The following is a 57,671-nucleotide window of genomic DNA, read 5'->3' on the forward strand; positions in this document are numbered from 1 at the left end:
TGCGCGGTGGAATGCGAAACTTATCCAATGTTTGGTATTGGAAGCTGATGCGTTTGGTGTGTGGTAAATTGGCCAGGTTTTTATTGGCTTGGCTGATTGAGTCTTTGTGGTGATCAACGCCAATGATTTGTCCTTTGAAACTGGCTTGACCAGCTTCGGCTCGTTGTTCTGCCGCCATCAACATTTTGGTCCAAAGTTGGGCATTGAACCCATGCCAAGTAAATAAAGCATGACTTTTAATGCGGGCATTGGGTGCGATGTCACAAGCCATTTGCCAGCCCTCTGTCAACAATGTACCTGAGCCACACATCGGATCAATTAAATTGTGGTTTTGGTTTGCCAAATCAGGCCAACCAGCCCTGATTAATATGGCAGCAGCTAAATTCTCTTTCAAAGGCGCCAAAGTATTGACACCACGGTAACCTCGTTGGTGCAAACTCTGGCCGGTGATGTCTTGGTAAATGTCTAACTGTTTATATTTTAGTCGGGCATAGACGCTTAAATGTCCGTCGGAACTGACCACTTTGGGTCTAAAACCATAGGCTTCATTCAATTGATCACAAATCGCATCCTTAGTCACCTGTGACGAAAAATGGCTGTTGTTTAATTCTTTATTGGTGCCGTTGAACTTGATGGACAGTGTTTTGGGAATCTCATTGCACAAAGGCGACCATTGAATCGCAGCTATGGCTGCATACAAATCTTTTTTATTGGCACATTGGGCACTGGCCAACTTGAGGTATACCCGGTTGGCCAAACGTGACCACATCACCACATTCAGCCATGTTGCTGTTGAGGCAGTGGCATGAACACCAGCCAAACCCTCTGACACTTCTTCAGTACCCAACTGAATCAATTCATCTTTTAACAGTAATTCTATGTGTTTGGGACAACTGACAAAACCACTGATTAATTGATTATCAGTCATCACTCATCTCAGCATGAATATGTACCTTGATAGTCTCTGCCATGGTTGTGGCTTTTTTGCGCGCACCATTGAGAGAATTGGCTGTGGCCAAGCAGACGCCTAAGCGTCTTTGACCATTGATTTCAGGCTTGCCAAATAGACGAATTTGCGTGCCCTTCTGGGTTAAAGCTTCAGCCACACCGCTGAAAGTTGGATTAATGCCTGTGCCATTGCCAAGTATCACATGCGATGCAGAGGTACCATTTTGTTGGATAGCTGGAATCGGTAAACCCAGAATCGCTCTGACATGCAAAGCAAACTGACTCAAGTCCTGAGAAATCATGGTTACCATACCCGTATCGTGGGGCCTGGGTGAGACTTCAGAAAAAATCACCTCATCACCGCGAACAAACAATTCCACACCAAAAAGGCCAAAGCCTCCCAACGCAGTGGTGATTTTTTTGGCTATTTCTTTGGCCTTGGCCAGTGAAACATCGGTCATCGCTTGTGGTTGCCATGATTCATGATAATCACCGCCTTCTTGACGGTGGCCGATGGGCTCACAATATGAGGTACCATCCTTGTGTCTGATGGTTAACAAGGTGATTTCATAATCAAACTTTACAAACCCCTCGACAATCACCCGACCAGCACCCGTGCGACCACCACTTTGTGAGTAATCCCAAGCTGTCTGGATATCTTCAGCCACCTTAATGGTGGATTGTCCTTTTCCAGACGAGCTCATGACTGGTTTAACCACACAAGGCAGACCAACTTGCTCAACGGCTTTACAAAAAGCTTCATAGTCATCAACAAATTCATAAGGACTGGTATTGATTTCAAGTTCTTCCGCCGCCAAGCGCCTGATGCCCTCGCGATCCATAGTCAGTTTGGCGGCACCTGCAGTTGGCACCACATGCAAACCATTTGCCTCAAGCTCAACCAATACGTCCGTAGCAATGGCTTCAATTTCTGGCACCACCATATCAGGCGAATGTTTTGTGATTACAGCTTTCAATGATTTGCCATCAGTCATATCAATGACCTCACATTCATCGGCTACCTGCATGGCTGGTGCGTTGGCATAGCGATCGACTGCAATCACATTGATACCTAACCTTTGCGCCTCAATGACGACCTCTTTACCGAGTTCCCCAGAACCCAGCAACATGATTTTGATGGCTTGTTTGCGTGTTGAATTGAAATGTTGTTCCATTGACGTTTTTAAGGTGGTTTATTATGCCGGCATTATAACACCTTTGTCTTTGATTACAGCGTGGAAACCTTTTGTTGTTAACGGGGTCAAATCAATGTTGGTAATTTTCAATCTGGTAAATAAAACCACTTCAAGTTATCATATCGACAAAATCAAACAATCAGAGGTTTTCTATGAATAAATCAATCATTTCTTTGCTGTTAATCTTGCTAACGAGTACCGTTACAGCAGAAAACACTTTAGTAAAAATGCAAACATCGGAAGGCGATGTGTATCTGGAGTTATACAATGATAAAGCCCCCTTATCTGTGGCTAATTTTTTAAGTTACGTCAAGGAAGGATACTATGATGGCACCATCTTTCACCGTGTGATCAGCACTTTTATGATTCAAGGCGGTGGTTTCACTGAAGAGTTGGAGCGAAAACCAACCAAAGACCCGATTAAAAATGAAGCCAATAATGGACTGAAAAACCTGCGTGGCACCATTGCCATGGCGAGACTACCCGATCCTCATTCAGCCACTTCACAGTTTTTCATCAATGTCCAAGACAATGCCGCTTTGAATTTCACTGGTGAACAAAACACCAACACCTGGGGTTATGCGGTTTTCGGAAAAGTGCTGCGAGGCATGGATGTGGTTGATGAAATCAGATTCACCCCTACAGCAGGCAAAATGCCATTCAGAAAAGATGTGCCTATTAAAAACATAGTCATCCAATCAATCACAGTGATTGATGCCTTACCTGAGGTGAGCGTTCCTGCTTCATGAGCACCTACTTTATCTCTGATCTTCACCTTTGTGAACAGCAGCCACTGATCACCAAAAGGTTCATTCAGTTTTGTCAAAACCAAGCCCGTGATGCACGGGCTTTGTACATATTGGGTGATTTTTTTGAGTATTGGTTGGGTGATGATGCTTTGGACAAAACCGCAATGGCGGCACAAAAAGCACTGAAAGCACTCAGTGAGCATGGAACAGAAGTCTATTTCATGGCCGGCAACAGGGATTTCTTATTGGGACAAGCTTTTGCTGAAAGCTGTGGTATGACGATTCTTAACGAACCTCATACCATTGAACTGAATGGCGTACAGGTATTGCTGGTGCATGGTGATGCTGAATGTACCGATGATATGGCGTACCAAAAAGTGCGTGGTATGTTTCGCGATCCACAGTGGCAACAAAATTTTCTTAAAATGCCCATAGCCCAACGCATTGAATTCGCGCAAAAAGCCCGTGAACAAAGTCAGCAACACACCCAAATGGCGATGTCAGAAACCAACGAAATCATGGACGTCAACACCCAAGCCATCGAAGACTTGTTCATCAAGCACCCAGTCAAAACCCTGATTCATGGCCACACCCACAGGCCAGCCATTCACAAGCATGGAGAAAACACCCGCATAGTTTTAGGTGATTGGCACCATCAAATCAGTTATCTGAAAGTTCAAGAAGACGATTTTCAGCTGGTTGGTCATTAAACATAAGCCCTTCTTATACGTATTACCCAAACTGAAAATAACCCTACCAAAGCTTTGTATTTCAATGCGTGAAGTCCATTGGGTTTGGCGCCATTTCATGATAAAATTAGGCTTTGCTAATTTGAAAGAGATTGAGAATGACCGTATTTAATCAGTTGCTTCAATTAAGAAGCGCCAAAGGGGATGTGATCACACATGGTTTAAAAGACGAAGACGTCAACAAGTTCATTGAGATTGATCCAGATTTGGTGACTGCCATTGAACTGGCAAGTCAAGAGCTTGAAAAAGTTAAAACTGACTACCCAGAATTGATAGATATGGATGAAGCTGACCAATTGGCATTCATTCATGCTGATTACATCAATTTTTATGCTGCAGATGCCGTTAATCCTTATGTCGCTTTGGCTGGTAAAGGCCCATGGATTGTGACACTGAAAGGCGCTGTACTGCATGACAGCGGCGGTTACGGCATGTTAGGCGCTGGACACGGTGCAGATCATGTACTTGAAGCCATGGCCAGACCACATGTTATGGCTAACATCATGACTCCCAGCTTTTATCAGAAGCGCTTATCGGATTTGTTGAAGAAAGAAATTGGCCAAGGCCGTGATGCTTGTCCATTTGAGAAATTCATTTGTATGAATTCAGGTTCAGAAGCGGTGACTGTGGCCTCAAGAATTTCCGACGTCAACGCCAAAAAACAAACCGGCATGAATGGTGAGCACTATGGAAAAACCATTAAAATTATGGCTTTAGAAGGTGCTTTCCATGGCAGAACCGATCGCCCTGCACAGTACTCTGACTCTTCATTAAAGTCCTATAAAAAGAATTTGGCATCATTTCAGGGCCGCAACAACCTCATTACTGTGCCAGTCAATGATGTTGAAGCATTAAAACAAGCCTTTGATGATGCTGCCAACAACAACGAATTCATTGAATCCTTGTTCATTGAACCAGTCATGGGCGAAGGTAACCCAGGCATGGCCATCACCCCTGAGTTTTATGCCACTGCCAGAGAATTAACTGAGAAGAGCGGCACTTTGTTTTTGGTTGATTCAATTCAAGCTGGATTACGAGCACAAGGCTGTTTATCAATTTGTGACTACCCGGGTTTTGAAAACTTACCAGCACCAGACATGGAAACTTACTCGAAGGCATTGAACGCCGGTCATTATCCATTGTCAGTTTTGGCCATGAATAAGAAAGCAGCTGAACTTTATGTGGTTGGCATCTACGGTAATACCATGACTGCTAATCCCAAAGCCCTGGATGTGGCTTACACAGTCCTGACTGAATTGGATGAGGCCTCGCGTCAGAATATTCGTGATAAAGGTAAATTATTCGTATCCAAACTGAAAGAATTACAAAACAAAATGCACGGTGAAATCACCAACGTTCAAGGCACCGGCTTATTGTTCTCTTGTGAGTTGGCGCCAGAATACAAAGCCTACGGCAAAAACAGCATCGAAGAGTACCTTCGATACAATGGTTTAGGTGTGATTCATGGCGGTGAGAACTCACTGCGCTTTACCCCGCACTTTAACATCACTGATGCTGAGGTGGACTTATTGATTGAAGGTGTTGAAAATGCGCTGATCAACGGTCCTAAAGCCAATTCTTTGGATAAAGCCAGCTGAATTAATAAACCACAACCATTCATGAAAGCCGCGGTTTAAGCGGCTTTTTTTAAGGAGTTTTTATGCAAACACACGCAATCAAGAAATTGCTTAATGGCCAAGTTGATACCGGTGAATCGGTAGAGATTAAAGGCTGGATCAGAACCACCCGTGATTCTAAGGGCGGTTTTTCATTCTTAGTAGTCCATGATGGTTCTTGCTTTGACGGCATTCAAGTTGTGGCCAATAATGAGTTACCCAATTACGCTGACATACTGAAATTGTTCACAGGATGTTCGGTCATCATACAAGGTGAATTGGTAGAATCAGGTGGCAAAGGACAATCTGTTGAGATTCATGCCCAATCAGTTGAGGTTGTGGGTTGGGTTGAGAATCCAGACACCTACCCTGTTCAACCGAAACGACACACCATGGAATTTTTGCGTGAGGTGGCTCACTTGCGCCCACGCACCAATACCTTCAGCGCCATGCTCAGGGTACGCAATACCATGGCCCAAGCAGTTCATCAATACTTCAGTCAAAACGGCTATTTTTGGTTACACACCCCAATCATTACAGCCAGTGACTGTGAAGGTGCGGGAGACCTGTTCAGGGTGTCCACACTGGATATGATGAACTTACCCAAAGATGACAAAGGCAACATTGATTACAGCCAAGATTTTTTCGGTAAAGAGGCTTATTTAACCGTTTCAGGTCAATTGAATGCTGAGACATACGCCTGTGCTTTGAGCAAGGTGTATACATTTGGCCCAACTTTCAGGGCTGAAAACTCACACACCCAACGTCACTTGGCAGAGTTTTGGATGATTGAACCAGAGGTCGCATTTGCTGATTTGAATGATGCGGCTCAATTGGGTGAGGATTTTCTTAAATTTGTGGTCAAACAAGTCTTGGCCAACAACATGGATGACATGAAGTTCTTCAATAGCTTCGTTGATAAAACAGCCATACAAAGGTTGGAGACCTTGTGTGATGACAGTTTTGAACGGGTTAATTATGCCGATGCCCTGGATATCCTGAAGCACTCAGGTGAACAGTTCGAGTACCCTGTTGAGTGGGGTCTGGACCTACAAACCGAACACGAGCGCTTCTTAACTGAAAAACACTTCAAAAAACCAACCGTGGTAATGAATTACCCAGAAGAAATCAAGCCATTTTACATGCGCATGAATGACGACGGTAAAACTGTTGCTGCGATGGATGTGTTGGTACCTGGTATCGGTGAAATCATGGGTGGTGCCCAACGTGAGGAACGTTTAGATTACTTGTTGAATCGCATGGAACAACACGGTCTGGATGAAAACGAATACAAATGGTACACCGACCTCAGACGCTATGGAACCGTGCCACATGCTGGATTTGGTGCTGGTTTTGAGCGTTTGGTCAGCTATGTCACCGGATTATCCAATGTTCGTGACGTCATCCCATTCCCCAGAACCCCTGGAACCGCGAAGTTCTGATTCAAAGTGTTAAGCCAGAAAGAAGGCGACTGTAGTCGCCTTTTTTATTGGCATAAATTTCTACAACTAGTTGTTTTACTCTATCCATTCATGGCTATAATGCGGTTTTATTCAGCAATGATCTTTCCATGCAAACTGTAGAAGAATTTTTTGCCAATCTATGGCAACAATACACCGCAATCAACCCACAAGCAGAGGCCATACATGCCTTGTTAGAAGCGCGTGGGGAACATGTAGTCAATGACCACGTCGCCTTAAGAACATTCAACACAGCCAAATTAGGCATCGATAATTTGGCCAAAATCTTCGAAGACATGGGTTATGAAAATCGCGGCAGTTATGATTTTACTGCAAAAAAACTCAACGCTTATCATTACGAACATAAAGAGAATCCCAATCACCCCAAGATTTTCATCAGTGAGTTAATCACTGAAGCTTTTTCAGATGAGCTGCAAACCATTGTGCAGCGCATTGACAGTGAAGTGGGTGATGAAGAAATGTTTGAAGAAGACTTTTTGTATACCGGTAGGCCTTGGAATTTGAGCTTTACTGAATACATCACATTGTTACAAGAAAGTGAATACGCCGCATGGACCGCAGCATTCGGCTACCGTGCCAACCACTTTACTGTATCGATCAATCACTTGAATACCTTTTTTGATATCCAAAGCTTGAATCAATTCATTCTTGATAATGGTTTTGCCTTGAACGAATCCGGTGGTTTGATCAAAGGCACGCCTGAACAGCTGCTAGAACAGTCATCGACCATGGCGCCCATGGTTAACTTAGAATTCAGCGATGTGAATCATTTGATTCCCAGCTGCTTTTATGAATTTGCTAAAAGGTATCCGACCGAAACTGGTCAACTGTATCAAGGTTTTATTGCTGCATCGGCTGATAAAATTTTCGAGAGCACCAACACCAAATAGACATGGCTATCAATAAATGGGCAGGTTATTTGCAAACCTGCCCTTGTTTCTATTTCATTGTTACTCTTAACTGCCTTCTTGTTCCATCTTGGCCCACGAATCCCTCATGGTAACCACCTGATTGTAAATGGGTTTATCGGTTTCATGAGTTTTATCACGTTTGAAATAGGCGTTGCGCTCAAACTGATAAACCACCTCATCATCAGCACCGGCGATGCCCGGTTCCAACATGGCATTCGGCAGAATCTCTAATGAATCTGGATTCACTGCATCCATGAAGTTCTCCAGGGAAGCAGGTTTGGGATGATTGAACAAACGGTCATACAACCGCACCTCGATGGGTTCTGCATGTTGCGCAGATATCCAATGAATGGTGCCTTTGACCTTTCTGCCATCGGCAGTGCCACCACGGCTTTCAGGATCATAAGTACAGCGCAACTCAACCACTTCGCCAGCCTCATTCTTGATGGCTTCACGACAAGTGATGTAATAAGCGTGACGCAACCTCACTTCCCTGCCCTCGGTTAAGCGGAAAAACTTGCGATTGGCATTTTCCTTGTAGTCACTCTGTTCCACATAGATAACGCGACTGAACGGAATTTCACGGCTGCCAAATGATTCATCTTGTGGGTGGTTAGCCCCTTCTAACATTTCAACTTGATCTTCAGGGTAATTTTCAATCACCACTTTCAAAGGCCTTAACACGCCCATGACCCTTGGCGCCACAATATTCAAATGGTGCCTGATGGCATCCTCAAGCACGGTCATAGAAATCACTGACTCTTTTTTACTGACGCCTACTTGTTTGATGAATTCTCTGATACCAGCCGGTGGATAGCCACGACGACGCAAGCCTGAGATGGTTGACATGCGTGGGTCGTTCCAGCCATCAACTACTTGTTCTTCAACCAATTTACTGAGCCTTCTTTTTGAAGTGATGGTGAAGGACAGGTTCAATCGAGAAAATTCGATTTGTTGTGGATGACAACTGATATCGACGTTGTCGATGACCCAGTCATACAAAGGCCTGTGGTCCTCAAACTCTAACGTACATAATGAATGCGTGATGCCTTCAATCGCATCAGACAAACAATGAGTGAAATCATACATGGGGTAGATACACCATTTATCACCGGTGTTGATGTGGTGCATGCGTTTGATTCGGTATAACACCGGATCGCGCATGTTGATGTTGCCTGATTGCATGTCTATCTTGGCGCGCAAGACTTTTTGGCCATCTGCATACTCGCCAGCTTTCATGGCCCGAAATAATTCCAGGTTCTCATCAACCGAACGTTCTCTGAAAGGGCTGTCTATACCAGGTCGATTGAAATCACCCCGATTTTCTCGCATTTCTTCAGGACTCTGGTCGTCAACATAAGCCAAACCTTTGTTGATTAATTGTTCGGCGTAGAGGTACAACTGGTCGAAATAATCAGAGGCGTGAAACGCTTTGCCTTGCCAATCAAAACCCAACCACTTGATGTCTTTGATGATTGATTCAGCATATTCCTTACTTTCTTTCTCAGGATTGGTGTCATCAAAACGCAAGTGACAAGTGCCTTGGTAATCATCAGCCACCCCAAAATTCAAGCAGATGGACTTGGCATGACCGATGTGCAAGTATCCATTCGGTTCTGGTGGAAAACGAGTGACCACGTGTGTGTGCTTTTTATTGGCTAAGTCTTCATCGATGATGTGCGTAATGAAGTTTTCTACCACATTTTTATCTGTCATTGTTTGGCTGTATAGGAGGTTATTTAATTAGTGTGTATTTTGACAGGTAAACACACAAAAATCGACCCTCTTGAGCCAACATTAGATAAACGAATGAGACCAATCGGTTGATTTTAATTAATCACTTCAGTTGTTGGTGAATTCTGGATAAGCCTCAAGACCACATTCAGCCACATCAACTCCTTCGTATTCTTCTTGTTCACTGACTCGAATGCCCATGGTCTTCTTCAACAAATACCAGACCACCGAGCTGCTCAAGAAAACCCAAAAGAAAATGGTCAGCGCACCTATAATCTGGCCGCTGAGCTTCACTTCGGGGTTGGTCAAAGGCACCAATAACAAGCCCAGCAAGCCCACCAAGCCGTGTACAGATATGGCACCCACAGGATCATCCAATCGCAGCTTATCCAACATGATTACGGAGAACACCACCAGTACGCCACCCATCGCACCAAATAAAGTGGCCACCGCCGGTGTCGGTGTGGTCGCCTCAGCAGTAATGGTCACCAGCCCAGCCAAAGCACCATTGAGGATAATGGTTAAATCAGCTTTGCCAAATAATAATTTGGCGGTGATAAATGCCGCAATCAGTCCACCGGCTGCTGCTGCATTGGTGTTAACAAAAACCACAGCCACCAGGTTAGCCTTTTCTACTGAAGAAGTGGCCAACACCGAACCACCATTGAAACCGAACCAGCCCATCCACAAGATGAAGGTACCCAAGGTCGCTAAGGGTAAGTTGGCACCGGGAATCGCCCTGGGCTTGCCTTTCAAATCGTACTTTCCTTGTCGCGGGCCTAAAAATAACACCCCACTCAAAGCCGCGGCAGCCCCGGCCATATGCACAATGCCCGAACCAGCAAAATCCGAAAAGCCCAGGTCACCCAAAGAATAAAGCCCAAAAACCGATCCTTCGCCCCAGGTCCAATAGCCTTCCATCGGATAAATAAAACCGGTCATTACTATCGCGAAGACAAAGAAAGCCATCAACTTCATGCGTTCTGCCACGGCACCAGATACGATAGACATGGCAGTGGCAACAAAAACCACTTGAAAGAAAAAATCAGCAGAAGGGGCATAGGATTTATCATCTGCCACGCCATCGCCAGTGATGCCTGTTAATAAAGCATCACCCAAATCAGGATACATCAAGGCATAACCCACCAACAAGTACATGGTGCATGAAACGGCGAATAGCACCACATTCTTGGTCAGAATTTCGGTGGTGTTTTTAGACCTGACCAGACCTGCCTCTAGCATAGAGAAGCCAGCAGCCATCCACATCACAAAAGCACCAGAGACCAAAAAATAAAAGGTATCCAGTGCATAACTCAGTTCGAATAATTGTTTTTCCATGTGTCGCTCTTTTTTTGAATCATTGTTGAGCATTCATGGTGATTTGTATATCAGTGAAATTGCGTATAAAAAAGCAGTGATGTAAAACTTAAAATCCATGGCTCATCCTTGAGCTGTACTCCTTGCTTTCCTGAGATAAAAAAGAAGACAATCAACATGTCTTACTTATTAACTCGGGAAAGTCGCCAAAACCTTGTCAAAATTATTGAAATAATTTCATTTATTTTTTTATTTGCCCAATCAATGCTCTAAAGTGATGAATTCAGGTAAAAAAAACGCCATTGAGGTGGTTTATATTTTAAAAAGTTTAAATCATTATTTATCATGGCCTGGTGGACAATGTGGTGCATAGAACAGCATACCGTCTGCAACATTGATTGCATTGTCATAATCAATGAAGACTAATATAAGTTCTGTTGCATAAATCGCACGGGGTTTGAACATCGAAAGGCTGTGACTGATCTTTGTCTTCGATGGTAATTAATTAAAAATCAATGCTTTGGGAAAAGCTTATTTCTCAAAGCCCTGGCTTTTTGATTCAATGGATTTTCAATATATTTAAAAAACAGAATACTGTATACAGAGGTCACAAAAATATAAAAGAGGATTGAAACCATAATCAGTTCTGGGTATTTGTTGGTCAACGAGAAAAAGCCACTGTGCAACAGCACAAAAATTATTATTAAATGGGACAGGTAGATGCTGTAGGCGGCATCAGCCATGAGCAAAGAAAATTTTGGAAAAAGCTGCTTTCCTCGCAATTCAACTTCAATCAGAATCATTGTGATGAAAACCGCTGAAAATCCATAAAAAAAGACTCGCTGTGGCAGGTTGTAACCTTGAGCTAGTAACCCTGAAGGTAAAAGCTCACTTTGTTGATAGTAAAATCCCAAACCAAAAAATATCAATGTAAGCACAAACAATAAACCCAAAGATTTCACCCTTCTTGAATCAAAATAGATGCCTATCAAACACCCCATAATGAACTCAAGGCAAAAAGGTGAAAATATTAATTTATTGACCAGGCTCATGTTTTCGAACTTGCCTACAGCATAATTGTTTTCAATGATTATGCCGTACAGCTGAACCAAGACAATAGCAACAAAATAGACGATTAAGATCTTAGACAAATGGCGTTTATTAAAAAGCAACAAAAAAGCAAAAAACAAATAGAAATACACTTCAAAGAACAATGTCCAGGTAACTGGAATCATGAGTTCACGAAAGTTGGGTTGGGTTAAGAAAGTTGAGCCAATAAAATCAATTCTTTCAAGTATCACTGGTTGCAACCACAGCACAAGAATGATCGCAATCACCATATGGGGCCAATAACCCAAATAAATACGAGCAGCCCGCTCATAAATAAACTCTAAGAATTTTTTCTGACCATTGTTCCTGTAGCTGGATTTATAAATCACAAATCCACTGATGACAAAAAACATATCCACACCGATGAAACCGAACTGATGCAACAAAAACATAAACTGTTTGATCAGGCCATCCGCATTGATGTAATGCGGAAATACATGAAAGAGCACAACCATCAGAGTTGCTATGGTTCTTAAAAACTGGATGTTTATGATCATAACTGCTAATTTTTTAGGAAATATTCAAAGTGTCATCATTGACACAAAATAGGACAGGCATCCCTCTCAACAAATTTTTACATGCTCATCAGTGAATTGCCACAGATAAATACACATCAATTTGCCAAAATCATGCTTTTAAATGGAGTTTTTATCACTATTGCTCGAAACCAACAAATTTGCACTAAGTAAACGCCTTAGCATAGCAAAAAGCAAAGTGCGATTTTCACGGAGTGAAAGAAGCGCTGCAGTGTTTGCGGCCATACGTATCACGTGATATCTAGATGCTTCGCAGAGCCTTCTTGTTTGGTGAACTTAAGGTATCAAGAAAGTCGTTTGGTCGATGATTGCTCCTGCATAATCGACATTCACCACATCCATGTGGCTTAGCACCGCCGTAGGTGGTTAATTAATCGCATCAAAAAAGTCACTTCTGTGTGCGCTATAGATGTGTGTTCCTATGCCATCATATCGAACCAGGGTCTGCCCTTTGGGTATTTTAATATTGTTTTCGAGTTAATTTAACAGAAAAACAGAATGCCACTCAGGTTCTTATGACCTGGTGCTCTTTGTATTCACTACCGGTACTTTGTGATCGATATTTAAAAGGTGAAATTGAGACTAAAGCTGGGCTTCGCAAAGCCAAAGAGTATGTTGCAGAATACCGCGCTCGATTGATGTCAGTTTCATGGTATGTGAAAGCCTTTACTGAATACATCGCCAGAATAGCCAATGAGGAAGACAAGTGCACTGGACACTTTTGTAAGAGTCGCTTTAAGAGCCAAGCATTGCTTGACGAACGAGCGCTTTTGACGTATGTGGCTTAAGTAGATTTGAGCCCAATTAGAGCTGGTATGGTCAAGGCACTGTAGAACTCAGAATTCACATCTATTCAAGAACGAATCAAGACTACCAGCACTTGGCTTTTTGGCTTTGGCAAAGATAATAATGAACTACCGTTTTATTTATCAAGTTTCATAAGATTAGTTGATGAGACTCGATGTTGTATTCGTGGCGACAAGCGAGGTTTTATTTCAATTGGTTATTCGGCTGTAGGAACCGCTGAACAACTGAAAGAATATTCAGTAAATACAAAGCGAAAATGGACGCTCGGAATTATGTTTAGACCTGCCCTAGAGTAGCTTAAACCCATAAAAAAATCAGCAGATTCTGTCTGCAACCGTTTAACACGGATAAAATAATTAGAACCAACTTAAAATGGCATACAACCCAACCTAACTCACTTTTCTTGTGAGATTACCGCTGAAATCAACAAAATATTAAGCAAAACATCTCAAGAAACTTAAACTTCATTATTTATTCCATGCATAATCGATGCATGTCCTAAATTAGAATGTTTGCAGGGCACTGGCTGAGTTTGACTTGATCTGAAAATGTGCAATGCGATGGATATGAGGGTACAACATCTCAATTAAATCGCCTTCAACAGATGCATCTCCGTTGGACCAGTTTTTCAGTAAATCATCAATGTCTTGTGCTTTATTTGAATTCATTGGTTGGTTTTTAGTTACATTTATTAATAATCAGCACACATCATACTATGTGATGCTGAACACAGACTGATTTTCTAGTTGTAAAGTAGTCAATTGCCCGCCCCAAACCTTTCCTGTGTCTAAGCAAGTGACATTTCTGTCTTGATAAAAACCCAAAGCCGACCAATGCCCAAAAATGATGTGTTGATCAAGGGTTTTATCTGCAAAATAACTGAACCAAGGCTTGAGGTTTTTCATCGCACTGATTCGGCCGTTTTGGCTGAAGTTCAATGCGCCGTCTTTTTTCACAAAACGCATGCGGGTGCTGGCATTGATGACAAACCGATGTTTTAAATGTCCCGCCAAATCCTCAGACCATTGTTTTGGTGTGTTACCGTACATGGTTTTAAAAAAAACAGCAGGGTCAGATAACATTTTTGTGCGAGTTTTAGTGGCCAACTTCTTGAACTGCTTGATGCCCCATCCGGGGTACAAACCCGCATGGATAACCATAACATCTTGCTGCTCAATATACAGAGGACGATGTAACAACCAATCCATCAATAACGCTGCATCTGATGCATTGAAAATTTCTTTAAATTCAGTGTTTTTAGTGCGAAACTTTTTTAAATAATACTTACTTAAGAGGCTCAAATCATGGTTACCCAGTACACTGTCACAACATTTTTGGTGGGCATATACCCAACGCAACACATCCAGCGATTGACCACCGCGGTTGACCAAATCACCACAAAAAATCAATCGGTCTTTTGTTGGCATAAAGTCAATCGCTTTGAGTAGTTTCATCAAAGCACTGAAACAACCTTGGACATCACCTATGACGTAGGTCGCCATTGTTGGTTAAACTCCGTATTGTGCTCGATAGGCACTGATTTTAGCTAAATTTTCTGCATCATCACTCAAATATTCAAACAGTGCATCTAGGTCTGCAATGCTGATGGTACTTAACTCAAATTCTTCTGACAACTCCTGCATGGCTGATCGATCACCTGCGCCTTTTTCTTGCCGGTCAAGTGCCACCGCAATGCCCACAGTTGTGGCACCTTCTTGACTTATGAGTTCAATAGACTCTCTGACCGAGGTGCCGGCTGATACCACATCATCAACAATCAATACTTTACCTTTTACCGGAGCGCCAATCAGCTGACCGCCTTCACCGTGTTTTTTGGCTTCTTTGCGGTTGAATGCCACCGGTAAATTCTCTGCATATAAATGATGCCAAGCCACCGCAATGGCGGTAGCCAGGGGAATGCCTTTGTAGGCCGGGCCATAAAGCATGTCAAATTCGAGGCCACTGTTTTTTATGGTTTTGGCGTAGTACTCACCTAATAAGGCCAAGGAATGACCATCGTCGAACAGTCCCGCATTGAAAAAATAAGGGCTGATGCGTCCAGATTTAAGTTGGAATTCACCAAATTTAAGGACATTTTTATTGACCGCCAAGGCGATGAATTGTTGAGCTGTATCCATTTCACGTCATGTTAAGAATAAGACGTTTATCTTCGGAGAATGACGTGCATTTATCAAGTATTGAAGTGGTATAATTCTTGATTTTTGTGATCACCCTATGAAAATCATTACTTTGAATGCCAATGGCATCAGAGCAGCTCAACGCAAAGGCATGTTTGAGTGGTTTGAGAAACAACAAGCCGATGTTTTGTGTATCCAAGAGACCAAAGCCCAGTTGCATCAATTGGATCCCAAGTTATTTATTCCACAAGGCTATCATTTCTACCAATCCGATGCGGTCAAAAAAGGCTATTCAGGTGTCTCTATTTACAGTAAGCATGAACCAACAAAAGTGCAATACGGTCTGGGTTGGGATGAATTTGATCACGAGGGGCGCTGGATTATGGTAGACCTGGGTCATTTGATTGTGGCGTCGCTGTATTTGCCATCAGGTTCTGCCAAAGAAGAGCGCCAAGATTTCAAATACGTTTGTATGGAACGCTTAGAACCCATATTGGATGAGTTAAAAGCCACTGACAAACCTTTTGTGATTTGTGGTGATTGGAACATCGCCCACAAGAAAATTGACATCAAAAACTGGCGTGGCAACCAAAAGAACTCAGGGTTCTTGCCAGAAGAACGTGAATGGATGACCAAACTGTTTGGTGAGTATGGTTTGGTGGATGCGTTTCGCGAGGTCGATGACCGCGAAGGACAATACACTTGGTGGTCAAATCGTGGACAAGCCTGGGCCAATAACACCGGCTGGCGTATTGATTACCACATCACTTCTGCCTGTTTGAAGAACAAAGTGAAATCAGCGGAAATTTACAAAGAAGAACGATTTTCAGACCATGCACCTTTAACCATTGAGTATGATGTGTAATACGCCATCAAAAAAGGCTCCTGATTAAGCCTTTTTTGATTGGATAGGTCAACAAATATAATTCACTTAACACCATCAATTTCATACCAAGGTGTTGGGTTTATTGGGCATCTGAATCGAAAACCATCACTGGTAATTTCAACACGTGAAATTCGCGTTTGATTGGGTTCTAAAGGAAAACGATCCAGTTCTTCTCTGGTTTTATTGTTTTGTAAATGAAACCCGACCAATTTATTGGTTTTATTGGTAATAACAAACTCATAAGTACCTGCTTTCAGTCCTGCCAATGTCTCTTTGGTTTCAAAGTAGCCACCATATTGATCCAAATGAATGGTCGTTACTCCGTCTACTTGTTTGGCCAATTCAGCTTGACTGGAAAAAGTCACCAAAAGTGATAAGATTAAAAAGGACTGAATCATTATTTTTTTACTGTTAAACATGTTTTTCTCCTGAATATAAATAGTTAGTGAGTGTATTTTATTGGCGGTATTGGTACGATACATGACATATAGTCTAAATAAATAGCTAATTAGTCCAATGGATATAATTCAAAGCATTTTTAAAACAATTAACTTCAATGCCAATATTTATCTGCATTCAGCCTTCTGTTCTCCATGGGGAGTTGAGTCCAGCCATCCTGGTCTCAGCAGTTTTCATGTCATAGCTTATGGTAATTGTGAGTTACATATAGAGGGCAAACCCGTCATACACCTCAGCGCAGGCGATTTGATATTTTTTGCTCGAAACACACCCCACCGACTGATCAACCCCAATGAAGAAGCTGAAATTTCAACCACATTAATATGTGGAAAACTATCATTTGATAATAACAACAACCCGATTTTGCTGGGATTACCACCCTATTTACATATAAAAGCCAACCAAATGGATGAACAACCTTGGTTAAAAACGTTGTTCCAACAAATTGTCAGTGAAGCAGAAAGCCAAAGTGAAGGCAGACAGTTGGTATTGGATAAGTTGGCTGAAATTCTCTTTATTTACATAGTCCGATATTATTTGGCAACAGATTTATACGACAACACCAATAAAAGTGGTCTTCTAAAAGGACTTTCAAACCCTGCCATCGCCAGAAGCTTATTGGCTTTTCATACAGCAATGGATAAACCATGGACATTAGATTCATTGGCTGAAGCCGCATTGATATCACGTTCAAAATTTGCCAGTTTATTCAATCAACTGTTGGCCATAACACCACTGAAATACATGACTTATTGGCGCATGCAACAAGCCAAACACTTACTTGAAAATACAGATGACTCAATTTATCTGGTGGCACTGTCATGTGGTTATCGCTCAGAAGCCTCATTCATCAAAGTATTCAAAAAACATTTTGGCAACACCCCAGGTAAAGCCCGCCAAATCGAAAACAAAGAGGAGTGAAAAATGTCAAACAAATTTAATCAAATACTGATAAGCTTTGTTGCATGAGTCACCGGAAAGTTGTGAATGACTGAATTAATCACCTTCAATCAATTAATGAGCTGATATTATGGATTTTGCTTGGGTAGCTATAGCTTTGAATGACTTTTTATGGATAGGTCTGACCTTCGCTTTGGGCTTATTAGCGAAACAAATTGGCTTACCGCCCATGTTGGGATTCTTGGTCTCAGGGTTTATCCTCTCTACACAAAATATAGTTGATCGAGATCTGCTTGAAAAAATGGCCGACCTGGGCATCACTTTGTTGTTGTTTACCATTGGTTTAAAAATCAAGGTCAAGAACCTGTTGCGTCCCCAAGTTTGGGCTGTGACCACCATCCACACTTCTGTGGTGATTGCTTTTTTCACGCTGCTATTTTTTGCCTTTGCCGCTGTTGGCATACCAAAATTCACCGACCTCAGTTTGGAAACGGCCATATTGATTGCATTCGCTTTCAGTTTTTCCAGTACGGTTTTTGTGGTGAAATCGATGGAGGACAAAGGTGAAATGGACTCTTTGCATGGCAGAATGGCCTTGGGTGTGTTGATTTTCCAAGATATTTTTGCCGTTTTATTCTTAGCCGTATCGGCCAACAAGCTGCCATCTGTTTGGGCTCTCGCTTTGATCCTATTGATTCCTTTAAGGCATGTTTTATATGCTGTTCTGAAACAAGTAGGACGCGGTGAATTATTGGTACTGTATGGCTTTTTGTTGGCGATTGGTGGTGCCGAGGTATTTGAACTTGTTAGCATCAAAGGTGATTTAGGCGCCTTGATCATTGGCATGATTATGGCCAATCACCTCAAGTCAGAGGAGCTGGTAAAAAACATGCTTGGATTCAAAGATCTGTTTTTATTGGGCTTTTTCTTGACCATCGGCTTGTATGGCCAACCGACACTAGAAACAATCACATTGGCACTTCTATTGACCCCTTTTATTTTATTTAAGGGTGCCTTGTTCTTCTTTTTGTTTGTTAAATTCAATCTCAGGGCCCGCACCTCCCTACTCTCAACCATTAACCTAAGTAATTACAGTGAGTTTGGCTTGATCGTGATGGCCATCGGCGTGGTTAACCAATGGATTGAGCCTGATTGGTTGATTGCCATGGCATTGGCTTTGGCATTCAGTTTTGTGTTCTCGGCCATCATCAACAAATACGGCAACAGCCTGTACACCAAATACCGCGACATGTGGAAAAAGCTACAACTTCCAGAACGACTTTCTTATGATAAGTTGCTCGACATGGGCGATGCCCATGTGGCCGTTATTGGCATGGGAACAGTAGGTACTGGTGCTTATGATCAACTGATTCAAAAATACGGTGATAAAGTGGTTGGCGTGGATATTTACGCCGATACGGTAGAAAATCAAGTCGCTGACAACCGCAACGTGATTCAAGGCGACCCAAGTGATGCCGATTTTTGGGATCGGGTTAACCAAGAACATCAAATTAAATTGGTGCTTTTAACCTTACCCAGATTCAACACCACCATGGCAGTTATAGAACAACTGAAAGAAACAGGATTCAAAGGTCACATTGCTGCCACCGCTAAATTCCCTGATGAAATTGTTCAATTGAATGAAAAAGGCGTAGATACTGTATTCAATATATTCACCGAAGCTGGCGCTGGTTTCGCTGCCCATGTGGTCAATCAAAACTAAAGGGCTGTGGTCTCAATCTTTGGGTTTGTTACCCAGATCTGCTATTAAAGAGCTCTCATCCCAGCCAGAGTCATTGCCTAATTGGTACTGTTTGATGTGTTGGTCATTATCCAGCACTTCAGCCAGATTGGCTAATTGTTCTTGAACCTTCATGACATGGCCTTTCTCATCTTCCTCCATGTATGAAGCGGCTAGTTTCTTGACCAAAGCTTCATCTTCTTGTTGGTACCTGAGTTTTGACCTTTTGGCTTGATAAGCTCGCATACCTAAATGTTTTAAGACATCTTCACCCAATGTGGCAGAGGTTTCAAATGTTTCACGGTACACATGCTTCACCCCCAAATGGTGTAATTGATAAGCAACAGTTCGGTCTTTGGCCCGAACGAAAAGTTCAAGTTGTGGGTGGTGTTTTAACAAATAAGCCGATAATTTGACCACCTTTTCAGCATCATCCATCGCCACTACCATCGCTGAGGCCGATTCAATACCGGCAGCATGTAACAGATCCATCCGCGTGGCATCACCATAAAACACCTTCCAACCAAATTTTCTTAGAGTATCGATCATGTCTGGGTTATTATCCAGCGCAGTGATACTGAATTGGTTGTACTGCATCATCCTACCAACTATTTGTCCAAAGCGGCCGACGCCAGCAATGATAACACGGTTGTTTTCATCCATGTCATCTGCTGCCCGCTGCTGCTCCTCTTTTGGGTTCATACGAGCCAACAAAACTTTCTCATAAAACAAGAACAACAGCGGCGTGATGGCCATAGATAATGCCACTACTATTCTGAGGGTATCAGCAATAGATGGATCAACCACCTGATTGCTCACAGCGAGGGTTAATAAAACAAACGCAAACTCACCACCTTGCGCCAAGGCGAGGAAAAACAAAGCGTGTTCAATGCTTTTCAGTTTCAAAGTCCAGCCAACCACATACAAAACAGCAGCTTTAAGCGCTATCAAACCAAAAGTCAGACCAATGATTAACCAAAATTGTGCCGCAAACAAGACAAAATTAAAGGCCGCGCCTACGGTCATAAAAAACACCCCGAGCAATAAGCCTTTGAATGGCTCAATATCGGCTTCTAACTCATGCCGGTATTCACTTTCACTTAAAATCACACCTGCAATGAAAACCCCCAAAGCCGGCGACAAACCAATCAAAGACATCAAAGCGGCAATCAATGTCACCAAACCGAGTGCTGCTGTGGTAAATATTTCTTTTTGTCTGGCCTTGGCAATGTAATCAAACAGTGGGTTGATCAAGTAGCGAGAAAAGACATACACCAAGACAATCGCCCCAACCACCACAATGGGTTTCAACCAGGTCGGTAAATGGCTGGTGATATCAATGCCATGAGCCGCATGTTCTGTGGCCGATGGCACACTGACAGCCAACAAAGGTATCACTGCAATAATTGGAATCACCGCAATATCTTGGAACAGTAAAGCTGAGAACGAAGCTTTTCCACCCACCGTATTTTGCCAGCCCTTCTCATCGAGTGTAGACATGATGATGGCAGTCGATGACAACGCCAAAGTTAAACCAATGGCCAGCCCCATGCGCCAATCCAAACCGAAACCAAACATGGCAACAGCCATGATTAACAGGGCAGTCAAACTGACTTGTAAGCCACCGGCATTGAGGATGGTGCCTTTCATGCGCCACAGGTGGCTGGGTTGGATTTCAAGTCCAATCACGAATAACATCAAAACCACGCCGAATTCGGTCGCATGATTCAACTGTTCCAGTAAATAATCAGAGTCCATGCCCATCATGGGAGCCAACCAAGTCAAAGCGCCGCCTACAAATGCCCCTGCTATCAGATAACCCAACACAGAACCTAAATTCAAGCGATTGGCCAAGGGCACCAAAAGTACCGCCAAACCCAAAAACAAACTGGCAATAACGAATGCCTCAGTCATCTTGCTCTGCCTTCATAATGTTGGTTGATGGTATGCATAGACTGACATTGAATGTAATCAATGCGCCCATGAATCAGGTCATTAATCAGCTGGGTATACTGCTTAATTTGTTGTTCGAGGTAATGTTCAGTAATTTCTTGATCAAAATTATTGGCTTTTATTTTCAAGCCTGCATAAGTAACAAAAGGTGGTAAATAATTCATTTGGCACAGCTCAGCAGTTAACTCAAAAGGCTTGAGTAAATTTCTGATGCCTCTGTCACCCAAATAATTATCCTTATCGCCACCGGAGGTTATGATTGACATGAATTGTTTGTTTTTGAGGGACGTTCCCTCAGTGCCGTAGGCAAAACCGTGTTCGAGGACCAAATCCATCCATTCTTTGATGATGGCTGGTGAGGAATACCAGTACAGCGGATGTTGAAAAATAATCACATCATGTTGTCTCAAAAGCTGTTGCTCGTGAGCCACGTCAATCATGAAATTAGGATAAGCCTCGTACAAATCATGCAAGGTGATGTGGTTATCATCAGGCAACGCTGCAAGCAGAGAGCGATTCAGTAATGAGGTCTGATAAACAGGATGGGCAAACAGAATCAGTACTTTTTGTTTCACTGATTCTGTTTTGGTTTTAAGGTCAGTCGGTTGCTTTGTTGACTTCATTGTAGCGCGCTTTGGCGGACAACAAGGCATCCCGCAGTTTTTCTTCAGTCTGTTGCAGTTCGACCACGGCCACTTCACGTTTAGCCCGGCCTTCCTCAGCAATGCGCAAAGAATCATCAATGGTTTCTATCAGTTTCTGATTGGCTTGTTTCACCACTTCTATATCAAAAACACCGCGCTCCATTTGTTCTCTGACTTTGCGATTGGCTATCTTTAGATTATCGGCATTGGCTGCCAACATCTCATTGGTTAAATCAGTGGCATCTTTTAATGTATCAGCCGCTTGTTCAGAACGCCAGATGGTCACTGTTTGTGCCAGTTGCTGACGCCACAGTGGAACTGTGTTGGCTATGGTTGAATTGATTTTATTGATCAAGCCTTTGTCGTTTTCTTGTACCAAGCGTATGCTTGGTAGGCTTTGTAGAGTCACTTGTCGGGTTAAACGCAAATCATGTACACGACGTTCTAAATCAGCAGTTGACGACCTGATGTCTCTGAGGTGTTGAGCCAACAGCATGTCATCACTGCCCTCTGCTTCTTTTTCCATTTTTGGAATGACTTCATTGTGCAGCTGGTTGATTTTTTCCTCGCCGGCTTTGATGTAATCTTCCAAGGTATGAAAGTACTCTAAATTAGCCACATACAGACGATCCAATGAGGTGATGTCTTTTAATAAGGTGGTTTTATGGGCTTCCAATTTATTGGTGATTTTATCAATTTGTTTTTTGACTTCTTCATAACGCTGTAAAAACTTGACCAAAGGCTTGGCTCTGCCAAACAACCGAGCAAAAAAGCCTGGCTTTTTGTTTGGGTCCAATTCATCGATGTCAAACCCACGAATGGTTGCGACCATTTCATTCAAAGCTTCACCTGAACGCCCTAAATCTTTGTTTTTAACCCCTTCAAGCATTTTGTCTGAGATTTCTGTAACTTTTTCTTGGGCCTTGGTGCCAAAGAAAATCACCGAATTGGCATCACTCATGTCAATTTCGGCCATCAAAGCATCAATGCGTTGTTTCTCTTCCTGATCCACGTCTTTATAAGCCACCATTTCGTTCATAACACCAGGTACTATTTCACCATCAGTTGTGCTTTGCAATACATCGGTTTTGGTATCCACCATGGTTTTGTTTTCTTTATCGCTCATACTATCCTCTTAGTTAATGCCTTGTTTTTCCATCAAAGTATTCAATACTTCAATATCAACATCCAAATCAAACACCTGATTTTCCAGGAGTTTTTGATTTTGTTCTTCGAATACAGAATCAATATTCTGTAACACGTTTTTAAAATTCTTCTCTAATGACTCATCATCTACCAATTTATGCGTATCAGCATACCTTTTGATGACGCTTTCAGTTGCACCCAAATAAGAGTGCAAAAATCGACGTGCCTGCGGTATTTTTTCTGGGTGATTAACCAAAGTATTGACCACTTCGCGACTGGTTTTAATGATTTTTGTTAGGTAAGCTGAAAGTTCGCGATTGGCAATGTGTCTGTTGGCTTGTTCTATGTTGACAATGGATTGTTCACTCAGCGCCAAAATTTCTTTAGAATCTTGGTCTTTAACAGCGCCAAATGATGATGCACTGACCTCATCCATGCCGTACCACAATACGGAACCGACACTCGCAGCCAGGCCATAAGCAATTGATTCAAACATCCCCATACCAGCAACCAGCCATGAACCCAACAAAGAACAGGCGCCCAAGGTCAGTGACGACAACATCATCAGAGGAAAGGGTTTTTTGATAACAAATTTACGTTGGCGGTAATGAAATTTGTTTTTTCGTCCATTGCTCATCCACACAGCTGAGAGCAACACCCCAAAGAATACGCCGCCACTGATTAGAAAACCAATCAACTTACCTTGCGCCAATTGTGCGAAGGTCGCGACCAAAAATGGCATGCTATAGAGGTACAACAACCAAGCGGTTGAGTGAAACTTAAGCAATGTACGCTGGGTTTTCTCGCGGTATTTAACTGGCATCAAATCATCCTCACTGCCACATAGACCATTGAGATGGTAAGTAAGCCGAAACCGGTTAATTTTCGCATAAATTCAAGCATTTTTAATACCTACTCATTTGAGGATTTTGAATTGTAACAGTTGTTCCAGATTTGAAAAATCTGGTTCACCAAATGTAATCTGGCCCTCACCTTGTAACAACATGGAATCTCTGTGTATTCGGATTGGGTCATTGCCATTTTGTAAAATCCAAGTGCCATTGGTGCTCTCATCAGTGTACTTGAAATGACCACTGGCGTATTGTATTTCACCGTGATGACGCGAGGCCATTAACATACTCACCTGTAAGTCACAATCATCACCTCGGCCAATGGTCTTGGTGGGTGACTGATCGGTCATGATTTGTTGTTGCGCATTGAGCTCTAATTTAAGTTGGGACTTGGTGGTCGGTATCTTGATGTCCAATGCCGAGGTCACTCGTGTTACCTGGCTGGTATCCTGTTGCCACAGCACCTCAATAATCTCTACTGGTAATAGTTTGCCTTTTATTTTGGCCTTGCCCAGTGAGCGGTGGGTCAAAAAAGGTGGTATCAAACAGGTTTTAAAAGTGATTGAATTGGTGATGATTTGACCTTTTTTAGCGTATCCAGTCATTCTGGCAGCCACATTGACGGCATCGCCAAAAACATCACCATCCTCTTCTATCACATCACCATAGTGGAACCCAACTCTGATTGTGATGGGGTGATTACCCAGAACAAAATTACCACTGACAGCATTTTGCATATCAACCGCCGCCAACAACGCATGGTTGGCTTTGGGAAAAGTACACATGATTTCATCGCCAATGGTTTTGACTAATTGCCCTTGGTGCTTCTCCGCTTCAGATAACAGCACCTCAAGCACTGACGAGATGGCTTCTCGAGCCGCCTCATCACCGTGCTTTTCAAACAGCGCGGTACTCTCAGCAATGTCAGCAAATAAGATGCACAGTTCAGTCAATGGCCTTCTCTGAATCAATTAATGTTGTTAAAATCACCGATTCATCCGGTAACACCAACTTAGCTGCATCTGCCAAAGGCGTGAAGCTGTCAGCACCGGTAATCAGTTTCAAGTAGTTAGGTTGTTTTTCAAGTTCTGTCAGTATGGTGATAACACCTTCTCCTACACAAGCCGAACGACGTCCTTCATCTACAATGATTATTCTATCAAAATTTTCCGCATGTTTCTTGATGGCTTTTTCATTCAAGGGTTGTAACCAGCGTAAATCCAACAATTTTACCTTTGTTGTGTGCTTTCTTTGAAATGCTTTGATTGCCCTTAAACTCATCAAAACACCATTGCCATATGTGATGATTAACACGTCTTTGGCCTGGCTGTTATAAACCCTGGGTGAGCCCAATGGCGCATATTCCCCTGGAGCCGGGTATTTTTTATTCCACAAACCGTCCCCTTCCTCGTACAAGTCTTTCTGCATGTACAGGGCGATAGGCTCAATGAACAAAGACACACGCTGATTGACTTTAGATAAAGCCACCATGGTTCTCATCATTTTTACTGCATCATCACCACGCGAAGGACAGGCCACCATAACGCCCGGTATGTCTCTCAAAGCAGTCACTGAATTGTCATTGTGGAAATGACCACCAAAACCCTTTTGGTATCCTAAGCCCGCAATTCTGACTACCATTGGATTGCTGAATTGACCATTTGAAAAAAATTGTAAACTCGCCGCCTCACCCCTGATTTGGTCACAGGCATTATGAAAATAAGCCAAATATTGAATTTCAGGCATGGGTAACAATCCCAATGTGGCATAACCCTGCGCCAGACCGAGAATGGTTTGTTCATCCAATAACGTATTAAATATTCGTTTGGGCCCGAATTTGTTCAACAATTGTTTGGTGATTGTGTAAACACCACCTTTTTGTGCCACGTCCTCACCAAATAAAACCGTTTCCGGGTATTTCAGCATCAAATCATTCAGGCCTTTATTAATCAGTATTGCCATGTGCTTGGCTGCTTGATTTTCAGGTTGCGCTTTTTCACTGCCAAAAAATTCAGTGCGTTGCGCTGCAACAACCGACCGAGCCGCCTCTTGGTGCACGGCTGTCCTTGATTCAGGTGCCAAAGGGGCGACTACCTCAGTGAGTGTTGTAATTTTGCTATCGACATGGGCTTTGTTGGCTTTTTCCATGCATTCATCATAAATATTTTTATATTTTTCAATAATTTGTGAAGAACTCATGAGATTGTGGTTCATGACTGATGCAGCTGACTTTAACAATGGATCTTGCGCCTCACAGGCCTCTAAATCAGCCATTTTTCGATAATCCACCTCAAAATCTGTGCCAGCATGCCCCATCAAACGGGTGGTCTTTAAGTGCAAAAACACTGGTTTGCGTTCTTGCCGACAGTAATCGACAGCCCTTTTAACTTGCTGGTAGCCGTTTTCGAGATCAAGCCCATCAGCATAAAAGTATTGTATGCCAGGCCGAAACTTAAAGTTCTCAGCAATCCAATTTTCAGGTGTTTTGACCGATATACCGATGCCGTTGTCCTCACAAACAAATAAAATCGGAGTTTTTAAACCCTGAAAAGCCGACCAACTGGCTGCATTGAAGGCGCCTTGAGCAGTTGAATGATTGGTACTGGCATCACCAAAATTACACAACACAATGGAATCATCTGGAATCGGCATCTCAACTGCTGAACGCTGTGCCAACTCTATACCCAATGCACATCCCAGTGCCTTTGGTAAATGACTGGCAATAGTGCTGGTTTGTGGTATTACCCAAAGTGGTTTGGAACCCCACACTTTGTGCCTACCACCTGAAGCTGGATCATTTTTGCTTGCGGCAAATGACAGACAGGTGTCCCATATTGGGTCAATCTCGGCAATCTTACGGGCGCGTTCCATCATTAAGCCACCACTGCGGTAATGCAGAAAAGCGGGATCTGTGTGCCTGACCAAGTCGCCCAACATGACATTGCCTTCATGGCCGGATGAGCCGATGGTATAAAAAACTTTGTTTTCTAACTTCAAGGCCCTGGCCATTAAATCCAACTGCCTTGAACGGATTTGAGATTCAAATAAATCGAGCAACTTACGACCACTTAAGCCATTGGTTGTAAGGTCTTGTTTGGGAGATTCTGCTTGGTAGGATTGAAGAAAGTCTATGAAGTTCTGATCAACCACGGCAGCGCGGTTGATCACTTTGCTTTGTTTATTGCTCATGTTTAAAAAGCATTTTTACCTGTTAATTCACGACCAACCACTAATTGATGGATGGTTTCGGTGCCTTCGTAAGTAATCACACTTTCTAAATTCAACATGTGACGTATGGCAACGTGTTCAGTGGTGATTCCAGCACCACCTAACATGTCACGACATTCTCTGGCGACATCCAGTGCCATGCGGACATTATTCCACTTTGCCATTGAAATCTGCGTGGGTTGGATTTGGTTGCTGTCTTTTAATTGTCCCAAACGCAAGGCCAATAATTGTGCTGTGGTGATGCGGCGAGACATGTCCGAGAGTTTCTGTTGGATGATTTGGTTGGCATTCAAGGTTCGATCAAACAACACCCGTTCTTCGGTGTAATCCAGTACCTCTTGCATACAAGCCTGAGCCGCACCAATGGGTCCCCACGAAATGCCATATCGAGCATTAGAGAGACAACTCAATGGCCCTTTTAGACCTTTGACATGAGGCAGGCGGTTGGCATCGGGAATACGAACATCATCAAAAAACAAGGCAGATGTGATGGATGCGCGCAGTGACATTTTACGGTGAATGGTTTCTGTATCAAAGCCAGGCATGTCCTTTTCAACAATGAAACCCTGAATGCCATCATCAGTATGAGCCCAAACCACAGCAATGTCGGCAATCGAACCGTTGGTAATCCACATTTTTGAGCCATTGAGTATCCAGTCATCGCCGTCTTTCTTGGCGTGAGTTTTCATAGAGGCTGGGTCAGAACCGGCATGCGATTCGGTCAAGCCAAAACATCCAATCACCTCACCTTTGGCCATTTGAGGTAGCCATTTTTGTTTTTGTTCTTCACTGCCAAAAGCATCAATGGGGAACATGCATAAAGAACTTTGCACTGATGCAAAACTGCGTAAACCACTGTCGCCCCGTTCGAGTTCCTGACAAATCAAGCCATATGATGTGTAGTTCAAACCGGCACAACCATGGCCCTGAATGGTACTACCAAACAAGCCCAAATCTGCCATTTCAGGAATTAAATCCATGGGGAATTGGTGTTGATCAAATGCTGGTCCAATAATCGGCAGAACACGCTCATCAACCCACCTACCAATGGACTCTTGAACCATCTGTTCTTCTTCAGAAAGTTGTGATTTGATATCAAATATATCAAGTTTGTCGATTTTTGACGACATAGGTATCCCCATAAAAAAATAATCTAAATATTTTACTCGACTGAGTGTGTTAGGGATAGTGTAGCAAGCAAATTTAAAACAACCGTTTCAAAAAAAAACCCCATAATGAAATCATTATGAGGTTTTCAATTTACTTGATTCAGTGCATGAATCTAAGTTGCTGTAGCTCAGTTTGACTCAGCTTCATCTGTATCAGCTGTGTACTTGTTGTATTTTTTAAGTTCATCGTCGTACTTGGTCTCAGTCACAGCGATTTCGTTGGTTTTATCTACAATGAATTGTTTTTGGTAATCAATTTGTTCTTTGACTTGCTGAATTTGATTCAAAAAGGTTTCAGACACCAACTCACCACTGCGTTCTTTATCAGCTGCCCGCTTCATTAAATCAGCGTGATTTTTTTCCTGAATCACCAAATTATCTTTGGCTGTTTGGATGTTACGTTCCAAGGCCGAGATGCGTTCTCCTTTCAGGCGCTTGATTTGTTCAGCACTTGAGTAAGACATTAATATTTTATTGCGTTCTTTGGCCTCTTTCTCAGCATCTAGTTTGGCTTGTAAAGCAGCCTCTTGCTCTTGCTTGAGCTGGGCAGCCATGGCGATTTTTTCTTCATCAGTCAAAGCCCGTTTGATTTTTTCTTCAACCACTCCAGTCTCACCTATGCGTTCTCTGGCATGTTCGACTTGATCTGGTGGCACTTTATCACTGTAGTGAACTTTACCGTTTTCATCGACCCACTTATACATTTTGGCTTCGGCAGCGTGTGCCATCACCAACATCAACATCAACATCACAATTAAATGGAATAATTTCATTCTCTTACCTTCTAAATTTAATAAGCTGTTATTGTCATTTTATCATTCTCAATGATTGATTTCAGTGACTTAATCAGCAAAAACACATCACAAGCTTTTATGCTTTTTGTGTAACCTGTATTTTGAATCATCTACATCAACTAAGTTTCAATCGAAGTGATGAATTGACATTGTTTAACATTCAATCCCTGGTAAAAATAGCCATTGATTCGACATGGGAGGTATGGGGAAACATATCCATCACACCTGCCTTTTCTAGTTTAAAACCCAACTCATTGACTAAACGATCAGTATCTCTTGCTAAGCTGGCCGGGTGGCAGGAAACATAGATGAGTTTCTTAGCAGTGGTTTGCGCGATCAATGGCAAGATTTCCCATGCGCCACTGCGCGGTGGATCAATCAAAACTTTGCTGTACTGTTGTTTGAACCAAGGACTGTTGTCTTGGTCTTCAGTTAAATCAGCCATATAAAACTCGGCATTTTCAATTTGATTCAATGCGGCATTGTGCTTGGCCCTGACAACGAGTTGTTCATCACCCTCAACACCAACAACTTCAGCGGCCCGCTGCGCCATGGGCAATGTGAAGTTACCCAGACCACAAAACAAGTCCAAAACCACGTCTTCTGATTCAATTTCCATAGCGGTTAATGCTTGTTCAATCATTTTTTCATTCATATGGCGGTTCACTTGAATGAAATCATTGGGTAGAAATTCATAGGTTAAATTTTGTTCAGGCAGTTTAAAGTTCAACTGTTCAGCATAAGCTTCAAGCCCAATCACAGTTTTGGGCCCCTTAGACTGTAAATAAATTTGCAGCTGGTGCTTATCAGCAAATTTTTTAATCAGCATCAGATCATCGCTTTCAAATGGCTTCATGTGCCTGATAATCAATGAGGTGACGTTATCGCCCATCGAACATTCAACTTGTGGAATGAATTGTTTGATGGTAGTTTGCGCAAATAAATCTGCCAATGGTTGTAATAAATCAGCCAATGGCTTTTCCAGCACCAAACAATGGTTCATATCGGCCACAAAGCGGCCATTTTTTTCTCTGAAGCCTACCAACATTTTATCCTTGGCAGTGACCCACTTAACACTCAAACGTGCGCGCCTGCGATAATTCCAATGAGAATCGGTTAATGGTGACAACCATGTCTCAGGTTCGACATGAGACATTTTATGAAAATTACTCTTTAAAGTATTGAATTTAAATTCGATTTGTTTCGATTCTTTTAAATGCATCATAGAACAACCATTACATACGGTATAAAACTCGCATTTTGGTTCAACCCTATCGTCAGATGCTTTGAGTATTTCTACAGCCAGCGCCTCATTGTAGTTGCGCGTTTTGCGATTCAGTTTTGCCATGACCACTTCACCAGGCAAAGCGTTTTGTACAAACACCACTTTTTCGTTCCATTTGGCCACGCCTCTGCCATCGTGAGTCAAATCCTCAATGGTCAGCTCAACTGGCTCCTGTGGTAATTTATTCCTTGATCTTCTACCCATTGTTATTTTTTAACCCACTGCCCTGAGGCGTTTTGATATGACCAACCTGACTTGGCTTGTCCAATCCACTGTTTAACAAAAGCGGCTCTGATTTGTTCTTCCCACTCAGGGTGATTGTTGGCAATGGCCACTTCACGATATAAAGCTTCCCTGTCACGATTTTCATCTGCAACCACTTTTTTCAATGCTTGGCGGTCTTTCAAACCCAACTGACTGGCATCAATAACCTCAACCAGACCCGTGTTGGTAAATCCAATGACATTACTATCAAGATGAGACCTCAACGATTGGCTCATGCGTTCTATCATCTTGTTCTTTAACGCTGTGATTGCTGGTGATGACAAAGTGATATCAGCTTGTGCATGTGCCGTTCCAATGAACCAATTAATTGGATTAATCGCTGCTGCGATGCTGTGAACAGATACCTCATCAAAGACTGAAGACTGGTCATCTGTTGGTGTATCTGAATCTTCTCGGAGCACATCCTCCACAAACTCCTTGGCTGCTGATTCGACTTCGGCTGCTGGGAAATAGACATTGATTGTGACGCATGCTGCGACAAAAACAAAAGAACTGAGCAACATTGATTTTGACCATTTATTCATCATCATGACCTGTGTTTATTAAATAGCCACATTATACATTGGCATGATTAATCTAATCTGAATCTTTTTTCTAAATAAACCAGTATTCGGTCAGCCCTCGTAATTGGCATTCAGTAAACGACTAATGAATTCATCCCAATTGATTGAGCGCACATAACCAACAATATTGATATTAGGAATACCTCCGCCCTCCACTATGGTGAATTGGTTGCTGGTATTTTTCATGCCACCTATTTCACAGACAGAATTGTGTAATTTACAGCTTAATTTGATTTTACTGTATCGGAAGTCATCAAAAAATCGCAGGAAAGTTTTTGAAATAGCCCCTTGAATACCGCCCAGGGAGGAAATGTTATCTATCGCCCGTTGACTGATGGTTTGTTTGATACCCTTGGTTTTGACCGTATAAACTTCGGCATCTAATCGGTCTGTTTTCCAATTGGTGATTCTTAAACCGTTGATAATGCCGTTTAATTTGCCAGTAATCAAGCCAAAGCCAAATGTCTCGGTCAACAGAGACAAATCAAATCCCTTGAAATCAACATCTGCAGCAATCACCGGTGCCACGCCAAACAGCCTTTCCATAGATAAATGATCAACCACCATTATTCCTTCAAATACATCTAAATTCAAAGCGCCCTGAAACTCAATGACTTCATCGTTCATACTCATTCCAGGAATGATGCCACTGATTTTACCAGCCATCAGAGGCCAACCCATTTTGGCGGTAATCAAACGCAAAGATATGGGCCGTATGCTGGCTTTCATATTTAAACCCATGGCATCACTGAATAAATCATTCATCTGCCAATTTGTGACATCAATCGCACCATCAAAAACGGGGAAAGTATGTGGCCCAGAAAGTAAAAAGTCAGCGCCATTCAAACTGAATGCTGCTTCCGCTTGTTGCACTGGTAATCCAGCCAATTCAAGACTCTGCCATGCCAGCTTTGACTGTTCTGCTGCAGTCAGCTGCCAATTGACCCTACCTGTCAGTGATTCTGCACTGAGTTTGCGGCGCTCGTTCAACATGTACATGTCATTGAAATCAAATGCCACACCACTCAATGTTTGTTCTAACCATTGGGCATTTACGGCAAACTGTCCAGATAACTCGGTACCACCAAAACCATATATCCCTAAAATACCGGAGAGGATGTTTTGATTGAAATGAAAGGCATCAAAAACATCGGCTTTGAGCTTTAGGTCACGCCACTGCATGATGTCATTGAAAAATAACTGCGCCTCAAGACTCAATGATTGTTGATTTTCTATGCCACCAATAAATTCATACCACTCCCCCAGCTGTTTGATTTCACCAGTCAATGCCAATGTGTATTGTGAAAAATCAACATACAATTCGTTCAACAGCATTTCTCCTTGCGCAAGCTCAATACCGTACTGTAATGCTTTGTTGTTGAAGTTTGAGGTGAAATTCATCTCACCGCCCAGACCCGCAACAATAACATCATCAGAATATTCATAATTCAGTCCACTGAATTGCAGTGGTGTGATGCTTGTAAGGCTCATACTCTCAACATCCAAAGCCAATGAGCCAGTCAATTTGGCATCAGGCAATACCACCCCAAATGGTTCCAGATGTTGTGACAATCTATCCTTGGCATTGAATTCAAACAAAACCATATTTAGCAGCGGGCTCGAAGAACTGGCTTCCACCAAAAGCTGCTGATTGAATGCCGATAAGCTGATGAACCAATCCCCTGATGCGAAGTTCACTTTCGTGCTTAAGGTCAGTTGGTGATTTTGCTGTTGATAATCAAATGAGAATGTCGCACTTTTACATTGGTGCAAAGGATAAAGACTGATGGCATCAGGACAAAAGTAATTGATTTTATTCAATACCGCTTTATCAACGTATGTCAGTGTTTCCATAGTGATCATTACACCACCTTGTTGTGACTGAATATCAAGCTCACTCAATTGCCATTTTTTTGCTTGGGTTGGCATACTAATTAGCAGCATTGATAAACCAGAGGTAAGAAAAGCAATCACACAAAGCACTTGAGTTTTTGTGACAATCAACTTATTCTTGGGGTGAAAGGACAATTTGGATTCAATATGGATAAACCACATATTCTAGTGGTAGATGATAACCACATCAATCGACTTTTTTTTGAATCTTCAATTAAAAAGTTAGGTTTCGCAGTCAGTCATGTCAAAGATGGCTTTGCTGCCGTAGCGGCATGCGAAACACAACAGTTTGATTTGATTTTAATGGATATCAGAATGGATGGTATGGACGGCATCCAATGCGCTGCGTTGATAAAGCAAATGAAGCAACACAGTAAGACCCCTATTCTGGCCGTCTCAGCGGAACCATTTGATCATTCTAACCAAGATAATTTCAAAGGCAGTTTGTTAAAACCTGTGACTCAAAAACAACTGCAAGCAAACTTGAATCAACATTTGAATAATGAACAAGTATTTGATCACCAACAAGCATTGAAAGTTTCCCACTTTGATGAGGAAATCGTACAAAAGCTCAGAACACTGTTGCTCGATCAGTTACCACAAGAACAGCTGAAAATTTCTACTGCCTATGAACAAAAGGACTGGCAAAAAATGAATCAACTGCTGCACCAATTATTGGGTTCATCGAAAATATGTGGCGCAAGAATGCTCAGTACAAAGATTACTGAATTACAGGTATTCTTAAAAAAGGGAAAGGCTGTCAGTAGTGTTATGATGTCTGAATTAGACCAGGTCATTGATGCCACAATAGGCTTTAAATCTTAGCCTTCAGGTGCCAACTTTGTCTTTGACTTGTTCTTTCAGGTCTTTACCTGGTTTAAAGTGAGGTGCATATTTTGCGCCCAATGGAACCGGTTCACCCGTCTTTGGATTACGACCCATCCTCGGGTTACGCTGGCGCAAAGTAAAACTACCAAACCCTCTGATTTCGATGCGATCGCCATTGGCAATGGTTGCACTCATATGATTGATGATTTCTCTGACAGATAAACTGATATCAGATTTTGACAATTCACTGCCTTCGAATTGGGCAGCCAATATGTTGATGAGTTCTGAGCGTGTGATAGAATCTTTCATTGCAGTCAATTATAACTAAAGTATTGAAAATGAAAAGATAATTATTCCGGAAAAATAAAAAAAGGAACCGTTTTTATGTCAAACGGTTCCTTTTTATGATTTTAAAAAAATCAGATTAAGTATTAATCATCCAATTTTTCTTTCAGCAAATCGCCAAGGCTGGTTGTACCAGAGCTGCCTTTTTTGTATTCATTCAATACATCATTCAACTCATCGCTTTCTTTCGCCTTGATTGAAAGTACCAACATTTTCTTACGACGATCCATTGAAACAAATTTTGCCTCAACTTCATCACCAACAGAAAGTACAGCACTGACATCATCAGTTCGCTCTTTGGCCACGTCAAACGCTTTAATCAGGCCATTAACGCCTTCTTCGAGTTCAACAACAGCTTCTTTCTCGTCAACCTCAATCACTTTACCAGTAACCAATGAACCTTTCGGGTTGTTAGCAACATACGAACCGAATGGATCTTGTGCCAATTGTTTGATACCCAGAGATACACGCTCTCTTTCAGCATCAATGATTAACACAGTGGCTTTAACTAAGTCACCTTTCTTGAAGTTTCTGATGGCAGTTTCGCCTGGCTCATTCCAAGAAATATCCGATAAGTGAACCAAACCGTCAATACCACCCTCAAGACCAATGAAAATACCAAAGTCAGTGATGGATTTGATTTTGCCTTCAATCACGTCACCTTTCTGGGCATTTTCAGAGAAGATAACCCAAGGATTAGGCTTACATTGTTTCATACCTAAAGAAATGCGGCGTTTGTTTTCTTCGATTTCCAAAATACAAACTTCAACTTCGTCACCAGGCTGAACCACTTTGGCTGGGTTGATGTTTTTGTTGGTCCAATCAATTTCAGAAACGTGAACCAAACCTTCAATACCGTCTTCAATTTCAACGAAACAACCGTAATCAGTGATGTTTGTTACATTACCGAAGTGACGTGAACCCACAGGATGACGTCTTGACAAGTCTTTCCAAGGATCTTCGCCCAATTGTTTCAAGCCCAGAGAAACACGCTGTTGTTCTTTATCGAACTTCAATACGCGAACTTCCAACTCTTGTCCAATTTCAACCACTTCAGATGGGTGGTTAACGCGTTTCCAAGACATGTCAGTGATATGCAACAAGCCATCGATACCGCCCAAGTCTAAGAAAGCACCGTAATCAGTCAAGTTCTTAACGATACCTTTAACGATTACGCCATCTTCTAATGAGTCAAGCAACTTATCACGATCTTCAGAGTAATCAGATTCAACCACAGCACGACGTGAAACCACGACGTTGTTGCGTTTTTGGTCTAATTTAATGACTTTGAACTCCAGATCTTTACCTTCCAAGTAGCCTGGGTCACGTACTGGACGTACATCAACCAATGAACCTGGTAGGAAAGCCCTGATGTCTTTCAATTCAACAGTGAATCCACCGCGAACTTTAGATGTGATTTGACCAATAACAATTTGGTCTGTGTCCATAGCGATTTTCAATTGGTCCCATACCAGCATGCGCTTGGCTTTTTCACGAGACAATACGGTTTCGCCGAAACCATTTTCATATTTTTCCAGTGCCACTTCAACAACGTCGTCAATTTCAACTTCATTGCCAAACTCTTCTAAAGGAATCACACCTTCAGATTTCAAACCTGCATCAACCACTGCAAAACCGTTTTCGATATCTACAACGATACCTTTTACGATGGTGCCTGGGATGATGTTCTTACTGGACAGCTCGGATTCGAGCATTGCTTCAAAATTATCACTCATTATTTATTTTCCGACAAACAAAATGAACTGTTTGTCTAAGTCATCTGCATCAGCTTGCCTGATGCTCGTTAAAAAAAGTTCAAGAGACCTACTCTCTTAAATCTTTATGTGTTGCTCAATCAAACCAATGATTTTCGCAAAAACTTCATCAATGCTGAGTTCACTGGTATCAATGACATGGGCATCGCTTGCTGGCACCAACGGTGCCACCTTTCGGCTAGAATCCCTATAATCACGGGCTTCTATGTCCTCTAAAAGGTCGCGGATTTTAACATCAACCCCCTGCTCTTGCAATTGTTTGTGACGTCTTTTCGCTCTTTCTTTCGGATTTGCAGTTAAAAACACTTTTAAAGGCGCTGATTTGAACACCACAGTGCCCATATCGCGGCCATCTGCTATCAATCCTGGCGTTTGTTGAAAGTCTTTCTGACGTTGCATCAAAGCCGCTCTGACTGCAGGTATAGGTGCTACTTTTGAGGCCATTTCACCACAAGCTTCACTGCGTAATTCTGCATTCACTGGAGTACCATCCAAGATGATGTTGGTGCCAGTTTTACCATCCACTGAAAACGTTAAATCTAAATGTTCAGCCAACTCAATCAATCGTTCTTCATCTGTGGCTTTGACTGTTGATTTCATCGCTTTGAGCGCCAGTGAGCGATATATCGCCCCAGAATCCAGTAAGTGCCAGTCGAGTTCTTTTGCCAGTAGTGCACTGATGGTACCTTTACCAACACCTGATGGACCATCCACTGTGATCACAGGCACTGGCTGCTTGACGGCTATACCTAGGGCTGTGACCAAGTCGAAAAATTCAGGAAATGAGGTGCCGATGTTATGACAGCCGCGCACTGATATTTCTTGACCAGACGATAAAGCGCCAGCTAATAAGAAACTCATGGCACAACGGTGATCACCGTGACCGTCGACCATACCACTGCCTAAAGTGCCACCCTTGATGATGGCCCCATCAGCCAGTTCCTCACAATCTATACCCAACAGATTCAAACCGTCTAACATCACTTTGATTCGATCACTTTCTTTGTGACGCAATTCTTCAGCACCAGTCAACTTGGTCTGCCCCGATGCAAAAGCTGCAGCTATAAATATGATTGGAAACTCATCAATGGCACTGGGTATTAAATCATGCGGTATTTCAATGCCTTTCAATTCAGAGGACTGAACCCGAATGTCTGCAACAGGCTCACCAGCCTGGTCGCGCACATTTTCTAATGTAAGCTTACCACCCATGGCTTGAAGTATTTTTATCACGCCATCACGGGTTGGGTTGATACTGACGTTTTCAATAATGAAATCAGCTTTTGGATGACACAGTCCCAAAACCATAAAAAAAGCAGCAGATGAAATATCAGCAGGTACTTGTATGTTTTGGCCCTGTAACTGAGGCTGGCCTTTGACCCCAACAGTTAAACCTTCAACCTCAACTTCAGCACCAAAGCCCGCCAACATGGTTTCGGTGTGATCTCTGGATTTTTTGGGTTCTGTCACGTTGGTTTTACCATCGGCATACAAACCTGCAATCAATACGGCAGACTTTACTTGGGCGCTGGCAATTGGGCTGTTGTAATTAATGGCGTGAATCGCATTAACTGGATTAAATCTCAGTGGTGCAGTGTCATTATCAGAGGTGATGTTCGCGCCCATTGTTGTCAATGGTCTGATCACCCTGCCCATGGGCCTGATTGATAAAGATTCGTCACCAACCAAGGTACTACTGAAATTTTGTGCTGCAAGCAAACCTGATAGCAGACGCATCGCTGTTCCTGCATTGCCACAATCCAATTCACCAGCACTTGCTTTCAAACCATGCAGCCCGACTCCAGATATCAAAACCTCATCACCCGCAGCAGTGATATCAACCCCCAGGTCTTGCATGATTTGCAGCGTAGCTAAACAATCTTCAGAACGCAAAAAACCACTGACGCGTGTTTCACCCTCAGCCAAAGCACCAAAAATAATCGATCGGTGTGAAATGGATTTATCACCAGGGACGGTAAAGCGCCCGTTCAGTTGTGTGGTTGTATTCAGACGGAAAACGTCTTTGGCATCAATTTCAGCCACAAACTTGGTCCATGACATCGATCATGCGTTGCATTTCAGCTTCAGTACCAATGGTGATGCGCAAACAGTTAGGTAAGCCATAATTAGCAACGGGTCGGGTGATAACACCCAACTCAAGCATTTGTTGATAGACTGGCATGGCATCTTTACCAAAATCTACCAAGATAAAATTACCTTTGGATGGTACATAACGCAAGCCCAAATCCTGACATTTGTCCTCTAACAATTGCATCCCTGCGGCGTTGACTTCCATTGATTTTTGTAAAAATCCCTCATCATCCAATGCGGCTGTGGCTGCTGCCAACGCCAATGAGTTGACATTGAATGGCTGTCTGATGCGATTTAAGACGTTAGCAATATCCGGATGACTCAAACAATACCCGACCCTGAACCCAGCAAGGCCATAAGCCTTTGAGAAGGTACGGGTGATGACCAAATTTTCAAATTCTTGCAACCATTGGGTACCATCTACTCGCTCACCCTCGGACGAATATTCTAGGTATGCCTCATCCAAGACCATAATCACATGGTCAGGAACTTGTTTGATGAAATCATACAACTCTTCCTCACCCAAGTAAGAACCAGTTGGATTGTTTGGATTGGCAATGAAAATCATGCGGGTGTTTTCATTGATGGCGCTGTGCATCAAATCCAAGTCACAACCCAATGGCGTGTTTGACTGCCAAGGCAGGGCTGGGATCATTTGATGTTCTGCACCCACTGCCTGAATGGCGATGGGATAAACCGCAAAGCTGTACTGCGAATAGATGGCATTGTGCTCAGGGCTCAAAAAGGCCTCGGCCAATAACACCAATACATCATTGGAGCCGTTACCCAAAGTGATACAGTCCATATCAACACCATGCTTTTCAGCCAATGCTTTTTTCAGCGCAAACCCATTACCATCTGGGTACAAGGCCAGTTCATCCATTTCTGACTTAATGGCCTCCATGGCTTTAGGACTGGGGCCCAATGGGTTTTCGTTAGACGCCAATTTAATGATGTTATCAATACCTAATTCGCGTTCTAATTCAGAGATGGGTTTGCCGGGGATGTATGGGTTTAATTTTTGCACACCGGGAACGGCCATTTTTTTGAAGTCTGTCATGCAATTATGGGCTGTTTTAGAAAGGCCATATTTTGCCTATTTGGCCGCCAGAAAGCAAGCAAAGCGCGGCTTAGATTGAAAAAGCGAAGTACTTAGTTTTATCCACAGCTACGCATTGTAAAGACACCAGCATAACCACGCTGAACACAAATCTCAATTGACTTGACCAATGTCAATGTCAACAACTACAACCATGGATAAAATTCACCCACTCCAAACAACAACCAGTTAAGTCCAATGACCAGCATAAATTCAGACTCAATCGTTTTCGACCTAGACCTCATACACAAATACAACCTCAGCGGTCCCCGTTACACTTCATACCCAACGGCAGTGGTTTTCAATGAGGCCTATGACGAACTACAACACAGAAAAAACCTGATGAGTTATTATGACGCCAGTCATGACAAGCCCTTGTCACTGTATTTCCACATCCCTTTTTGTGACACGCTGTGCTTCTTTTGTGCGTGTAACAAAATAGCCACAAAAAAACGCAGCAAAGCTGATATCTACTTGGACTATTTGGAACGCGAAATCAAGCTTCAAGCCGCACTGATCCCTGCATCAAGGGTGGTTGAACAAATGCATTTTGGTGGCGGTACACCGACATTCTTGACCCACAAACAATTGAAACGCATGATGGCGATGATTGAGGACAACTTTAATTTGTTACATGATGACCGCCGTGATTACTCGATTGAAATAGACCCACGTGAAGCGGCTGATGAAACCATTCAATTACTGGCTGACTTGGGTTTCAATCGTTTCTCCATGGGTGTTCAAGACGTGCAAGAAAAAGTTCAAATTGCCGTTAATCGCATTCAACCCATTGCCCTGACTGCTGATGCCATCAGCATGTGTCGTCAGAATGGTGCCAAATCAGTCAATGTGGACTTGATCTATGGCCTGCCTCATCAAACCAAAGAATCGTTCAAAAACACACTGGCGCAAGTGATTGAACTGTCGCCGGATCGGCTTTCAGTGTTTAATTATGCCCACATGCCTCACTTATTTATGCCACAGAAACGCATTGCAGAGGCTGATTTACCGGCTGCCGATGAAAAACTGGCCATTTTAAAGATGACCATTGAGGATTTAACTGCTGCAGGTTATGTTTATATTGGTATGGACCACTTTGCCAAACCTGATGATGAGTTGGCCGTAGCGCAGAGAAACGGACAGTTGCAAAGGAATTTCCAAGGCTATACCACCCACGCCGAATGTGACTTAGTGGCCATGGGTGTCAGCGCCATCAGCCTGATCAATAACTGCTTCAGTCAAAACGTCAAAACATTAGATGAATACTACGCACAACTAGACCAAGGACATATTCCTGTGATGAAGGGCTATGCTTTAAATGAGGATGATCGTTTGCGCAAACAGGTCATACAAAGTTTATCCTGTCATTTTATGCTCGATACAACAGCCACAGAAGCACAGTATTCAATCAATTTTGAGGCATATTTTAGCCATGAATTACCGCAACTGCAGAGCATGAGTGAGGATGGCTTGCTTTGGATCAATGACAGCCACATTCATGTCACTGCCAAAGGACGCTTGTTAATCAGAAATATTTGTATGGTGTTTGATCAACACCTGAGAAAACAAACTGAGCAAAAATTTTCAAAGGTGATTTAGCTTTCAGTTAAATTATTTTTTCACAAGTAGATTTGTATTATGAGATTTCACTTATCGTCTCTATATACTGATTGCGTTTCAATCGTTTGCCCCCATATCAATTGTATTGACAAAAACCTTTTGTCAACAACCGGAAGCAATCATGAATTTGCGCGAACTCAACCCAAAACCACCTTCAGTTGAAATTCTGATTGAACCTACTCCAAACAAAAACAATTTTCCTGCAATGAATTTTTTGCGTGTAGCCGTTAAAAAAGCAGACAAACCATCGCTCACAACAACCCTATTCTTCATCTTTTTTACAGTCATAACTTTTTTGAATGCCAATGCCACAACTTTACTTGTCAATGCCCTTGAGCAGTAACGAATTTTAAAAGCTTGAACTCTTAATAGAGCCAAAGGCGTAAACAACACTTTTACAGCTATTATTTTTCTCCCAATGATTCTAGGTAGCTGAAGTCATTCAAACTCAAATCTGAAATATATACAGTCAGACTCACAGCCATTGAACTCAATGAGCCTTGAATGAAATAACTCGGCACCATGAATCTTAATTTTTGATACCGATTTCTTGATCTGATGGTCTTAGACCATTTATTAGCGTTTTTTTAAACATTAAACTTAACAAACCAGGAACAAAATGAATAACACACAACCACCACATGGCCCTTGGGACCCCAACAACCCAGCTTCATCGGGCTTGGCCCAAGTCAAAAAACTATTTGATTCCTTTTTTAAAAATAAGAACAAAAATAATGGAGTTAAAAATTTCAGTTTATTTTTTATTTTAATTACTGTCATTTTAAGCACCTGGAGTGCCATATACACCATACCAAGTGATTCAGTTGCAGTGGTTCAAAGATTTGGAAAATACTTGAAGGTGGTGCCTGCTGGATTACACATCAAGTTACCTTTGGGAATTGATGCAGTATCTATTGTGCCGGTTAAAAGACAGTTGAAGCAGGAGTTTGGATTTAAAACACCAGGAGCCACTGACCCCTATCAAAGTGCAATAGGTCAAAACGGTTTACAAGAAACACAAATGGTTACTGGTGACCTCAATGCTGCCTTGGTGGAATGGGTGGTTCAGTATCGGGTTTCTGAACCCACAAAGTTCCTATTTGAGGTCAGAAACCCCAGCCAAACATTAAGGTATGTCTCAGAATCAGTCATGCGAGAAGTTGTGGGCGACAGAACTGTTGACGAGGTAATTACAATTGGACGTCAAGAAATAGAGTCTGAAGCATTGATTAAAATGCAGACGCTATCAACCAAATATGCCATGGGCATCAGCATTGATCAGGTACAGCTCAAAAACATTAACCCACCCAAACCTGTGCAAGAGTCATTTAATGAAGTCAATCAAGCTCAACAAGAAAAAGAAAAGTTAATTAACGAAGCAAGGCGAGATTACAACAAGGTGGTGCCATTAGCGTTAGGAGAAAAAGACCAACGCATTCGAGAAGCAGACGGATACAGATTAAAACGCATTAATGAAGCATTGGGCGATGTAGCCAGGTTCAATTCTCTGCTTAAAGAATACAGCAAAGCACCTGAGGTAACTCGTCGGCGGATATACATCGAAACCATGGAAACGGTGATGCCTTTGATTGAATCTAAAATCATCATCGATCTAGCCACCAATAACATCCTACCACTGCTGAATCTTGATTCTAATAAAACGACAACAACCCCTGGAGCAAATAAATGAAACCAGTACTTGTATTAATAGCCGTACTTTTGTTGTTACTCACCATCAAAGAATCACTCTACAAAGTTGGTGAAGTGGAACAGGTAATCATCACTCAATTCGGAAAACCAGTTGGCAACGCTGTTACAGAAGCCGGTTTGAATTTTAAAACACCGTTTATACAAGAGGTTAATGCCATTGATAAGAGAATTCTTGAATGGGATGGAACACCCTCAGACATGCCAACTAAAGACAAACTTTATATCTCTGTTGATTTATTCGCACGCTGGCGCATAACAGATCCTTTGCAGTATTTTTTGCGCCTAAGAGATGAGCGCAGTGCTCAATCTAGGTTAGATGATATTTTAGGCAGTGAAACCAGGAATGCGGTGGCTAAGCATGAATTGATTGAAATCATCAGAACAACCAAAGACCGTCAGCCAGCCCGGGATGCAATGAATGATGGCGCTGAAGATGCTGATGTCGGTAATTTAGTACCCATCCAAAAAGGCAGGCAATTGGTAGAACAAGAAATTTTCTTGGCCGCGGCAGAGAAAGTACAAGTATTTGGGATAGAGTTACTTGATATTCGATTTAAGCGGATAAATTATAACGCCAGTGTGAGACCAAAAATTTATGACAGAATGATCAGTGAACGTCGTCAAATTGCAGAACGGTTTTTATCGGAAGGTAATGGAGAAGCTGCCAGAATCCGAGGGAATCGAGTCAGAGAATTAAATAAAATTCAGTCCGAAGCTTATAAAGAAGTTGAAGAAATAAGAGGCATAGCTGACGCCAAAGCCACAGAAATTTATGCACTGGCCTACAACAAATCCACACTCTCAATTGAACTATTTGAATTTACCAGAACCATGCAAGCCTACCCCATGATTATTTCTAGGAATGCCACCTTGGTTCTATCTACTGAAAGCGACTTATTTAAATACCTCAAAGGCGTAAAAGAGTGAATCATTCAAATCAAGAGAAACAGGCGGATTTTGTTCAAAAGGAAGATTACACCAATGATTTATTTTGGGGCGTCATAGGCAGCTCTAGGAAACCAGATGAGCGACGCCACCCGATTCACCCAGATCATATAACTCGAATACCACTAAAAGTAAGGCAAAAGCTGGTTTTTGAATCAGGGTATGGACAACCTTTTGGAGTTTCTGATGAGGCCATCAGCCAATTAACTGGAGGCACTTTATCGCGCGAAGAAATATTAACAAAACTCGGCACTGCCATCATTGCTAAACCCACTGAACAGGATTTACAACAATTGAAAATAGGTGGCACGCTTTGGGGGTACACCCATTGTATCCAACAAACATCTATGACCCAAACGGCGATAGATCGCAAACAAACACTCATAGCATTTGAAGACATGTTTGTTTGGTCACCCAGCGGACAGGTTGGCAGACATACCTTTTACAAAAATAACGAAATGGCTGGCTATTGCGCAGTCTTACATGCCCTTCAACTTAAAGGCATAGATGGTCACTATGGCAATCAGCGGAAGGTCATTATATTTAGTTTCGGGGCAGTAAGTCGAGGTGCCATTTATGCTTTAAAAGCACATGGTTTCAGAGACATCACAATCTGTATACAGAGACCAGACCACGAGGTACGAGAGGAAGTACTTGACTGTCATTATGTAAAACTGAAAGAAGGCTCTGTAGATGAGGCACGCATGATGGTGGTTGAACATGACGGCAGCTCAAGGCCATTAACAGCGCTGATAAAGGAGTCAGATATAGTGGTTAATGGCACTTTTCAAAACACCAATAATCCGATGTATTTCGTACTCGAATCAGAGGCTGAATGCCTTAAACCAAACTGTTTAATCATTGATGTCAGCTGTGATGAGGGCATGGGTTTTTTCTTTGCTAAGCCAACCTCTTTCAAAAGCCCAATCATTACATACAAAACAGTAGATTATTATGCTGTGGATCATACCCCAAGTTACTTGTGGGAAAGTGCAACCAGATCAATTTCTGCTGCACTCATTGTCCATTTACCAACTGTGTTGTCAGGATACGCAGGCTGGCAGCAAAGTGAAACCATCAAAAGAGCCATTAATATTGATGGCGGTTTAATCAAAAACTTAGCCATACTTTCATTTCAAAATCGAAATATTGATTACCCCCACTTAAGGCTTAACAAACCACACATTATTTAATGTGACCAAGATATAACAGAAAAAAACCAGGAGTTATCTATGAAAACCAGTGACGAAAAAAAAGAGCTGATGAAAAAACACGGCATTACTTATGAAATGAAATTTATTTATAAGTATAAAAATCATAAATACGATGATTTGAATCAAGCGGTAAATTACGCTGTTTTTGAAGCAAAAAATGACAAATAACTATATTGGGAAAATCATTTACCAATTTTAATCAATGATATACGGTCTTATGTGTTGGGTAAATCACCCTCACCCTTTAAAGGCAATGAGGTATTTCCCATCAGATAAACATCCATGTGATGTGCCATTTCACGACCCTCTGAGATGGCCCACACCACCAATGATTGTCCTCGTCGGCAATCACCAGCAGCAAACAACCCAGGTTTAATTTGATAATCATGTTCGCTCGCTGCAAATAAATCACGCTGGTTCAGATTCAAATCGAATTGATTGGCCAGCTGATGTTGCGTACCAACAAAACCCATGGCTAATAACACCATGTCGCAAGGCCATTCTTTTTCACTGCCTGGAAGCTGTTTGAGTTGCATTTTTCCATCACAGTGCTGCCATTCCACTTGGACTGTACTGAGACCAGACAATTGACCCTCACCATTAGAATTAAACGCTGTGGTAGTTAAGCTCCAGTTTTGTTGCACGCCCTCTTGATGCGAACTGCTGACGCGCAGTCTCATAGGCCAGTATGGCCACGGTTGATCTGGCCGCCTGTCATGCGGTGGTTTCGGCATGATTTCAAAATTAGTGACAGATCTTGCCCCTTGCCTGATGGCAGTACCTATGCAGTCAGAGCCAGTATCACCGCCGCCAATGACAATGACATGCTTGTCCTTGGCCAACAGCCTGTCATCAGGGTTAATTTCACCAGATACCACTTGGTTGTTGTGTGATAAAAAACTCATGGCAGGATGGATGCCAGCTGCAGCACGGCCAGGTATATCCAAATCCCGTGGTAAATTAGCGCCCGCGCACAAAGCAATGGCATCAAAACGTTGTTCTAACTCTTCATTGCTGATGTCTTTGCCAATTTCAGTATCACATTTAAATCTGATTCCAGCTGCCTGAAGTAATTCAAGGCGACGTTCAATGACCGTTTTTTCTAATTTAAAATCTGGGATACCATAACGTAACAGACCACCAGCCTGTTTATCTTTCTCATAAACTGTTACCAGGTGGCCTGCCCTATTCAATTGTTCGGCTGCTGCCAGACCTGCTGGTCCAGAACCAACCACAGCAACAGACTTTCCAGAGCGAATCACCGGTTCTTCAGCCACCACATAACCTTTTGTAAAAGCATGTTCAGCAATTTGTTTTTCTATATTCTCAATACTGACAGGATCGGCATTGATGTTCAAGACACAAGCCTCCTCACAGGGTGCTGGACACAAGCGTCCGGTGAATTCCGGAAAGTTGTTGGTTTGGTGGAGGATGCGGCTGGCTTTTTGCCAATGTCCTTGATAGACGGCATCATTAAAATCTGGAATTCGATTACCCAACGGACAACCACTGTGACAAAACGGGATGCCACAATTCATGCATCTGGCTGTTTGTTGCACCAATTCTTGTTGCTGCAAAGGAATGGTGAACTCACGGTAATGCTTAATTCGCTCATCAACCTCAGTATAAGCTTCTGTTTTTCTTGGGAGTTCTAGGAATCCAGTTGTTTTCCCCATCACACCACCTCCTGCACAGGCTGCTCTGAGGCGATGCGCTGTAGCGCTTGTCGATACTCCTCAGGCTCAATAAAAACAAAATGTTTACTTTCTTCTGACCAATTGGACAGTATTTTTTTTGCTATGCTGCTGCTGGTATGTAATTGATGTTTTTTTATCAATGATTTGAGGTGTTTTTTATTTTTTTGGTCTGGTTTTTCTAGGTTCAAATCGCCGGCTGCACAATATGATGACAATTGATTTTTAGGGTCATAAACAAATGCATGGCCACCCGACATACCAGCGGCAAAATTTCGGCCAACAACACCCAAAACCACCACCACGCCACCGGTCATGTATTCACAACCATGGTCACCAATACCCTCAACCACTGCAGTGGCTCCAGAATTACGTACCGCAAAGCGTTCACCAGCCATGCCGTTGATGTATATTTCACCAGCGGTGGCACCATAAAGACAGACATTGCCAGTGATGATATTTTCCTGAGCAATGATGTCACAATCATCGGGCACTTTGATGATGACTTTGGCCCCACATAAGCCCTTGGCCAGGTAATCGTTGGTATTGCCTGAAACCACAAAAGTCACACCATGGGTAGCAAAAGCCGCAAAGCTTTGTCCAGCTGAACCTGAGAAGTTCAGTAGCAAGGTATCTGCTGGCAATCCATCGGCGCCATGAATCTTTGAAATTTCATGACTTAATATGGCCCCAACCGCTCGATCGGTGTTAGCAATCGGGTAGCTCAAAATGGTATGTTCTTTGCGAAACAATGCCATATGTGCTTTGGCAATGATGTCAAAATCAATTGATTTATCAAGCTCATGCTGCTGTTGTTTGTTGCCATACAGAACAGCACCATTGCTGGGTTTGGATTGATACAAAATCGGTGACAAATCGATGTTCATTAAATGGGCTTTCCCAATGATACCTTGGTGATCTAATTTGTTGACTTGGCCGACCATTTCATCAACAGTTCTGAAACCCAATGAAGCCATGATTTGTCGCATTTCTTCTGCCACAAAATACATGAAGTTAACCACGTGCTCTGGCTTACCAGTGAATTTTTTCCGCAATTCCGGGTTTTGGGTAGCGATACCAACTGGGCAAGTATTAAGGTGACAAGCTCGCATCATGACACAACCTGATGCCACCAAAGGTGCTGTGGCAAAACCAAACTCTTCAGCACCCAATAAACAGGCCACCGCCACATCGCGACCGGTTTTCAACTGCCCATCACATTCTAATTTAACGCGGTTACGCAAATCATTGGCCACCAAAGTTTGTTGTGCCTCTGCCAAGCCCAGTTCCCAAGGCAATCCAGCATGTTTCAGTGAAGTCAAAGGCGCTGCACCGGTACCTCCATCAAAGCCAGAAATTAAAATCACATCCGCCTTGGCTTTGGCCACACCAGCAGCCACCGTTCCCACCCCTGCTTGGGAAACTAACTTGACGTTAATTCTTGCAGTCCGGTTGGCAGATTTCAGGTCATAGATTAATTGTGACAGGTCTTCAATCGAGTAAATATCATGGTGCGGCGGTGGTGATATCAAACCCACATAGGGTGTGGAATTACGTGTTTGGGCAATTTCATAGTTGACTTTGGCACCTGGCAGTTGACCGCCCTCACCTGGTTTGGCCCCTTGCGCCATTTTGATTTGAATTTCACTGGCGTGGGTCAAGTAATGTGAGGTGACACCAAAGCGTCCTGAGGCCACTTGTTTAATGGCCGAGTTTTTCCAGTCACCGTTGGCTTGTTGAAAGAAACGCTGTTCCTGTTCTCCACCTTCACCTGAGTTACTTTTTCCGCCAATTCGATTCATCGCAATGGCCAAATTTTCATGGGCTTCTTGTGAGATTGAACCATAAGACATGGCCCCGGTTTTAAAGCGTTTCACAATATCAGTCCATGGTTCCACCTCAGTCAATGGGATGGGGTCTAATTGGGTGAACTTTAACAACCCCCTGATGGTCATGAGGGCCTCGCTTTGCTGGTTGATGTTATCGGCGTATTGCTGGTAATGTTGTAAACTGTTGCTGCGTACTGCTTGTTGCAGTTTCGCCACTGATACTGGATTGAATTGATGCTTTTCACCGTTTCGCCGCCATCGATATTGACCACCAGCCTCCAGTAAATCACTTTGCTTGGCATGAAATGCTTTGTTTTGATTTTCTCGGATGTGCTGTTCAATTTCATACAAACCGATGCCTTCAACACGTGTGATGGTGCCAGGGAAATAACGGTCTATGGTCATCTGATTGATGCCCACACATTCAAATATTTGCGCGCCGCGATAAGAATTGAGCGTGGAGATTCCAATTTTGTTCATGACCTTCAACAAGCCCTTGCCCACAGCTTGGTTGTATTGGGCAACTGCCTTTGAATAATCCACATCAACCAATTCATCTGCCTCAATCAATTCAGCAATGATATCATTAACGATATATGGGTTTACGGCACTGGCACCGTAAGCAAACAGCATGGCATAGTGATGGACTTCGCGGGGCTCTGCAGATTCAATTATCACACTGCACTGTGAACGCATGGCGACTTGATGCAAGCCATTGTTTAAATATGAACAGGCCAATAAAGCTGGAATTGGCGCCATTTTTTTATCAGCCGCCCGATCAGATAGGATGATGATGTTATGACCAGATTCAATCGCTTTGATACCGGCCTGAATCACCTCCTCTAAAGCCTGCTCTAGCCCGTTGAGTCCTTTTTCGACCTCATACAGCATGGTCACAGTCTGCGCTTTTAAGCCAGGCAATTGACTGAGCTTGATTTTATGTAAGTCTCGTTTTGAAATGACTGGGTTGGCTATTTTTAATTTTCGACAATGCGATTCAGAGACATCAAACACGTTGCTGTCAGCACCCAATGTCAAACTGATGTCAGTGACCAATTCTTCTCTGATACCATCCAACGGTGGGTTGGTTACTTGCGCAAAAAGCTGGGTGAAATAGTTGTATAACAGCTGTGGGCGTTCTGACAATGCAGCCACGGGTGTATCTGAGCCCATTGAACCAATCGGCTCTTTAGCCAGTTGGGCCATCGGTTTAATGATTAACTCTATGTCTTCATCGGTGTAACTGAATAGTTTTTTCCGCAACTGTAGAGAGCAATTCTCATCACTACTGGGTACCGCACTGTAAGGAATGTCTTTGAGGTGAATCAGATGCTTATCAAGCCATTGTTCATAAGGCCGTTTACAACTTATTTTTTGTTTGATTTCATCATCGTGTACGATGCGTCCTTCAGTCATGTGCACCAAAAACATTTTTCCAGGTTCAAGGCGCCCATGATAAGCCACATTGTCAGCAGCAATATCAACCACGCCAGTCTCCGAAGACATCACAACGTAACCATCCTGGGTCACTGTATATCGGGAAGGTCTCAAGCCATTTCTGTCCAGTACAGCACCGATGTACTTGCCATCTGTAAAAGGGATTGAAGCCGGTCCATCCCAAGGTTCCATTAAACAGGCATTGTATTCATAAAATGCTTTCTTATGTGCTGCCATTTGGGTGTGTTTTTCCCAAGCCTCCGGAATCAACATCATCATCACTTCTGGTAATGACCTGCCTGTCATCAAGAGCATTTCAACCACCATATCAAGACTGGCTGAATCAGACTTTCCTGGCAAAACAACTGGCAACATCTCCTTGAAGGCATCGCCAAAGAAATCTGATTGCATCAACTCTTCACGTGATAACATCCGTCGGATGTTACCTTTAATGGTGTTGATCTCGCCATTGTGACAGATGTACCTGAAAGGTTGGGCCAAATCCCAGGTGGGAAAAGTGTTGGTTGAAAAACGTTGGTGCACCAGTGCCAACCGAGTCACAACACGCTCATCGGTCAAGTCGGCATAATAGCGTTTGATGTCTTGTGGTAATAACAAGCCTTTGTAGATGATGGTTCTGGGGCACAAACTGGCGAGGTAAAAAAAATCACGTTCTGACAATTCTGATTGATTGATTCGGTGTTCAGCAACTTTCCTCGCAGCGTAGAGTTTTCGCTTGAAATCAAATTCACTGTCACCTTTGGCCTTGGCAACAAAAAGCTGAGTAATATACGGCTCATTTTCAGATGCCATGATACCCACAACGGATTGATCAACAGGTACTTCACGCCATCCAAGCACTCTTAAACCAATTTTAGTAAACTGTTGTTTAATCAGTTTCTGGCAGTAAACGCGCTGATTCGCTTTCTGCGGGAAAAACACATTTCCCACCGCATAGTCACCTGCACTGGGAAGCTCAAAATGACAAACCTCTTTGAAAAAAAGATGTGGAATATCAATCAATATGCCCGCACCGTCACCGGTTCTGCCATCGGCACTGACGGCTCCTCGGTGTTCAAGTTTTTCCAATATTTCCAGAGCTTTGTGGATGATATTATGGGATGTTTGGCCTTTTAAACTACAAATAAAACCAGCGCCACAAGCGTCTCGTTCAAATTCAGTCCTATAAAGACCTGATTGCATCAGCTGCTGATCAATTTGATGCTTCATTATTTGCTCCCAATGGTTTTAATTCAGTGACTGATAAAATGCATGCAACTTGTGCTGGATGCATACAGATTTAAATCACGGCTTCATTACCAAAATAGCACAAGCTGTTAGAGTAGAAACTCTAATTAAGACTTAAGTGTTAATACTTATCGCCGAAATTGATGGGGTGTTTGAAATTCAGCACATACATGCCGCTCAGATAAGGCGGCATGCATTGGGACAGATGTATTTATATACGTTGGGTTACAGTGGGTAGCTCTGGTTCAATTTTACCTGCCAGCTTTTTTCTTTCAAATGCGGCAGTGGCAGCATCTAACTTGGCTTGCTCTTCTAACAGAGCGATGTGCATTTTGCGGTACATTTTCAATGAGTAAAAACTGAATGGACTGAAAAAGAGCTTAATAATGACTGGCATCAATTCAATGGCAATAAAGAACACTTTAAGCATCCAACTGAACAGCACAGCTGCTTGACCCAGCTCTGGATCTGCATGGATTTTATTCAAGGCCAAATAGCGCACCAAGATGCCAGATTTTTGTTCATAAAATAGTCCATCATTGATCAATTTTGTTTTGTAGGTGGCTAATTTGTTTTGTTTGTCAGCTATTTGTTCGGTCAAAAGGGCTTGTTCCTTTTGTAAATCAACTGCCAACTGGTTCAATCGTTCCTCATTGATAGTCAGAGTGGTGGTCTTTTCGCTCAATGTGTTGCTTTTCAATTGAAATTCATTCAATGTGCTGGTGGTGGCCAAAATATTTTGTTCAATACTGGCCAAACGGGCTTTGGTGTCCTCAATTTCAGCTTCAATGACAGGAATCATCTCTGCCAATTGGGTGTAGGTTTTGACCGCCCTATCATACTTGGGGCCCTCGGTGGCTGCGCGACCATCTTGTCCCGTTCTTTCCAGAATGGATTCGTTGAACCAGTATTGATAATCTGCTCTGGTTTGAGATAACCGTTCATTCAATGAACCAATGGTATTGATGGTGTTCTTTTGATCTCTTTGCAATTCTTCTAATGTGACTTGATAGTTATCAATGCTGTTCGCCACTGTGTCTTGATCGTATGACTCATCGGTGTTTTTGATCTGTTCTTGTGAGGTACGCAAGTTAAGTATTTCTTGTTGTAACTGCGCAATGTTGTTCTCAGTAGCATTGACTGTGGTATCAAGCTCTTGCTCGTATTCACTCATTCGGGCAAAGTATGCTTGGTTGTTGACAGCGACATCTTTTTGAATCTGCTCATCTATGGCATCAGATTGTAGACTGATTTCCGCCAAGGTAGCCAGACCAATGGCTATGATCAATGAATACACCAGTCTGGGTATCAAACCAAACAGCTGCCGTATAGGTAAACCACGTTTGAATGGATTGCGCAAAGCCCAATCCGAGCCGATGATTGCTTGATCTAAGAAGAACAAGGTCAAAGCAAACACAAAGCCAATGGTATAAGCCGCTACTGGATTGAGAAATATCGATACACCGTAGGTGAACAGTAAAAATGTGAATGCAAAAGTGACCAACTGCCTGAACACCATGGCATAGGCCAGCATGCGGTCATAACGCCCACTTTCAGCCAGAATTTCAGTATCGGTTAATGACAGGAACGCGCACAATTTGAACCAAATAGATTCTTTGGTTGCCTTAGGTTGACTCATGATAAGACCTCTTTTTGTTCGAGGTTAAGCGTTTTAGCTAACCCCTCAATTTATCCGGTTGCCATGGATTTTTTAGAAACATGCAACAGCACGTTACAAATTGTGACTGTCTATTTTGAATTAAGTTCAAAAGCAATGCGAGGTTTTTCTTATTGGAAGGCTGATGACCAGCCTTCCAAATGATATGTTTATGATGTTTTTATTGTATCGAGAATGATTCGTTCAACAATTAAATCTTCCTGAGGTGATCTTGATAATGAACATGCAGCCGCAGTAAAGTTCGATCATCATATTGTTGGTCCAACTGAGCAATCTGGTTGTGGTCACCTTGTAAGGCAGTTCTTTGTGAGATGTAATGCGAAACTGTTTGCTGCCACTGCTGTTGTTGTTGATCGAGTTCAGCCAATCTTAAGGCCACCTCTTGACCATAGTTCGAACTGCGTAATATCAGCCTGTCTTGTTGACTGACACCTGCTTGGCTTAATGCTTGATTTTCCAGCCACACATCTTGATAGGCGGTGGCATTGTTTTCTTGGTTCAACCAATGCTGTTGTTGTTTTGTCAGCTGGTTTAATTCACCAGAATCTAATTGGATGACCCACATGGCATAAGCATGCTCATCAGCAAAAAAAGCATCCGTCAGTTCTGCTCCCAACACTTCAATGCGATGGGAATGAATGGCATCGAGTCGATCCTGTAACGATAAATCGGGAGACAGAGTTGAACTGAGGCGATCAGCTTCTGACAGGTAGTTTACATAGGCATCAAATAAATCACGAACCTGCTCCAGCTGATCCAATGAAAGAAAATCACCACTGACTGTTAATAATCGATGTTTGATTTGCTGTAGTGAAGTTTCGCCCTGTGCACTGAGGTAATAATCAAATAACCGATGTAAATCATCATCAGCTATGACTTGACCATTGGCATCCAAATTGACCGCGCCATCAGGTTGGCTGCCATACAAAGATGACAGTGCTTTGTCATTGGTCCGTTGATTGGGCATCCGCAGTGATTCTTGCTGCACCAGTTCTTGCCAGCTAATGGTTGATTTTTGTTGTGAAAGTTTCACTGAATTAATCGCTTGATAATTCGGTGAATAACTGGCTTGGGCATAGACCCAGTAGACAGTTGCTGCGGTTGTGGCTAATACTAAAGTACTTAAAGTTGTTTTGTGTTTCATGTTACAAACCCTCATTTTTTAATCTGTTGGCATGTGCTCTGTAGACGCTTACAGGATTGGAAGTAAATAAGCCTCTTATCCCTAAGACTTGATTCACTTCATCACCATGATTCCATGGGTAATCATCTCGCAGAACACGGCCCAGATGTGAAGAACAACGTCCCACCAAACCGTCATTGGACTCGCCAATGAACAACAGACTCGACAAGCCAAGTAAAGCATCACTGATATCAATGACATTACTGACTGGTCGAGTACCGCTGAAAGAGTAGTATTTAACGCCATTGACCTGATAAGCACCCTCACCGCAATAGGTGGTTGGCATGCCCTCAGGATAGGCTTGATTGAATGCATCAGCACCAACTGATGACAGTGAATGTAATGAGGCCAACGCATCTTGAGGTTGGCCTGTGCTACCAGAAACTGCTTCAATTAAAGTGGCTAAAGCATCAGCTAGGCTGGCCAAAACAGCTTCAGTAAATGAGCCCGGTGGTGCCACAGTTTGTACGGCATCAGCCACTGGACTGCCTGTATTGGGTCCGCCAACGGAAGTCACTGAAGCCACCAAATCAGGGCGAACTGAGGCCACATATCGAATGGTTGGGGCGCCGTGAGAATGGCCGATTAAATTGAATTTTTGATGACCATAAATGGCCTTAATGACTTCCAGCTGAGACAACAACTGCTCACCTCGCATTTCACTGGAGTTTGCTGCAGAAACATCGGCAATGTAAACGGTCGCACCATCATCTGCTAATTCACCAGGAATGCGGTAAAAATAGTTATAAATGCCAAATGCCTGATCAAAACCAAACAGTCCATGTACCAGAACAATTGGGTGTTTGGTTTTGGTGTAATTGTTATTCCACCAAAATGCATTGGCCGAAGAAGATACGGCTATCAGTATGATAAAACTAACAATGACCCATGATTCATGTGACTTTTTCATGACGCTCTCCTCTTTAAATGTGTATAAGCTCTGATGGCTTTTAACTGATTTTTAGCAGAGAGGTTTTGGTTTGTCAAACAAAAATTAAACGAACGTTTGAATTATTTGATGGTTTTATTGATTGGTATCACCCGATCCGAGCTTATTTATCAATGGTTTATGAAAATCACTTAACACCCAACTCAATGTTAGGTTAATTATCTGTGAATAAGCCCTTAAACCTAATTAAAGGCACTGATAGAAACCACTTAATCAGTGAAACTCGGAAACAACTCCAGCGCTTTTTTTCTGATTTCATCTGCCCCTATGCTGTCACCTTGGGCTTCTAAAACTGTGATTAAATGTTGGTAAGACTCTGTGTCTCTGGTGTTATTTTCAATGGCCATTCTGAGGTACTTTTCAGCTTTTTCCAACTCACCTTTTTTATAATATATCCAACCAACAGAGTCTAATATGGCCTTATCATTGGGTTTCAGTTCATGTGCACGCATGATGTAGTCATAAGCCAAATCTAGCTTCATGTCGTTGTCAGCCCATGAGTAACCCAACGCATTCATGGCATCTGCATTGTCAGGGTTTTGCGACAATATTTCATTGAGGTCAGCTTCTACCGCTGGTATATTATTGTTTTGTGCATGTAACAATGCACGACTGTAAAGTATGTCAGGATCTTTTTTAAACATCTGCAATGCTGCGTCAGCAGTCTTTAGTGCAGCATCCATGTCGCCTTGTTCCCGATATAACTCTATTTCTAATTGATATGCGGGGATGGCGTGTACTTCAGGACCATTCTGCACTTGGTGGTACATAACCGCAGCCCTGTCATATTGTTGTTGTTTAACCAACACATTGGCCATCAAGAGTTTGGCTTTGTTGATGTGTTCACCTGATTTGACGCTTTGCAACAGCGACATGGCATAATCATAATCTTCCAACCAGTACGACAATTCACCAATTTCAAGTTTTTGTTCAACGGTCAACTCTGCTTCGTTGGTTAATGCTTTGAGTTGTGTCAATTTTTCTTTGGCTGAATCATCTTGATCCTGCTGTACTAATAAGATTATTTGTCTGAACAATAAATCAACATCGCCTTCGTTATCAACCAACAAAGCCATCGCTTCATCATTGCGACCTAAAAAGTTCAATAAAGTGACGTACTGACTCAAGTAGTCTGTGTTCTTAGGTGCTTTATCGAGTAACCACAAGTAGTCAATTTCAGCCTTGGCCTCTTGTTTCATTAACAGGTGCAAGCGAGCACGCCAGTAAACATACTCAACAGTCTGTTCCTGATCAATTAAATCATTCAACAGCACCATAGATTTCTCGTATGCCTCAATCTGAGTTAATACCCTGACAAATGCAAATTGTTCCGGTCGGTTGTTTTTGATGAACGATTTTTCTAAAGCCAGATCAACCAATCCCTCGGCCAAATCATTAGGCATAGAAACCAAGGCCATGCGAATGTATTCCCACTTGCTGTTATCATCAGCTGCGAAAGCCATCATTTGTTTGATGTTCAAATTGGCTTCACCAAAACTTTTCGCACGCAGATTTTCTATGGTGTTTTGTTGTAATTGATCCCAGCCCAAATTGATTGTTTCTTGATTAAAGGCCTCATTTTGTTGTTTCACTTTTGGCCCAGACTGACAGCCTATTAAGAGAAGTATGCTGATAAAAACAATCAGGTTTTTAGGTTTGCTTTTGCTCATGGTTTTATGGTGGGTCTAATTGTTTTGTTGTGGTTTTTAATTATTGGTTAATTTGGGTCAAAAGTTCCGCCTGCGATTCTTGTGTAAGTGGTTCAATTACCCAATCTAAGTCCCCATCTATGATTTCATTCAATTTGTATAATGTCAAGTTAATGCGGTGATCGGATATTCGACCTTGGGGATAGTTATAAGTTCGTATTCTTTGCGAACGATCACCACTGCCTACTTGAAGTTTTCTGGCTTCTGACTGTTCCGCTTTAACTTTGGCTTGTTCAGCATCTAAAATTTTAGCTGACAACAAGGACATGGCTTTGGCTTTATTTTTATGTTGAGAGCGTTCGTCTTGGCATTCAACCACTGTGTTGGTGGGTATGTGGGTTATTCTAACCGCAGAATCTGTGGTATTGACATGTTGCCCCCCTGCTCCCGAAGAACGAAAGGTATCAATCCGCAAATCGCTGGGATTGATGTCAATGGCATCAACCGAATCCACTTCAGGCAACACCGCAACGGTACAAGCAGAGGTATGCACCCTGCCTTGTGATTCTGTCTCAGGCACCCTTTGTACACGATGCGTGCCGGATTCAAATTTGAACTTTGAAAAAGCCCCATGACCTTTTACCAAAGCGATGATCTCTTTGAAGCCGCCGTGCTCACCTTCATTGACACTCACAACACTGACTTTCCAACCTTGTTTTTCAGCGTATCTGGAATACATCCTGAATAAATCACCAGCAAATATGGCCGCCTCATCACCACCGGTGCCTGCCCTGACTTCCAGGTAAATGTTGTTGTCATCATTGGGGTCTTTGGGAATCAATAAAATTTTTAATTCAGCATCAAGCCGTTGAAGTAATTGCTCTGTTTCTTTGATGGTCTCCTTGGCCAAATCTGCCATTTCCTCATCAGCCAGCATTTCTTCGGCTTCATCCAATTCTTGTTGTGCCGCTTGATAAGACCTAAAGTTCAATACCAATGGCTCAATTTGTGCATATTCTTTTGACAAGTCTCTGAACCTGTTTTGGTCAGCCATCACATCAGGATCCGATAACAACAGGCCAATTTCCTCATACCGATCTTCTGCATGCTCTAGTTTTAAGGCAATTTCAGGACTCATCATTCAGCTCCAAGTTAAACAAGTCAGCAATGAGTTTGATGTGCTCCTCATTACCAGATTCAATGATTTTTCTGATACCACTGATGTTGTCATGTGATAACTTTTTAGCAACTTGATGAGCTAGGTTCTGGTATTTTTTGGCTTCATCAT

At 42.5% G+C, this 57,671-nt stretch carries 48 protein-coding genes and 1 pseudogene (2 of these 49 cut by a window edge); 15 read left to right on the forward strand and 34 right to left on the reverse strand.

Annotation, left to right across the window (positions count from 1 at the left end; translation table 11 throughout):
• Both rlmKL and purT read right to left on the reverse strand, forming a co-directional pair.
• Positions 1-928, reverse strand: the beginning of a protein-coding gene (gene rlmKL, locus QNI24_RS12835) for a bifunctional 23S rRNA (guanine(2069)-N(7))-methyltransferase RlmK/23S rRNA (guanine(2445)-N(2))-methyltransferase RlmL (RefSeq protein WP_267176644.1). The gene continues 1,208 nt to the left of window position 1, outside the view; the window shows 928 of its 2,136 coding nt (coding positions 1-928); it begins with the start codon at positions 926-928; its stop codon lies beyond the left edge, outside the window.
• Complete coding sequence (purT, locus tag QNI24_RS12840; protein ID WP_267176643.1) at positions 921-2,123, reverse strand: formate-dependent phosphoribosylglycinamide formyltransferase; 1,203 nt, start codon at positions 2,121-2,123, stop codon at positions 921-923. The genes rlmKL and purT overlap by 8 nt, the downstream gene beginning before the upstream one ends.
• A gap of 173 nt (positions 2,124-2,296) precedes the next feature.
• Here purT and QNI24_RS12845 point away from each other — a divergent pair, with 173 nt between their 5' ends.
• The 5 genes from QNI24_RS12845 to QNI24_RS12865 all read left to right on the forward strand — a co-directional run bounded on the left by QNI24_RS12845 (position 2,297) and on the right by QNI24_RS12865 (position 7,629).
• Positions 2,297-2,893, forward strand: a complete 597-nt coding sequence (locus tag QNI24_RS12845) for a peptidylprolyl isomerase (protein ID WP_410174832.1) — start codon at positions 2,297-2,299, stop codon at positions 2,891-2,893.
• Positions 2,890-3,603 carry a UDP-2,3-diacylglucosamine diphosphatase gene (locus QNI24_RS12850; RefSeq protein ID WP_267176642.1) on the forward strand — a complete coding sequence of 238 codons (714 nt, stop codon included), beginning with the start codon at positions 2,890-2,892 and terminating at the stop codon, positions 3,601-3,603. The genes QNI24_RS12845 and QNI24_RS12850 overlap by 4 nt, the downstream gene beginning before the upstream one ends.
• Positions 3,604-3,740: 137 nt before the next feature.
• The gene (locus tag QNI24_RS12855; RefSeq protein ID WP_267176641.1) at positions 3,741-5,240 is read left to right on the forward strand and encodes an aminotransferase class III-fold pyridoxal phosphate-dependent enzyme; all 1,500 of its coding nucleotides are present in this window, start codon (positions 3,741-3,743) and stop codon (positions 5,238-5,240) included.
• Between the two features lie 62 nt (positions 5,241-5,302).
• Positions 5,303-6,700, forward strand: coding sequence for an asparagine--tRNA ligase (asnS, locus tag QNI24_RS12860; protein WP_267176640.1), 1,398 nt, complete (start codon positions 5,303-5,305; stop codon positions 6,698-6,700).
• Between the two features lie 128 nt (positions 6,701-6,828).
• Entirely contained in the window at positions 6,829-7,629 is an 801-nt protein-coding gene (locus QNI24_RS12865; protein WP_267176639.1) for a DUF1338 domain-containing protein, read from the forward strand.
• Between the two features lie 66 nt (positions 7,630-7,695).
• On the opposite strand, the gene QNI24_RS12870 is transcribed toward QNI24_RS12865, so the two are convergent.
• The 3 genes from QNI24_RS12870 to QNI24_RS12880 all read right to left on the reverse strand — a co-directional run bounded on the left by QNI24_RS12870 (position 7,696) and on the right by QNI24_RS12880 (position 12,308).
• Positions 7,696-9,366, reverse strand: coding sequence for a glutamine--tRNA ligase/YqeY domain fusion protein (locus tag QNI24_RS12870; RefSeq protein ID WP_267176638.1), 1,671 nt, complete (start codon positions 9,364-9,366; stop codon positions 7,696-7,698).
• A gap of 126 nt (positions 9,367-9,492) precedes the next feature.
• Positions 9,493-10,722 carry an ammonium transporter gene (locus QNI24_RS12875; protein WP_267176637.1) on the reverse strand — a complete coding sequence of 410 codons (1,230 nt, stop codon included), beginning with the start codon at positions 10,720-10,722 and terminating at the stop codon, positions 9,493-9,495.
• Positions 10,723-11,213: 491 nt separating this feature from the next.
• Entirely contained in the window at positions 11,214-12,308 is a 1,095-nt protein-coding gene (locus tag QNI24_RS12880; protein ID WP_267176636.1) for an acyltransferase family protein, read from the reverse strand.
• A gap of 554 nt (positions 12,309-12,862) precedes the next feature.
• On the opposite strand from QNI24_RS12880, the gene QNI24_RS12885 reads away from it, so the two are divergent.
• Positions 12,863-13,135, forward strand: a complete 273-nt coding sequence (locus QNI24_RS12885; protein WP_267176635.1) for a hypothetical protein — start codon at positions 12,863-12,865, stop codon at positions 13,133-13,135.
• Between the two features lie 522 nt (positions 13,136-13,657).
• Here the strand turns inward: QNI24_RS12885 and QNI24_RS12890 are convergent.
• Genes QNI24_RS12890 through pyrE form a run of 3 tightly spaced genes read right to left on the reverse strand, consistent with a single transcriptional unit; the run spans position 13,658 to position 15,292 of the window.
• On the reverse strand, positions 13,658-13,822 hold the full coding sequence (locus QNI24_RS12890) for a hypothetical protein (protein WP_267176634.1): 165 nt from the start codon (positions 13,820-13,822) through the stop codon (positions 13,658-13,660).
• Between the two features lie 45 nt (positions 13,823-13,867).
• Positions 13,868-14,656 (reverse strand): symmetrical bis(5'-nucleosyl)-tetraphosphatase, encoded by a 789-nt coding sequence (locus tag QNI24_RS12895; RefSeq protein ID WP_267176633.1) that lies wholly within the window; start codon positions 14,654-14,656, stop codon positions 13,868-13,870.
• A 6-nt stretch (positions 14,657-14,662) separates the two neighbouring features.
• Entirely contained in the window at positions 14,663-15,292 is a 630-nt protein-coding gene (pyrE, locus tag QNI24_RS12900) for an orotate phosphoribosyltransferase (protein ID WP_267176632.1), read from the reverse strand.
• Positions 15,293-15,389: 97 nt separating this feature from the next.
• Here pyrE and QNI24_RS12905 point away from each other — a divergent pair, with 97 nt between their 5' ends.
• Complete coding sequence (locus QNI24_RS12905; RefSeq protein WP_283708736.1) at positions 15,390-16,157, forward strand: exodeoxyribonuclease III; 768 nt, start codon at positions 15,390-15,392, stop codon at positions 16,155-16,157.
• A gap of 62 nt (positions 16,158-16,219) precedes the next feature.
• On the opposite strand, the gene QNI24_RS12910 is transcribed toward QNI24_RS12905, so the two are convergent.
• Positions 16,220-16,597, reverse strand: coding sequence for a hypothetical protein (locus QNI24_RS12910; RefSeq protein ID WP_267176630.1), 378 nt, complete (start codon positions 16,595-16,597; stop codon positions 16,220-16,222).
• 97 nt (positions 16,598-16,694) lie between these two features.
• Here QNI24_RS12910 and QNI24_RS12915 point away from each other — a divergent pair, with 97 nt between their 5' ends.
• Positions 16,695-17,558, forward strand: a complete 864-nt coding sequence (locus QNI24_RS12915) for an AraC family transcriptional regulator (protein ID WP_267176629.1) — start codon at positions 16,695-16,697, stop codon at positions 17,556-17,558.
• 109 nt (positions 17,559-17,667) lie between these two features.
• A complete protein-coding gene (locus tag QNI24_RS12920) occupies positions 17,668-19,260 on the forward strand; it encodes a cation:proton antiporter domain-containing protein (RefSeq protein WP_267176628.1) in 1,593 nt (530 codons plus the stop codon).
• A 12-nt stretch (positions 19,261-19,272) separates the two neighbouring features.
• Here QNI24_RS12920 and QNI24_RS12925 read toward each other — a convergent pair whose 3' ends face one another.
• The 11 genes from QNI24_RS12925 to QNI24_RS12975 all read right to left on the reverse strand — a co-directional run bounded on the left by QNI24_RS12925 (position 19,273) and on the right by QNI24_RS12975 (position 33,140).
• Positions 19,273-21,192 carry a cation:proton antiporter domain-containing protein gene (locus QNI24_RS12925; protein ID WP_267176627.1) on the reverse strand — a complete coding sequence of 640 codons (1,920 nt, stop codon included), beginning with the start codon at positions 21,190-21,192 and terminating at the stop codon, positions 19,273-19,275.
• The gene (locus QNI24_RS12930; RefSeq protein WP_267176626.1) at positions 21,189-21,854 is read right to left on the reverse strand and encodes an NAD(P)H-dependent oxidoreductase; all 666 of its coding nucleotides are present in this window, start codon (positions 21,852-21,854) and stop codon (positions 21,189-21,191) included. Before QNI24_RS12930 ends, QNI24_RS12925 begins: the two co-directional genes overlap by 4 nt.
• Positions 21,829-23,001: a toxic anion resistance protein gene (locus QNI24_RS12935; protein WP_267176625.1), complete on the reverse strand. Its 1,173-nt coding sequence runs from the start codon at positions 22,999-23,001 to the stop codon at positions 21,829-21,831. Before QNI24_RS12935 ends, QNI24_RS12930 begins: the two co-directional genes overlap by 26 nt.
• A 9-nt stretch (positions 23,002-23,010) precedes the next feature.
• Positions 23,011-23,844 carry a 5-bromo-4-chloroindolyl phosphate hydrolysis family protein gene (locus QNI24_RS12940; RefSeq protein WP_267176624.1) on the reverse strand — a complete coding sequence of 278 codons (834 nt, stop codon included), beginning with the start codon at positions 23,842-23,844 and terminating at the stop codon, positions 23,011-23,013.
• Positions 23,845-23,937: 93 nt separating this feature from the next.
• Positions 23,938-24,825: an adenylate/guanylate cyclase domain-containing protein gene (locus tag QNI24_RS12945; protein ID WP_267176623.1), complete on the reverse strand. Its 888-nt coding sequence runs from the start codon at positions 24,823-24,825 to the stop codon at positions 23,938-23,940.
• Positions 24,818-27,061 carry a thiamine pyrophosphate-dependent enzyme gene (locus QNI24_RS12950; protein ID WP_267176622.1) on the reverse strand — a complete coding sequence of 748 codons (2,244 nt, stop codon included), beginning with the start codon at positions 27,059-27,061 and terminating at the stop codon, positions 24,818-24,820. The genes QNI24_RS12945 and QNI24_RS12950 overlap by 8 nt, the downstream gene beginning before the upstream one ends.
• Before the next feature lie 2 nt (positions 27,062-27,063).
• Positions 27,064-28,230: an acyl-CoA dehydrogenase family protein gene (locus QNI24_RS12955; RefSeq protein ID WP_267176621.1), complete on the reverse strand. Its 1,167-nt coding sequence runs from the start codon at positions 28,228-28,230 to the stop codon at positions 27,064-27,066.
• Positions 28,231-28,397: 167 nt separating this feature from the next.
• Complete coding sequence (locus QNI24_RS12960) at positions 28,398-29,042, reverse strand: DUF4124 domain-containing protein (RefSeq protein ID WP_267176620.1); 645 nt, start codon at positions 29,040-29,042, stop codon at positions 28,398-28,400.
• Between the two features lie 181 nt (positions 29,043-29,223).
• Positions 29,224-30,552, reverse strand: coding sequence for a 23S rRNA (uracil(1939)-C(5))-methyltransferase RlmD (gene rlmD / locus QNI24_RS12965; RefSeq protein WP_267176619.1), 1,329 nt, complete (start codon positions 30,550-30,552; stop codon positions 29,224-29,226).
• Positions 30,553-30,554: 2 nt separating this feature from the next.
• Positions 30,555-31,157 carry a YdbL family probable chaperone protein gene (locus tag QNI24_RS12970; RefSeq protein ID WP_283708737.1) on the reverse strand — a complete coding sequence of 201 codons (603 nt, stop codon included), beginning with the start codon at positions 31,155-31,157 and terminating at the stop codon, positions 30,555-30,557.
• Between the two features lie 90 nt (positions 31,158-31,247).
• The gene (locus QNI24_RS12975) at positions 31,248-33,140 is read right to left on the reverse strand and encodes an AsmA family protein (RefSeq protein ID WP_267176617.1); all 1,893 of its coding nucleotides are present in this window, start codon (positions 33,138-33,140) and stop codon (positions 31,248-31,250) included.
• Positions 33,141-33,236: 96 nt separating this feature from the next.
• Between QNI24_RS12975 and QNI24_RS12980 the strand changes: the two genes are divergently transcribed.
• Positions 33,237-33,914, forward strand: a complete 678-nt coding sequence (locus tag QNI24_RS12980; RefSeq protein ID WP_267176616.1) for an Hpt domain-containing response regulator — start codon at positions 33,237-33,239, stop codon at positions 33,912-33,914.
• A 3-nt stretch (positions 33,915-33,917) separates the two neighbouring features.
• Here QNI24_RS12980 and QNI24_RS12985 read toward each other — a convergent pair whose 3' ends face one another.
• The 5 genes and pseudogenes from QNI24_RS12985 to hisC all read right to left on the reverse strand — a co-directional run bounded on the left by QNI24_RS12985 (position 33,918) and on the right by hisC (position 39,188).
• Positions 33,918-34,214, reverse strand: a complete 297-nt coding sequence (locus tag QNI24_RS12985) for an integration host factor subunit beta (protein ID WP_267176691.1) — start codon at positions 34,212-34,214, stop codon at positions 33,918-33,920.
• Positions 34,215-34,348: 134 nt separating this feature from the next.
• On the reverse strand, positions 34,349-35,998 hold the full coding sequence (gene rpsA / locus QNI24_RS12990; protein ID WP_267176615.1) for a 30S ribosomal protein S1: 1,650 nt from the start codon (positions 35,996-35,998) through the stop codon (positions 34,349-34,351).
• Positions 35,999-36,094: 96 nt separating this feature from the next.
• Entirely contained in the window at positions 36,095-36,766 is a 672-nt protein-coding gene (gene cmk, locus QNI24_RS15515) for a (d)CMP kinase (protein ID WP_458368005.1), read from the reverse strand.
• A 6-nt stretch (positions 36,767-36,772) separates the two neighbouring features.
• Positions 36,773-38,098 (reverse strand): annotated as a pseudogene (gene aroA / locus QNI24_RS15435) (3-phosphoshikimate 1-carboxyvinyltransferase); the annotation flags it as partial.
• Positions 38,073-39,188, reverse strand: coding sequence for a histidinol-phosphate transaminase (gene hisC, locus QNI24_RS13005; protein ID WP_267176614.1), 1,116 nt, complete (start codon positions 39,186-39,188; stop codon positions 38,073-38,075). The pseudogene aroA and the gene hisC, both read right to left, overlap by 26 nt.
• A 237-nt stretch (positions 39,189-39,425) precedes the next feature.
• Here hisC and hemN point away from each other — a divergent pair, with 237 nt between their 5' ends.
• Positions 39,426-40,826, forward strand: a complete 1,401-nt coding sequence (hemN, locus tag QNI24_RS13010) for an oxygen-independent coproporphyrinogen III oxidase (RefSeq protein ID WP_267176613.1) — start codon at positions 39,426-39,428, stop codon at positions 40,824-40,826.
• A gap of 123 nt (positions 40,827-40,949) precedes the next feature.
• Here hemN and QNI24_RS13015 read toward each other — a convergent pair whose 3' ends face one another.
• The gene (locus tag QNI24_RS13015; protein WP_283708738.1) at positions 40,950-41,240 is read right to left on the reverse strand and encodes a hypothetical protein; all 291 of its coding nucleotides are present in this window, start codon (positions 41,238-41,240) and stop codon (positions 40,950-40,952) included.
• A 226-nt stretch (positions 41,241-41,466) separates the two neighbouring features.
• On the opposite strand from QNI24_RS13015, the gene hflK reads away from it, so the two are divergent.
• From hflK to QNI24_RS13035, 4 genes are read left to right on the forward strand one after another with little or no spacing between them, the layout of a single operon-like run.
• Positions 41,467-42,537, forward strand: a complete 1,071-nt coding sequence (gene hflK, locus QNI24_RS13020; RefSeq protein ID WP_267176611.1) for an FtsH protease activity modulator HflK — start codon at positions 41,467-41,469, stop codon at positions 42,535-42,537.
• Positions 42,534-43,484 (forward strand): protease modulator HflC, encoded by a 951-nt coding sequence (gene hflC, locus QNI24_RS13025; protein WP_267176610.1) that lies wholly within the window; start codon positions 42,534-42,536, stop codon positions 43,482-43,484. Before hflK ends, hflC begins: the two co-directional genes overlap by 4 nt.
• Complete coding sequence (locus tag QNI24_RS13030; protein WP_267176609.1) at positions 43,481-44,695, forward strand: N(5)-(carboxyethyl)ornithine synthase; 1,215 nt, start codon at positions 43,481-43,483, stop codon at positions 44,693-44,695. The genes hflC and QNI24_RS13030 overlap by 4 nt, the downstream gene beginning before the upstream one ends.
• 39 nt (positions 44,696-44,734) lie before the next feature.
• On the forward strand, positions 44,735-44,884 hold the full coding sequence (locus QNI24_RS13035; RefSeq protein WP_267176608.1) for a hypothetical protein: 150 nt from the start codon (positions 44,735-44,737) through the stop codon (positions 44,882-44,884).
• Between the two features lie 47 nt (positions 44,885-44,931).
• On the opposite strand, the gene QNI24_RS13040 is transcribed toward QNI24_RS13035, so the two are convergent.
• The 8 genes from QNI24_RS13040 to hemA all read right to left on the reverse strand — a co-directional run.
• The gene (locus QNI24_RS13040; protein WP_267176607.1) at positions 44,932-46,392 is read right to left on the reverse strand and encodes a glutamate synthase subunit beta; all 1,461 of its coding nucleotides are present in this window, start codon (positions 46,390-46,392) and stop codon (positions 44,932-44,934) included.
• Positions 46,392-50,906, reverse strand: a complete 4,515-nt coding sequence (gene gltB, locus QNI24_RS13045; protein ID WP_267176606.1) for a glutamate synthase large subunit — start codon at positions 50,904-50,906, stop codon at positions 46,392-46,394. The genes QNI24_RS13040 and gltB overlap by 1 nt, the downstream gene beginning before the upstream one ends.
• 229 nt (positions 50,907-51,135) lie before the next feature.
• Positions 51,136-52,563, reverse strand: coding sequence for a DUF4407 domain-containing protein (locus QNI24_RS13050; protein WP_267176605.1), 1,428 nt, complete (start codon positions 52,561-52,563; stop codon positions 51,136-51,138).
• A 229-nt stretch (positions 52,564-52,792) separates the two neighbouring features.
• Positions 52,793-53,746 carry a lipase secretion chaperone gene (locus QNI24_RS13055; RefSeq protein ID WP_267176604.1) on the reverse strand — a complete coding sequence of 318 codons (954 nt, stop codon included), beginning with the start codon at positions 53,744-53,746 and terminating at the stop codon, positions 52,793-52,795.
• A gap of 1 nt (position 53,747) precedes the next feature.
• Complete coding sequence (locus QNI24_RS13060; protein WP_267176603.1) at positions 53,748-54,695, reverse strand: lipase family alpha/beta hydrolase; 948 nt, start codon at positions 54,693-54,695, stop codon at positions 53,748-53,750.
• Positions 54,696-54,943: 248 nt separating this feature from the next.
• Positions 54,944-56,404, reverse strand: a complete 1,461-nt coding sequence (locus QNI24_RS13065; RefSeq protein WP_283708739.1) for a tetratricopeptide repeat protein — start codon at positions 56,402-56,404, stop codon at positions 54,944-54,946.
• A 40-nt stretch (positions 56,405-56,444) separates the two neighbouring features.
• Positions 56,445-57,521: a peptide chain release factor 1 gene (prfA, locus tag QNI24_RS13070; protein WP_267176689.1), complete on the reverse strand. Its 1,077-nt coding sequence runs from the start codon at positions 57,519-57,521 to the stop codon at positions 56,445-56,447.
• Positions 57,511-57,671, reverse strand: partial view of a glutamyl-tRNA reductase gene (gene hemA / locus QNI24_RS13075; protein ID WP_267176601.1) — the final stretch only. 1,087 nt of this gene lie beyond the right edge of the window; the window shows 161 of its 1,248 coding nt (coding positions 1,088-1,248); the start codon falls outside the window, past its right edge — the gene reads right to left on this strand; the stop codon is at positions 57,511-57,513. Before hemA ends, prfA begins: the two co-directional genes overlap by 11 nt.

It is taken from the genome of Marinicella marina, assembly GCF_030065545.1.
Lineage (GTDB): Bacteria > Pseudomonadota > Gammaproteobacteria > Xanthomonadales > Marinicellaceae > Marinicella > Marinicella marina.

Bases quoted from the DNA above. Each gene is read 5' to 3' on its own strand.
- QNI24_RS12895 (WP_267176633.1), bottom strand. From the start codon at position 14,656: ATGGCGACCTACGTCATAGGTGATGTCCAAGGTTGTTTCAGTGCTTTG.
- QNI24_RS13055 (WP_267176604.1), bottom strand. From the start codon at position 53,746: ATGAAACACAAAACAACTTTAAGTACTTTAGTATTAGCCACAACCGCA.
- QNI24_RS13040 (WP_267176607.1), bottom strand. From the start codon at position 46,392: ATGGGGAAAACAACTGGATTCCTAGAACTCCCAAGAAAAACAGAAGCT.
- QNI24_RS12940 (WP_267176624.1), bottom strand. From the start codon at position 23,844: ATGCCAGTTAAATACCGCGAGAAAACCCAGCGTACATTGCTTAAGTTT.
- purT (WP_267176643.1), bottom strand. From the start codon at position 2,123: ATGGAACAACATTTCAATTCAACACGCAAACAAGCCATCAAAATCATG.
- QNI24_RS12905 (WP_283708736.1), top strand. From the start codon at position 15,390: ATGAAAATCATTACTTTGAATGCCAATGGCATCAGAGCAGCTCAACGC.
- QNI24_RS12915 (WP_267176629.1), top strand. From the start codon at position 16,695: ATGGATATAATTCAAAGCATTTTTAAAACAATTAACTTCAATGCCAAT.
- QNI24_RS12910 (WP_267176630.1), bottom strand. From the start codon at position 16,597: ATGTTTAACAGTAAAAAAATAATGATTCAGTCCTTTTTAATCTTATCA.
- QNI24_RS12930 (WP_267176626.1), bottom strand. From the start codon at position 21,854: ATGAAGTCAACAAAGCAACCGACTGACCTTAAAACCAAAACAGAATCA.
- QNI24_RS12925 (WP_267176627.1), bottom strand. From the start codon at position 21,192: ATGACTGAGGCATTCGTTATTGCCAGTTTGTTTTTGGGTTTGGCGGTA.
- QNI24_RS13050 (WP_267176605.1), bottom strand. From the start codon at position 52,563: ATGAGTCAACCTAAGGCAACCAAAGAATCTATTTGGTTCAAATTGTGC.
- QNI24_RS12935 (WP_267176625.1), bottom strand. From the start codon at position 23,001: ATGAGCGATAAAGAAAACAAAACCATGGTGGATACCAAAACCGATGTA.
- prfA (WP_267176689.1), bottom strand. From the start codon at position 57,521: ATGAGTCCTGAAATTGCCTTAAAACTAGAGCATGCAGAAGATCGGTAT.
- hflK (WP_267176611.1), top strand. From the start codon at position 41,467: ATGAATAACACACAACCACCACATGGCCCTTGGGACCCCAACAACCCA.
- QNI24_RS12855 (WP_267176641.1), top strand. From the start codon at position 3,741: ATGACCGTATTTAATCAGTTGCTTCAATTAAGAAGCGCCAAAGGGGAT.
- QNI24_RS12950 (WP_267176622.1), bottom strand. From the start codon at position 27,061: ATGAGCAATAAACAAAGCAAAGTGATCAACCGCGCTGCCGTGGTTGAT.
- hisC (WP_267176614.1), bottom strand. From the start codon at position 39,188: ATGACAGACTTCAAAAAAATGGCCGTTCCCGGTGTGCAAAAATTAAAC.
- pyrE (WP_267176632.1), bottom strand. From the start codon at position 15,292: ATGGATACAGCTCAACAATTCATCGCCTTGGCGGTCAATAAAAATGTC.
- QNI24_RS12870 (WP_267176638.1), bottom strand. From the start codon at position 9,366: ATGACAGATAAAAATGTGGTAGAAAACTTCATTACGCACATCATCGAT.
- QNI24_RS12955 (WP_267176621.1), bottom strand. From the start codon at position 28,230: ATGTCGTCAAAAATCGACAAACTTGATATATTTGATATCAAATCACAA.
- QNI24_RS12880 (WP_267176636.1), bottom strand. From the start codon at position 12,308: ATGATCATAAACATCCAGTTTTTAAGAACCATAGCAACTCTGATGGTT.
- QNI24_RS12960 (WP_267176620.1), bottom strand. From the start codon at position 29,042: ATGAAATTATTCCATTTAATTGTGATGTTGATGTTGATGTTGGTGATG.
- QNI24_RS12850 (WP_267176642.1), top strand. From the start codon at position 2,890: ATGAGCACCTACTTTATCTCTGATCTTCACCTTTGTGAACAGCAGCCA.
- QNI24_RS12875 (WP_267176637.1), bottom strand. From the start codon at position 10,722: ATGGAAAAACAATTATTCGAACTGAGTTATGCACTGGATACCTTTTAT.
- QNI24_RS12970 (WP_283708737.1), bottom strand. From the start codon at position 31,157: ATGAATAAATGGTCAAAATCAATGTTGCTCAGTTCTTTTGTTTTTGTC.
- QNI24_RS12865 (WP_267176639.1), top strand. From the start codon at position 6,829: ATGCAAACTGTAGAAGAATTTTTTGCCAATCTATGGCAACAATACACC.
- rpsA (WP_267176615.1), bottom strand. From the start codon at position 35,998: ATGAGTGATAATTTTGAAGCAATGCTCGAATCCGAGCTGTCCAGTAAG.
- QNI24_RS13060 (WP_267176603.1), bottom strand. From the start codon at position 54,695: ATGAAAAAGTCACATGAATCATGGGTCATTGTTAGTTTTATCATACTG.
- QNI24_RS12885 (WP_267176635.1), top strand. From the start codon at position 12,863: ATGACCTGGTGCTCTTTGTATTCACTACCGGTACTTTGTGATCGATAT.
- hemN (WP_267176613.1), top strand. From the start codon at position 39,426: ATGACCAGCATAAATTCAGACTCAATCGTTTTCGACCTAGACCTCATA.
- QNI24_RS12890 (WP_267176634.1), bottom strand. From the start codon at position 13,822: ATGAATTCAAATAAAGCACAAGACATTGATGATTTACTGAAAAACTGG.
- QNI24_RS13035 (WP_267176608.1), top strand. From the start codon at position 44,735: ATGAAAACCAGTGACGAAAAAAAAGAGCTGATGAAAAAACACGGCATT.
- hflC (WP_267176610.1), top strand. From the start codon at position 42,534: ATGAAACCAGTACTTGTATTAATAGCCGTACTTTTGTTGTTACTCACC.
- rlmD (WP_267176619.1), bottom strand. From the start codon at position 30,552: ATGGGTAGAAGATCAAGGAATAAATTACCACAGGAGCCAGTTGAGCTG.
- asnS (WP_267176640.1), top strand. From the start codon at position 5,303: ATGCAAACACACGCAATCAAGAAATTGCTTAATGGCCAAGTTGATACC.
- gltB (WP_267176606.1), bottom strand. From the start codon at position 50,906: ATGAAGCATCAAATTGATCAGCAGCTGATGCAATCAGGTCTTTATAGG.
- QNI24_RS12920 (WP_267176628.1), top strand. From the start codon at position 17,668: ATGGATTTTGCTTGGGTAGCTATAGCTTTGAATGACTTTTTATGGATA.
- QNI24_RS13065 (WP_283708739.1), bottom strand. From the start codon at position 56,404: ATGAGCAAAAGCAAACCTAAAAACCTGATTGTTTTTATCAGCATACTT.
- QNI24_RS12980 (WP_267176616.1), top strand. From the start codon at position 33,237: ATGGATAAACCACATATTCTAGTGGTAGATGATAACCACATCAATCGA.
- QNI24_RS12845 (WP_410174832.1), top strand. From the start codon at position 2,297: ATGAATAAATCAATCATTTCTTTGCTGTTAATCTTGCTAACGAGTACC.
- QNI24_RS12975 (WP_267176617.1), bottom strand. From the start codon at position 33,140: ATGCTGCTAATTAGTATGCCAACCCAAGCAAAAAAATGGCAATTGAGT.